The following is a 54,450-nucleotide window of genomic DNA, read 5'->3' as shown; positions in this document are numbered from 1 at the left end:
AGTCGCGGCTATCCTTGGCGTGCGGTTTCAGGTTGAGGTCGAACAAGGCACGGTCCAGCGCTTGCGTGTCTGCAGGTAGGTCTTGGCTGGCGCCAAGGTGGGCGAACAGTTCGGCGTCCAGGGCCACGCGGATGGCCCAATACTTGTGCAGCACGCCGATCGCCAGCAGCAGCGCGCACAGCAGGCTGCCCAGTGGCGGCAACGCGGCGCCCAGCAAGGGCGCCAGGCCAACGCCCAGGGCGAGCAGCGTGATGCCGTCCGACAGGCGCTCCAGCTGGCGGCCCCGGGCCAGTAGGCTGGCAGTCAGTTGCAGGTTCATCGCTGTGCGCCAAGTTGTTGCAGGGCCTGTCGATGGGCCGCGTGCAAGACCACGCCAGCGCGTGCGCTGCGTATCCGCTGTTCAGCTTGGTCGGCATTTGTGCAGCGCCCCGTGAGTACCAGCCAGGCCGCCACGGCGCTGGCGCTGCGCGAATATCCCAGGGCGCAACAGACCAGCAGAGGGCCTTGCTGGCGCAACTGCTCGATAGCGTTTGCAGCTTCGTGCAACAGGTTGCTGTCGGGCACGATCAGGTCCAGGGTGGGAAGCGAGCGGTAGTTCTGAGCGGTGAGAGCGGCCCCAGTGCGGCACGGCAGCTCGGCGCAAAGGTCGACGATGGCAGCGAACTGCGCGCCCTCACCACGGCCAGGAATCCGCCCCAGGAATACCCCGTCACACACCTCATCCGCCTGCGGATGGCGCCGTGTCCATACCCTGGAATTGATCCACGCCCCGATCAGATAGGGCAGCAGCAGCCAGGTCGCGGCGCTGGACAAGCGCCCATCGGCGCCCTTCTGAAAACCACCCGCGCCGAACAAGCCGTAGTTCAGTGCCACCCACAACAGCGCCACGGCTGGCCATGACAGCCACAACCCGGCACCGCCCACCGCGTAAGCCAGCCCCGCACACAGCAAGGCCCCAACGCCATAACACAGCGCCAGCCGCTGGCATTTGCCATCGTGCGCAAGGCGGGCCTGCTGCCATGGCAGGCGACCTTGCCACGGCCATAGCCATAAGCAGACAAACCCTGCCAATGCGCCGGTGGGCACGTCGATGAAGTGATGCTGCCAGGTGGTCAGCACCGACACGCCGATCAACGCCATCCAGCCATGCATCACCCAGCGCCAGGGCTGGCGGTGCACGTGCCGGGCGAACACCGTCCAGATGATCACCAGCAACGCGATGTGCAGCGAAGGCGCCTGGTTGTAAGGCTTGTCGAAGCCCATCAGCACATCGAACAGCCAGCCGAACAGCCCAGCCATTTCTGGCCGTTCGAAGGTGAACCGCAGCGGCCAGAGCAGGAAGCAACTGACGCTGATCACCTGTGCCGTGAGCAGCGCCAGGGCATGCCGGTCCATCTCCTGGCGCGTGCGTGGCAGCAGGAAGGACAACCCGTACAGCAGGTCGATCGACCAGTAGGGGATGATCGTCCAGGGCCACAGCGGCATGCCGTGCTCCCAGCCGAACACCAGGCTGCCGACATCACTGCGGCTGGCGGTGTGGGTGTTCACCAGCCCATAGCTGAGGAAGAAGAACGGCCCCAGCAGCAACAGCCAGAACACGCCCCGCCGAATCAGCCCGGGCTCACGCGTTGGGTTCATTCACGCACCCGTTGCGCCAGGCTGACGCTGAAGATGCCCCATTCGTCGATGCGCTGGGCCAGCTTGCGGAAGCCCGCCGCCTCGACCAGTTGGTCCATCTCTGCCTGGCTGCGCCGGCGCATCACCCACGCCTCGCCGCCACGATGGCTGGTCAGGGCACGCGCGATCATCTCCAGTTGAGGGTGCCAAGGTTGCCCTGTGTAGACCAGGTAACCGCCTGCTTCGACGGCATCGGCAAGGCCGGCCAGGGAATTGCTCACCAACGCGTTGCTGGGGAACAGTTCGTACAGGCCAGACACCACGGCCAGCGTAGGCCCTGGCTGCAGCGCCGCGAGGCTGGCGCGGTCGAAGGCATCGCCCTGGACGAAGCGAGCAACCTCGGCCAGGCCTTTTTCGGCGATCAATGCGCTGCCTTGTTGCACGTTCAGTTCGCTGTAGTCGCGCAGCAGGATGGAGTCCGGCCGTTGTTCGAGTTCCTCCAAGGCTTCGAGGATGTAACGGCCGTGGCCGGCGGCGATGTCGACGATATGCACCGGCCGCTGTTCGGCGCGCAGGCGGGCAATGGCCTCGCGCAGCAGTTCTTCGACGTGCAGTTTGCGTTGGCGAATGCCGCGCCAGCCGATGGCGTTGAGGTAGTTCTGGTCGACCATGCGGCCCAGCTTGCCTTTGCCCGTCGGTTGGTTGCGGTAGACGTAGTCGAGGGTGCTGCCAGAGTCGAAGCCGGTGTCAAACCCCAGCTTCACGCCCTCGGCCAGCCCTTTGCCCAGGCGCAGGCTTGCACGGGTGGCGCGCCAGTAGAGGTCGCGGGGCGAGTTGCGTGGCAAGGGCGCGGCCAGGCTTTCGGCTTCGGCGCAGCTGGCGCCGACCTTGTCGGCATCGAGCAGCGAAGGCGCGGTAACAGGGCTGTCGAAGCAGTGTGCGACGAAGCGCTCGATGCGCTTCAGCGCATGGGCGCGGTCGCGTTCACCGAGGGTGTCATGGAAAAAGCCCGGGAGGATGTGCATTTCTTTGCGTGCACTGCCCAGGCGCTCGAAAAAGCGCTCCTGCGGTTTGCGCTCGACCACAAGGTCCGCGCCAGAAACCAGCAATTGTGTCGGTACCTGAATAGCCTGGGCGTCAGCCACCACACGGTCGGCGGCTTCGTACAGGCCCAGCAGCATGGTCACCGAAATCGGCCGGCTAATCAGCGGGTCGGCCACGTACGACATGACCCGCTCGGGGTCATGGGTAAGCAGGCGCGGCTTGACGTAACTGTTGACGAAGAAGTTGCCGCGCACGGCCTTGAGCAACTTCAGGCCGGGCCGTGCGAAGGGCACATACAGCTTGACCTTGAACGCCGGCGAGGCCAGCACCAGGCAGCGTACCTTGGGCGCGTAGTCGTGGGCCCAGGTGGCGATCAGCACGGCGCCGACGCTTTGCGCCAGCACCACCATGTCGTGCTCGGCGATGCCGTGCACGGTCTGCAGATGCTCGATGAAGGTCTGCACGTCGCGCACGCTGGTGGCAAACCCTGGGCTGTCGCCGCGGGCGCCCGGCGACTGGCCGTGGCCGCGGGCATCCCAGGCGAAGAAATCGTAGCCCGGCATGTCCAGTTCGTCGGCCAGGTGGGCCATGCGCCCGCCGTGTTCGTGGCCACGGTGGAACATCACCACGGCGCGGCGCGGCTGGTGTTCATTGCGTGTCGCGGGCCAATGACGGTAGTGCAACTCGACACCATCATGGGTAGAGAAATGCAGCGATTGCGCTTGGCGCATGGCGAGAATCCTTGTCCGGCGGCGATGGGCTCAGCGGGCTTCAACCAGCCCTTGGCGAACCCGGTTGTAGAGGGTATAGAGCGAGAGCGCGAAGATGACCAGCAAGAGGCCGTTGAGCCAGGTGGCGTTGAGCAGGCCGAACGCAACGCCGGTGCCCAGTACGCCAAAGGCGAATGCCCGGTCGCTCTTGCCCATCGGCCCGTCGTAGCGGCGCGAGGCGCCTGCCAGCGGGCCCATGACGCCGGCGTATTCGCTAAACGTCGCACTCAGCACCACCAGCACCACCAGGCTGGGCCACACGCCAGCCAGCAGGGCGAATGGCAAGTACAGCGCGGCGTCGGCGATCACGTCGCACAGTTCGTTGAGGTAGGCACCGAGCCTGGATTGCTGGCCGAATTCCCGCGCTAGCATGCCGTCCACGGCGTTGAGCGCCATGCGCAGCAACATCCACAGCGGAATCAGGATGAACAGCCAGGTGATGTGGCTGAACCCGGCCAGCAGCAGGCCCAGCAGGACCGCGACCAAGGCGGCGACGACGGTGACCTGGTTGGCGGTGACGCCACGGTCGTAGAGGCGCTTGACGCCGGGCCGGAGCAAGGCCTGGAAGCGGGGTTTGAGCTGGTAGATCGAGGGCACTTGGAACTCCTTTTCGTGGTGCAGCGTGATTGTGGGCAAAGAGCCCCAGTGGCCGCAAGCGCCGGAGCAGATTTACGCCTATTCGTGTAGGAGCGGCCTTGCGTCGCGAACGGGGCGCGGAGCGGCCCCAGATTTCAGGGTCCTCGCAGATATTGCTGGGGCCGCTTCGCAGCCCTTTCGCGACGCAAGGCCGCTCCTACAAAAAACGTGCATTGGGCGAAGGTAGCCTCAGCCTGCCAAGCGCTTGACCAAGCCCGCCGCATAGCCGGGCAACGCTGCAAAGTCCCGCGCGCACACCATCAATTGGCGGTTGGCCCAGTCCTCGCGAAGCGCCACCCAGTTCAGCGGCAACAGCCCTTGCCAGCGTTGCACCGAAGCCAAGGGCACAACGCCGACCCCGGCGCCCCCCGCGACCATGCGCAGCACCCCATCGAAGCCATCGGCTCGTACCCGTACGCGCATCCGCAAGCCTTCACGCAGGGCCTGTTCCTCCAGGTACAAGGCCAATGCGCTGTCTGCTCCCAGCCCGACATGACCATGGGCCAGGCTGTCGATGAAGCTTGGCGCAGGGTGTAACGCCAGCGGATGCGCAAGGGGGGTCACCAACACCAGTGGGTCATCGCGAAAGGGCAGGGTCTGTAAATGCTCGCTGGGCGCCGCAGTCGAAATGATCCCCAGGTCGGCGATGCCTTGGGTAATCGACTGCACGATGCGCAAGCTTGGCAGCTCTTGGACATCGACACTGACCCCGGGGTTCTGTGCCAGATAACTGGCCAGCAATTCGGGCAGGTACTCGGTCAGCGCCGCAGTGTTGCACAACAGCCGCACCTGGCCCTGCAGCCCCTGGGCGTACTGGCTCAGGTCGAATTGCAGGCGCTCCACTTGCTGCGCGATCAGGCGGGCATGCTGCAACAGCGCCTGCCCGGCAGGCGTCGGTTGTACGCCGCGGCGATTGCGCGCTAGCAATTGCGTGCCCAGGGACGCTTCCATCGCGCGGATGCGCGCACTGGCAGCCGGCAGCGACAGATGGCTGCGCCGGGCGCCGGCAGTGATGTTGCCGCATTCCAGGGTGTGCCGGAAAAGCGCGAGGTCGATCAGGTCGAAATGCATGTGCCTCTGTCCTGGCAATAGTCAGGCTGAGTATATGGCAGATTTTCAGCCAGCCTGGCGCACGCCATCATGGCCCTATGAATACCTTGATCGCGTTCTATCAACACATTGGCCCGGCACTGACACTGCTGGTGGTCATCACCTTTCTGCTGGCCGGCACCGTCAAAGGCGTCATCGGCCTCGGCTTGCCGACCATCGCCATGGGCCTGCTGGGCCTGGCTATGCCGCCTGCGCAGGCTGCCGCTTTACTCATCGTGCCGTCGACACTCACCAACCTCTGGCAGCTGGCTGCCGGTGGTCATCTGCGGGTGCTGCTGCGTCGCCTGGGGCCGATGCTGGTGATGATCTTTGTCGGCACCCTGGTTGGCAGCGCATGGCTGGGCATCAACAGTGGCGCGTGGGCCGCGCATGCGCTGGGCGCCGCGTTGCTGGTGTATGCGGTGTATGGGCTGATGGGCCCAGGGTTGCGCGTGGCGCAAGCGCGGGAAGGGTGGCTGGGGCCGCTGTGCGGGTTGGTGACGGGCGTAGTCACGGCCGCTACCGGGGTATTCGTGATGCCGGCAGTGCCGTACCTGCAAAGCCTTGGCCTGAACCGCGACGAGATGATCCAGGCCTTGGGCCTGTCGTTTACGGTCTCGACCCTGGCGCTGGCCTTGGGCCTGGCTGGGCAAGATGCCTTGGGCGGCCAGGCGCTAGGTGCTTCATTGCTGATGCTGGCGCCAGCACTGGTGGGCATGCTGGCGGGGCAGTGGTTGCGTCAGCGCATCAGTGCCGCGCTGTTCAAACGCTGCTTCTTCATTGGCTTGGCCGTGCTCGGCGGCCATCTGCTGATCAACGGTTAGCAGACGAGGCGCTGAGCATGTCGATCAACTGGATATCGAACTCGCGCTCCAGGTAGTCCATGCGCTTTTCGAAGAACGCGACCATGTGCGGCAGGGCCGAGTGCACATCCAGTGCAGCTTTGTCCGCCCACACTTCGTAGAACACGAACAGGCTGGGGTCGGCCTTGTCGCGCAGCATGTGGTACTCGATGCACCCCGGTTCCAGGCGGCTGGGTTCGACATAGGCGCGGAACAGGGTTTCGAAGGCTTCGGCCATTTCCGGGCGGGTCTTGGCTTTGAGGATAAAAGCGTACTGCTCGCTCATGGATCGCTACTCGCTGGTGAATGATGAACCGATTCTAAGGCAATAATTAGCTGGCCATTCGTGATTTGAAGGCAATTGTATTTTGACTCATGGCCGCTGTTTCCCCTGCCGTTGAGTCTCTAATCTGCCGGTCATCCAATTTGACTCGATCCAGGCAGCACGCCCTCGGATCGACATCGCCAAATCGAGGCCAGCATGAAAAACATCCTTCTGCTCAACGGTGGTAAACAGTTCGCTCACTCCGATGGCCGCCTTAACGCGACCCTGCACGAAGCGGCCCTCGCGCACCTGGACCGTGCCGGTTTCGACGTGCGGCAGACCTTCATCGATGGCGGCTACGATGTGCGGGAAGAGGTCGAGAAGTTTCTCTGGGCCGACGTGGTGATCTACCAGATGCCCGGTTGGTGGATGGGCGCACCGTGGACGGTGAAGAAGTACATCGATGACGTCTTCACCGAAGGCCATGGCAGCCTGTACGCCAACGACGGCCGGACCCGTTCGGATGCCTCGCAGAAGTACGGCAGCGGTGGCCTGATCCAGGGCAAGCAGTACATGTTGTCGCTGACCTGGAACGCCCCGCAGCAGGCGTTTGACGACCCCAGCGATTTCTTCGAGGGCAAGGGTGTGGACGCCGTGTATTTCCCGTTCCACAAGGCTAACCAGTTCCTTGGCATGACCGGCTTGCCGACCTTCCTGGCGGTGGATGTGATGAAGCGCCCGGATGTGCCAGCGGCATTGGCAGCGTATGAAGCGCACCTGGATAAGGTATTTGGCAAAGCTGTGTAAGTTGCCTGTGAAAGGGGCTGCTGCGCAGCCCAATCGCCGGCAAGCCGGCTCCCACAGTGCGTTCGACGACAACCCGAACCCTGTGGGAGCTGGCTTGCCAGCGATTGGGCCGCGCAGCGGCCCCCCTTGCACAGACCCCACCGACCCGCTATGAATCACGGCACACTCCAGCCAAGGCCAAGCGCGTGAAAACCCGATCCGAAGAACTCCAGGTATTCGTCGCTGTGATCGACTGCGGTTCGATCTCTGCTGCTGCCGAGCAGGTGGGCCAGACCCCGTCAGCCGTCAGCCGCACCTTGTCGCGCCTGGAGGCCAAGCTCGGCACCACTCTGGTCAACCGCACCACCCGGCGCATGGACCTGACCGAAGAAGGCCGCTTCTTTCTTGAGCGCTCGCGGCTGATCCTGGAACAGATGGACGCGATGGAAGAGCGCCTGTCGATGAACCACCAGACCGCCACCGGGCGCCTTCGCATCAACGCCGCCGCGCCGTTCATGCTGCACGCCATCCTGCCCTGGATCGGCGAGTTCCGCCGCCAGTACCCCGGCATCGAGCTTGAGCTCAACACCGACGACCTGATCATCGACCTGCTCGAACAGAGCACCGATGTGGCGATCCGTATCGGCGAGCTGGCCGACTCCAGCCTGCACGCCCGCAACCTGGGGTGCAGCCCGGTGCAGGTGCTGGCCAGCCCCGCCTACCTGGAACGCCACGGCACCCCGCAGCGCGTCGAAGACCTGGCCAACCACTGCTTGCTCGGCTTCAGCCAGCCCGAGTCGCTCAACCACTGGCCCTTGCGTCATGCCCAGGGCGACCGCTGGGCGATCCGCCCCGCGCTGATCGCCTCCAGCGGCGAAACCCTGCGCCAGCTGGCGCTGGCCGGGGAGGGCATCGTCAGCCTGTCGCATTTCATGACCCACGAAGACATCCGCAGCGGCCGCCTGCAGGTGCTGCTGGGTGACGCCAACAACGGCTATCGCCAGCCGATCCATGCGGTGTACTACCGCAACACTCAGTTGGCGCTGCGCATCCAGTGCTTCCTCGATTTTATCCAGCGCAAGCTGGCGATGTACGCCTGCTGAGTTGCCTGAACGCGACACATCCTGCCCAAAGGCGGCGAAACTTCCTACGTTGGATTGCACAGTCGACACGCTTCGGCCTTACTGAGTGATCAACAAAAACAACACCAAGGAAGTGTCATGCGTATTGTCCTGTTCCCGACCATGGCCCTCGGAGCCGCGATCCTGACCTGTTCCTCGGCCTATGCAGCCGCCCTGGAAGGTGGCGCGGTGGCTGCGCCCGATCAATATGGTGCACAGGTTGCCGCCGATATCCTGAAAAAAGGCGGCAACGCCGTGGACGCCGCCGTGGCCACGGCATTCACCCTGGCGGTGACCTATCCAGAGGCCGGCAACATCGGCGGCGGTGGCTTCATGACCCTGTTCGTCGACGGCAAGCCCTACTTCCTCGACTACCGCGAAGTGGCGCCCAAGGCAGCCAGCCGCAACATGTACCTGGACGACAAAGGCGAGGTGATCGAGAACCTCAGCCTGGTCGGTGTGCGGGCAGCGGGTGTGCCCGGCACGGTGATGGGCCTGTGGGAGGCGCACCAGAAGTTCGGCAAGTTGCCGTGGAGCGAGCTGCTGACGCCGGCCATCGGCTATGCCAAAAACGGTTTCAAGATTGCCGAAAAACAGTACCAGTACCGCAACGATGCCCAAGGCCTGTTCAAGACGGCGACCAACTTCAACGACTACTTCGGCAACATGAAGGTCGGCGAACTGTTCAAACAGCCAGAAATGGCCCAGACCCTCGAGCGCATTGCCGACAAGGGCGTAAGCGAGTTCTACCAGGGCAAGACCGCCGACCTGCTGGTGGCGCAGATGCAGGCCGACAAAGGCCTGATCACCAAGCAAGACCTCAAGGACTACAAGGCGGTCTGGCGTGAGCCGATGGCCTTGAGCTGGCGCGGTAACGTGGTCTACACCGCGCCGCCGCCAAGCTCCGGCGGTGTTGCCCTGGCCCAGTTGCTGGGCATCAAGGAAGACCGCGCGGCAGACTTCAAGGGCGTGGCGCACAACTCGGCGCAGTACATTCACCTGCTTGCCGAGATCGAGAAGCGCGTGTTTGCCGACCGTGCCGACTACCTGGGCGACCCGGCCTTCACCAAGGTGCCGGTCGATCAGTTGATTGCCAAGGATTACCTGGCCAAGCGCGCCGCGCAGGTCAACCCCAAGGCCATTTCGGTCACCGATGACGTCAAGCCGGGGCTGGAGCCGCACCAGACCACGCACTTCTCCATCGTCGACAAACAGGGCAACGCGGTCAGCAACACCTACACCCTCAACCTCGACTACGGCAGTGGCGTGGTGGTCAAGGGCGCCGGCTTCCTGCTCAACGACGAGATGGACGACTTCAGCGCCAAGCCGGGTGCGGCCAATGCCTTTGGTGTGGTCGGCGGGGATGCCAACGCCATCGAGCCGGGCAAGCGCATGCTGTCATCCATGAGCCCGAGCCTGATGACCCGCGATGGCAAGGTTGAGCTGGTGATCGGTACGCCAGGTGGCTCGCGCATCTTCACCTCGATCTTCCAGGTGATGAACAACCTGTACGACTACGACATGCCGCTGGAAAAGGCGGTAGCGGCGCAGCGTGTGCACCATCAGTTGCTGCCTAAAGACACTATCTACTTCGACAGCTATGCACCGCTGACCGGCGCGGTGGCGGATGACTTGAAGAAAATGGGGTATGTGCTGGAGGACCAGGGCTGGGAGATGGGCGATATCCAGGCGATCCGGGTGAACGGGGACAAGCTGGAAACGGCGTCCGATCCGCGTGGGCGTGGGGTGGGGATTATCGTCAAATAACGATCGCACCTGTGTAGGAGCAGCCTTGTGCTGCGAAGAGGCCAGTGGCAGCCCAGTAAATCTGCGGTGCTGCCACTGGCCTCTTCGCAGCACAAGGCTGCTCCTACCTGGGTTTGGCGCACGGAGTGTGCGCCCGCCGTGGTTGAATCAAACGCGGAACTGGCTCACCAGCATCTGCAACTGCCCGCCCAACCGCGCCAGCTCAACGCTGGACGCCGCCGTCTCGTTATTGGCCGCTGCCGTCTGCTCGGACACATCCCGCACATTCAGAATGCTCCGGCTGATTTCTTCGGCCACCGCGCTCTGCTCTTCCGCCGCCGCCGCAATCTGCTGGTTCATCGACTGAATGCTCGACACCGTGCCGGTGATGCTTTCCAGCGAGGCACCGGCCTTGCGCGCCAGTTCGACACTGCTGTCGGTCAGGGTCCGGCTACCCTGCATGGCCGTTGCCACTTGCTGGGTGCCGTGCTGCAGGCTGGCAATCAGCTCTTCGATCTCTTCGGTGGACTTCTGCGTGCGCTGGGCCAACCCACGCACCTCGTCAGCGACCACGGCAAAGCCACGGCCCGCCTCGCCGGCACGGGCCGCTTCGATCGCGGCGTTGAGTGCCAGCAGGTTGGTCTGGTCGGCTACCGACTTGATCACGTCCATCACGCTGCCGATCTTCTGGCTTTCCTGTTGCAGCAGGTTCATGGCCTCGGTGGAGCGGTGCATTTCTTCGGCCAGGCGTTCGATTTGGCTGATCGCCTCACCGACCACCTGATCACCCGCGCGGGCTTCGTCGTCGGCACCGGTGGCGGCATGCGAGGCCTGCTCGGCGTTGCGCGCGACTTCCTGAACCGTGGCCGCCATTTCGTGCATTGCAGTGGCGACTTGGTCGGTCTCGACTTTCTGGCTGTTGGCCCCCGCGCTGGTTTGCTCGGTGACCGCCGACAGCTCTTCGGCAGCGCTGGCGATCTGGGTGACACCGTCGCGGATGCCGCTGATCAGCTCGCGCAGGGTGGTGCCCATGCGGGCGATGCCCTGTTGCAATACGCCCAGTTCATCACGGCGGGTGACGCGCAGGTCGTGCGTCAGGTCGCCGCCCGCGATGCGCTCTACCGCTTGCAAGGTTTCCTGCAGCGGGCGGGTGATCTGCCGGGTGATGAGTACCGCGGCCAGTACGCCGACCAGCAACGCCAGCAAGGTCGCGATGGCCTGCAGGCTACGGGCCTGCGCACTCTCGATGTCGCGGCGCTCCAGCTGGATTTTGTACAGCGCGTCGCTGGTCTTGACGATGTCGGCGCCTTGGACAGTCATTTCAGCGCGCGCGCTGGTAATGCTGGCCAACGCATCACGGAACTGGCGCACGGCGTCACGGTAGGCCAGCACTGACTGTTCGAACTGCTGCAGACGCGCGTCGGCGGCCGGCAGCCGGCGCTTGAGGTTGTCGGCCTCGGCCAGCGCCGCTTCGAGCTGGCGCAGGGCGGCCTGTTCATTGGTCGCGCTGTTATCGGCCATGTAGCCGCGCACGTCGACGCGCACCTGCAGCAGTTGCTGGCGGGCCTTGCTGATCAGCTGATACTGGGCCAGGCGCACGCTGTCGGTTTCGGGGCGTGCCATGACTTCCTGGCTAAGGGCGTCCATGGCCTGGTCGGCCTTGGCGCCCGACGCATTCATGGCATCACGCGCGGCCCGTGTGGCGTTGTAGCCCGTGCGCATGGTGGCCAGCGAGACCTTGTACTGGCTGATGGTCTGCCCCAGTTCGTGCAGCAGCTTGACGTTGTCCGGGCTCTTGAACGTGCTGACCAGGCGTTGTTGCTGGTTACTGAACGCATCGAGCTTGTTCAGCGTGTTGGCCGCCGCCGCATCATCGCCGTTGGCAATCATGTACTGCAGGCGGGCGATGCGCAGGTCAGTCAGATCTTTGTTGAGCTGGCTGATATCGCTCATCCAGTTGCTGCGGTCGATCAGGCTGCCCAGGCTGGTCCAGCCGGTCAGGGCCAGCAGGCCGGTGAGGATCAGCACCAGGCCGAAGCCCAGGCCGAGTTTGAGGTTGACGCTGATGTTGGCAAACCAGCTGTTCATGCACGCACTCCAGAAGTTGTTTTCGCTCTCTTGATCGTCGATCGCAAGGCGTTGTTGTTCTGGATGCCCGCTGATTCGTGCAGGGGTTATCGGCAATGATCAGGGAAGCTGAAACGCTTTTTCAGCAGATTTGTAACTTGTCGTTAGGGTGAGGCTGGGGCTGCCAGGCAGCCCCAGGCGTGTCAGAGGTTACGGGCACTGAAGGTATCGCAGCTGTTCACTTCGCCCTCGGCAAACCCCGCCTTGAACCAGCGCACACGCTGCGCCGAGGTGCCGTGGGTGAAGGAGTCGGGCACCACGCGGCCCTGGCCTTTTTGCTGCAGGCGGTCATCACCGATGGCATTGGCCGCGTTCAGCGCTTCTTCGACGTCACCCGGCTCCAGCCAGTTCAGGCGTTTTTGCGCTTGGTAGGCCCACACCCCTGCCAGGCAGTCGGCCTGCAGCTCCTGGCGCACCAGCAAGCCGTTGTCGCCTTCCATGCGCTGGCCATTGCGGCGGGCGGCATCGACCTTGGCCGACACGCCGAGCAGGGTCTGCACGTGGTGGCCGATCTCGTGGGCGATGACGTAGGCCTGGGCAAAGTCACCCGCAGCCGCGAAACGGGTTTCCATCTCGCGGAAGAACGACATGTCCAGGTACACCCGCTGGTCGGCCGGGCAATAGAACGGGCCGACGGCCGCCGAAGCGAAGCCGCAGGCCGAGTTGACCTGGCCGCTGAACAGCACCAGTTTGGGGTCGCGGTACTGCTTGCCCGCCTGGGAGAACAGTGCTTTCCAGGTGTCTTCCGTGTCACCCAGCACCGAGGCGACGAAGTCGGCCTGCTGGTCATTGGCTGGCGGCGCCTTGCCGCCTGCACCACTGGGCGCCTGTTGCTGCTGCTGGGTCATCTGCCCGGTGAGCTGGCCGAGTATCTGCAGCGGGTCTTGCCCGGTCAGCCAGCCAATGCCCACGATCAGCAGGATCGCCCCCAGCCCGAGGCCCTTGCCGCCGCCGAAGCGCATGCCGCCACCACCGCCACCTTCACCTCGGGCATCGACCACGTTGTCGCTGCGTCGGCCTTTTCGCCATTCCATGAATGCTCTCCGGAGCGTGAAACAAGAAGACAAAGATTAGTTCACCAACGGGGAGGGTGTCAGACAAAGGTGTTAAACCATAACCATATGGTTATGTATCTGAGGGCTGATTTCAGTATTCATCCCGCGCGGCTTATCTGAAACTGTAAGTCCGCCTGCCCTGCAAGGCGTCCAGATAATTCCAAGAGAGGAAAACGGCATGCCCGCCCAGGACACCAGCCGCTTCGTGATCCGTGATCGCAACTGGCACCCCAAAGCCCTGACCCCCGACTACAAGACCTCCATTGCCCGCTCGCCGCGCCAGGCATTGGTCAGCATTCCGCAGTCGATCAGCGAAACCACCGGCCCGGACTTCACCCACTTGGGTTTCGGCGCCCACGACCATGACCTGCTGCTGAACTTCAACAACGGTGGCCTGCCGATTGGTGAGCGCATCATCGTTGCCGGTCGCGTGGTCGACCAGTACGGCAAGCCCGTGCCCAATACCCTGGTGGAAATGTGGCAGGCCAACGCTGGTGGCCGCTACCGCCACAAGAACGACCGCTACCTGGCACCGCTGGACCCTAACTTCGGTGGCGTCGGCCGTTGCCTGACCGACCGCGACGGCTACTACAGCTTCCGCACCATCAAGCCGGGCCCATACCCATGGCGCAACGGCCCGAACGACTGGCGCCCGGCGCACATCCACTTCGGCATCAGCGGCCCATCGATTGCGACCAAGCTGATCACCCAGCTGTACTTCGAGGGTGACCCGCTGATCCCGATGTGCCCGATCGTCAAGTCGATCGCCAACCCAGAAGCCGTGCAGCAGTTGATCGCCAAGCTCGACATGAGCAACGCCAACCCGATGGACTGCCTGGCGTACCGCTTTGATATCGTGCTGCGCGGCCAGCGCAAGACCCACTTCGAAAACTGCTGAGGACCCCGCCATGCCAATCGAACTGCTGCCGGAAACCCCTTCGCAGACTGCCGGCCCCTACGTGCATATCGGCCTGGCCCTGGAAGCGGCCGGCAACCCGACCCGCGACCAGGAAATCTGGAACCGCCTGGCCAAGCCAGAGGCGCCGGGTGAACACATCCTGTTGATCGGCCAGGTCTATGACGGTAACGGGCACCTGGTGCGCGATTCGTTCCTGGAGCTGTGGCAGGCCGATGCCGCCGGCCAGTACCAGGATGCATACAACCTGGAAAACGCCTTCAACAGCTTCGGCCGCACCGCCACCACTTTCGATGCCGGTGAGTGGACCGTGCAAACGGTGAAGCCGGGTGTGGTGAAGAACGCGGCCGGCGTGCCGATGGCGCCGCACATCAACATCAGCCTGTTTGCCCGTGGCATCAACATCCACCTGCACACGCGCCTGTATTTTGATGATGAAGCCGAAGCCAACGCCAAGTGCCCGGTGCTCAACCTGATCGAGCAGCCGCAGCGCCGTGAGACGTTGATTGCCAAGCGTTGCGAAGTGGATGGGAAGACGGCGTACCGTTTCGATATCCGTATTCAGGGGGAAGGGGAGACGGTGTTCTTCGACTTCTGAGTTCTGATAGAAACGGGGGCCGCTTTGCGGCCCTTCGCGGCACAAGGCCGCTCCTACAAGGACCGCGTGATCCCTGTAGGAGCGGCCTTGTGCCGCGAAGGGCTGCAAAGCAGCCCCAATTTCTACCCATCAACGCCGAACCAGCAAAACTCCACTTTCCATGTGATGGGTATACGGGAACTGGTCAAACAACGCACAACGCTCGATGCGGTGTGTGTCCTGCAACTGCTCGATGTTCGCCGCCAGCGTTTCCGGATTGCACGAGATGTACAGAATCCGCTCGAAGCGCCGGGTCAGCTCGCAGGTATCCGGGTCCATCCCCGCACGCGGCGGGTCGACGAACACGGTACCGAACGCATAACTTTTCAGGTCGATCCCTTCCAGCCGACGGAACGGGCGCACGTCATTCAGCGCCTGGGTCAGCTCTTCAGCCGACAGCCGCACCAAGCGCACGTTATCCACACCGTTCTCATCAAGGTTGCTCAGCGCAGCATTGACCGAGGTCTTGCTGATCTCGGTGGCCAGCACTTGGCGCGCACGGGTGGCCAGTGGCAGGGTGAAGTTGCCGTTGCCGCAATACAGCTCCAGCAGGTCATCCTCGCGCTCGCCCATGGCGTCGAACGCCCAGCTCAGCATCTTCTGGTTCACCGCGCCGTTAGGCTGGGTGAACGCGCCTTCCGGCTGGCGATAGCTGAACACACGGCCCGCCACGTCCAGTTTCTCTACCGCGTAATCACGGCCAATCACCAGGCGCTTGCCCTTGGAGCGGCCGATCAGGCTTACCCCCAGTTCTTCGGCCAACTGCCGCGCCGCCACTTCCCAGGCCTCGTCCAGCGGGCGGTGGTAGCACATCGTGACCATCGCATCGCCGGCCAGTGTGGTGAGGAACTCCACCTGGAACAGGCGATTGCTCAGTGCCTCGCTGGCCTGCCAGGCCGCCTTCAGGCGCGGCATCAAGTCATTGATGCGCTTGCTGGCGATGGGGAAGTCGTCGATCAGGATCGCCTTGTGCTTCTCGCCCGGGGCGAACATCGCGTAGTGGCGCTGGCCGTCCTCGCGCCACAGGCGGAACTCGGCGCGCAGGCGATAGTGCTCGCGCGGCGAGTCGAAAACAGCCGGTTCCGGCGCGCCGAACGGCGCCAGCAGCGCGCGCAGCCGGGCAACCTTGGCGTCCAGCTGGGTGGCGTAGGAGGAGGGGTCGAAAGCAGCACTCATGCGTTGAACCAGCCCAGCTTGATGACGAACAGGATGGAAAGGATCACCAGGGCCGGGTTCAGGTCGCGGTGGCGACCCGAGATCAGCTTGACGGCGGTCCAGGAAATGAAGCCGAAGGCGATGCCGTTAGCGATCGAGTAGGTCAGCGGCATGGCCAGGGCGGTCACCACCACAGGTGCGGCTTCGGTGACGTCGTCCCAGTTTATTTCCGCCAGGCCCGAGGCCATCAGCACGGCGACGAACAGCAGCGCTGGCGCCGTGGCGAAGGCCGGTACGCTACCGGCCAGCGGTGCGAAGAACAGCGCCAGCAGGAACAGCACGGCCACCACGATGGCGGTCAGGCCGGTGCGCCCGCCCGCGCTCACGCCGGCAGCCGATTCGATGTAGCTGGTGGTGGTCGAGGTGCCCAGCAGCGAGCCGGCCATGGCGGCGGTGCTGTCGGCGATCAGGGCGCGGCCCATCTTCGGCATGTGGCCGTCCTTGCCCATCAGGCCGGCGCGTTTGGCCACGCCGATCAGGGTGCCGGAGTTGTCGAACAGGTCGACGAACAGGAAGGCGAAGATGACGCTGACCAGGCCCACATCCAAGGCACCGGCGATGTCCAGCTGGAGGAAGGTCGGTGCCAGCGATGGCGGCATGGACACGACGCCGGCGAACGGCGTCACGCCCATCGCGATCGCGGCGATGGTCACGGCCAGAATGCCGATCAGCACCGCGCCGCGAACCTTCAGCGATTCGAGGCCGACGATCAGGAAGAAGCCCAGGGTGGCGAGGATCGGCGCCGGCTGCTTGAGGTCGCCCAGGCCTACCAGGGTGGCCGGGTTATCGACGACGATGCCTGCGTTATGCAGGGCGATCAGCGCCAGGAACAAGCCGATACCGGCGGCAATGGCCGAGCGCAGCGGCAGTGGGATGCTGTTCACGATCCATTCGCGAATGCGGAAGATCGACAGCAGGAAGAACATCACCGCCGACAGGAACACCGCGCCCAGCGCGACCTGCCAGGTGTGGCCCATGTGCAGGACCACGGTGTAGGTGAAGAAGGCGTTCAGGCCCATGCCCGGCGCCAGGGCGATCGGGTAGTTGGCGATCAGGCCCATGGTCGTCGAGCCGATGGCCGCGGCCAGGCAGGTGGCGACGAAGATCGCACCTTTGTCCATGCCGGTCTCGCCGAGGATGCTCGGGTTGACGAACAGGATGTAGGCCATGGCCAGGAAGGTGGTGACGCCCGCAAGAATCTCGGTGCGCACATTGGTGTTGTGTGCTTTTAGTTGAAACAGCCTTTCCAGCATGCCCGCTCCCCAAGGCGCCCCCGGCGCCGTGATTTGTATCGACCCCATCAGCAAAGCACAGACCGTACCGGTTGCCGTGGTTTTATCTGGGGCGGAAAAAAGCCGCGCATCATACCAGCATGCATGGCGGGGGCCTATGGCCATTGGGGAATGGGATTTTTGCAAACCCACGCCACCCTCAACGCCTGTGCTGAAAACCGTGTAGGAGCAGCCTTGTGCTGCGAAGAGGCCGGTCTGACAGACGATTTTTTATGGCAGTAAGGGCCTCTTCGCAGCACAAGGCTGCTCCTACAAGGCTCCGCGCAGGGCCTGGGCCGGTGATCAGCCGCTGTGCAACCGATCGCGTTTGGCCAACGTTGGGAACAGTTTTATCCACACCCCGGTCACCACCAGCGTGCCCACGCCACCGAGCACCACCGCCGGCACTGTGCCAAACCAGTGCGCCGTGACCCCCGATTCGAACTCGCCGAGCTGGTTCGAGGCACCGATGAACAAGCCGTTGACGGCACTCACCCGCCCGCGCATTTCATCTGGCGTCTCCAGCTGCACGAACGAACTGCGAATGACCATGCTGATCATGTCCGCCGCACCCAGCACCACCAGCACCGCCAGCGAGAACCAGAACGACGTCGACAGGCCAAACGCGATGGTCGCCACGCCAAATACGCCCACCGCTGTGAACATGGTGCGCCCGACCTTGCGCTCGAACGGGAAGCGCGCCAGCCACAGCGACATCAGCAACGCGCCCACCGCCGGTGCCGAGCGCAGCAGGCCCAGGCCCCAGGGGCCGGTGAGCAGGATGTCCTTGGCGAACACCGGCAACAGCGCGGTCGCGCCGCCCAGCAGCACGGCGAACAGGTCGAGCGAAATGGCCCCGAGAATGTCTGGCCGGCTGCGGATAAAGCGAATACCGGCCAATAGCGACTCCAGGCTGGCACGGCCGCGTTGGGCCACTTGCTGGCGCGCGTCCAGGCTCAAGGTCAGCACGCAAGCGATGGCGTACAGCCCTACGGTCGGCCCATACACCCAGATGCTGCCAAAGGCGTACAGCAAGCCGCCCACCGCCGGGGCGACGATGGTGGCGGCCTGGGTCGCCGAGGCCGAGGCTGCCACTGCCCGGGGGAACAACCCCGGCGGCACGACGTTGGGCAGCAGGGCTTGGGTGGCCGGCATCTCGAACGAACGCGTCGCGCCCAGCAGGAAGGCCAGGGCGAAAATCAGCTCGCGGCTGACGTTGTCGGTGGCGCTGCCCACCGCCAGCGCCAGGGCAATCAACCCCTGCAGGCTCTGGCACAGGGCGGCGACCTTGCGCCGGTCATAGCGGTCGGCAACATGCCCGGTGTGCAGCATGAACAGCACGCGCGGGGAAAATTCGACCAGGCCGACCAGGCCCAGGTCGAGCACATTGCCGGTGAGCTGGTAGAGGTGCCAACCGATGGCCACGGTGAGCATCTGGAAGCCGCTGGCGGTGAACACACGGGCCAGCCAGAAGGCGATGAAGGGGCGATGATGACGCAACAACTGCGGTGCGGAATCGGACATCGGAAACCTGTGGCCTCGGCGCAGTAGAGGGGGCGGCAGATTATCATCTGTTTGTAACAAGCAGTTACTGTTTGCCGTAATCGGCACTTTTTCACGGTTTATGAAAGAGGGTGGGGCAACGGGTCACGCGGCAATCAACCACACGGCCCGCCTGGCCATTCAGGACTATGCTTCCAGTCAGTCGTTGACCTGGATCAATCGTTGTAAATGCAACGATCAGCCGACGATGTGGCCTTTGGGCCGGAATCCCTGCGATTGCACAGAACAATTCCAACTCGCCGCACTCGATACCGTGGGGGCAGTAGGCGCCAGGGCCACAAGCCCGAACGCCGGATTATCTGAAGAGGAAGCACTATGTTCGGTTTAGAGGCCCTAGATCTCGCCCGAATCCAGTTTGCATTTACCGTGTCCTTTCACATCCTGTTCCCGGCCATCACCATTGGCTTGGCGAGCTATCTGGCGGTCCTCGAAGGCCTTTGGCTGCGGACCCACAACCAGGTCTACCGTGACCTCTACCACTTCTGGTCGAAAATCTTCGCCGTCAACTTCGGCATGGGCGTGGTTTCTGGCCTGGTCATGGCCTATCAGTTCGGCACCAACTGGAGCCGCTTCTCCGATTTCGCCGGCGCCGTCACTGGCCCCTTGCTCACTTATGAGGTGCTGACGGCGTTCTTCCTCGAGGCAGGCTTCCTGGGCGTCATGCTGTTTGGCTGGAACCGTGTCGGCCGCGGCCTGCACTTCTTCGCCACAGTCATGGTGGCGCTCGGCACGCTGGTCTCGACCTTCTGGATCCTGGCCTCCAACAGCTGGATGCAGACCCCGCAAGGCCACGAGATCATTGATGGCCGCGTGGTGCCGGTGGACTGGCTGGCGGTGATCTTCAACCCCTCGTTCCCCTACCGGTTGATGCACATGGCCACGGCCGCGTTCGTCGCCACTGCCTTCTTCGTTGGCGCCTCGGCGGCCTGGCACCTGCTGCGCGGGCGTGACAACCCGGCCGTGCGCAAGATGCTGTCGATGGCCATGTGGATGGCGCTGATCGTTGCGCCGATCCAAGCGGTGATCGGTGACTTCCACGGGCTCAACACGCTCAAGCACCAGCCGGTCAAAATTGCCGCCATCGAGGGCCATTGGGAGAACGTGCCGGGCGAACCGACCCCGTTGATCCTGTTCGGCATCCCTGACATGAAAGCCGAGACCACGCGCTTCAAGGTCGAGATCCCAGCCCTCGGCAGCCTGATCCTGACCCACAGCCTGGACAAGCAAGTGCCCGCGATGAAGGAATTCCCGGCAGCGGACCGGCCCAACTCGACCATCGTGTTCTGGTCGTTCCGGGTCATGGTCGGGCTTGGCTTCCTGATGATCTTCGTGGGCCTGTGGAGCCTGTGGCTGCGCAAGCGCGGCACGCTCTACAGCTCCAGGCCGTTCCTGTACCTGACCCTGTGGATGGGGCCTTCCGGCCTGATCGCCATCCTGGCCGGCTGGTTCACTACCGAAATCGGCCGCCAGCCGTGGGTGGTGTATGGCCTGATGCGCACCTCCGAAGGGGTCTCCAACCACAGCTACGTTCAGCTCGGCTTTACCCTGGTGGCGTTCGTGGTGGTGTACTTCGCCCTGTTCGGCACCGGCCTCGGCTACATGATGCGCCTGGTGCGCAAAGGGCCGAAGACGGGCGAGGGGGATGAACCCAACTCAGGTGGCCCAGGCCAGAAACGCACGCCGGCGCGGCCGCTGTCCGCCGCCGATGATGGCCATGAGGCCAACACCGTCAGCCTGAGCAAGGGGAACTGAGCCATGGGTATCGACCTTCCGCTGATCTGGGCCGTGATCATCATCTTCGGCGTCATGATGTACGTTGTGATGGATGGTTTCGACCTGGGCATCGGCATGCTCTTCCCCTTCGTCAAGGGCGAGCGTGACCGTGATGTGATGATGAACACCGTCGCCCCCGTGTGGGACGGCAACGAGACCTGGCTGGTGCTGGGCGGCGCCGGGCTGTTCGGGGCCTTCCCGATGGCCTATTCGGTGGTGCTCGAAGCCTTGTACCTGCCGCTGATCCTCATGCTGATCGGCTTGATCTTCCGCGGCGTGGCCTTCGAGTTCCGTTTCAAGGCCAAGGATGACAAGCGGCACATCTGGGACAAGGCGTTCATTTGGGGTTCGTTGATCGCGACCTTCTTCCAGGGCGTTGCGCTGGGCGCGTTCATCGAGGGCTTCAAGGTGGTTGACCGCCACTATGCCGGTGGCACCCTCGACTGGCTGACCCCGTTCAGCGTGTTCAGCGGGTTGGGCCTGATCGTCGCCTACACCCTGCTGGGCTGCACCTGGCTGATCATGAAGACCGAAGGGCCGCTGCAATTGCAGATGCATGACCTGGCCAAGCCGCTGGCGCTGGTGCTGCTGGTGGTGATCGGTATCGTCAGCCTGTGGACGCCGATCGCCTACCCGCAAATCGCCGACCGCTGGTTCAGCATGCCTAACCTGATCTGGTTCATGCCGGTGCCGATCCTGGTGCTGGTGACCTTCTACGGGTTGCTCAAGGCGGTCGCGCGCAATGCCAACTACACGCCGTTCCTGCTGACTTTGGTGCTGATCTTCCTTGGCTACAGCGGCCTGGGCATCAGTGTGTGGCCAAACATCATCCCGCCGTCGATCTCGATCTGGGATGCCGCAGCGCCGCCGCAGAGCCAAGGGTTCATGCTTGTGGGTACGTTGTTCATCCTGCCGTTCATCCTGGGGTACACCTTCTGGAGCTACTACGTGTTCCGCGGCAAGGTGACCCATGAAGACGGCTATCACTAGGAGGCGCGCATGATGACCGGCAAGCATGGCTTGGAAGAGAAGAAGCCACTGTGGCAGCGCCTGGGTTGGCTGGTGCTGATCTGGGCAATGAGTGTGGCGGCCCTGGGTGTGGCGGCCTATGTGATGCGCCTGTTCATGGGGGCAGCAGGCCTCACCACCCATTGATCAAAAGGGTTTAGCCCTTCCTTGTAGGAGCAGCCTTGTGCTGCGAAGAGGCCAGTGGCAGCACATAGATTTTCGCTGCTGTCACCTGCCTCTTCGCAGCACAAGGGTGCTCCTACCTGGGTTGCGCATGCCTGGATTTAGGCAGTCGCAGATTGTTACTTGCGGGCTTTGAGAATCACGAACTTCGGCGTCGCTGCCACTTGTTCAACCCCGCGGAACAGCCGCGCCAGCTTGCTGTGGTAACCCAGGTGGCGGTTACCGACGATGTACAGCGCACCCCCCACCACCAATGCCTCGCGGGCCTGCTGGAACATGCGCCAGGCCAGGAAGTCGCCGACCACTTGCTGCTGGTGGAACGGCGGGTTGCACAGCACCACGTCCAGCGATTGTTTTTCCACCCCCGCCAAGCCATCGGCCGCCAGCATCAGTGCCGGGCGCTCGCCCAGCGCTGCCTGCCAGTTTTCGCGTGCCGATTGCACCGCCATGTACGATTCGTCGACCAGCGTGTAATGGGCCTCAGGGTTGTCCAGGGCGCTGGCAATCGCCAACACGCCGTTGCCGCAGCCCAGGTCCGCGACACGGGCAGCGCCCAGGTTGCGCGGCAGGTGCGGGAGAAACGCACGGGTGCCGATATCCAGGCCATCGCGGCAGAACACATTGGCGTGGTTGACCAGTTCCAGCGCCGGCGATTCGAGCTGATAGCGGCTAGGGTAGGGCGAGCGCGCAGTCGGGCGCTCGGCAACGGTGGCCGTCAGCAGGCGGGCCTTTTTTTGCGCCAGCGAGGCCTGTACCGGGCCGATGTACTTTTCCATCAGGTCACCCGCCGCGCGTGGCAAGTGCTTGATCATCGCCCCGGCGATCACCTGCGCGCCGGGCGCCAGGTGGCCCTGCAGGCGGATGAGTTGTTCTTCGAGCAAGGCCAGGGTCTTGGGCACGCGCACCAGTACCCGGTCGAACGGGCCCTGCCACGGCTCACTGGCCGGCACGAACGGAACGCTGTCGAACGGCTTGCCGTTGCGGGCGAGGTTTTTTTCCAGGGCCAGGTGCGCCAGGTGCGAGTCACCGCTGCTGACCACCGCAAGCTGCCCGGCGAGGCTGGCGGCCAGGGCGCCGAAGCTGTCATTGAGCACCAGTACCCGGCAGTTCGCGTCAGGCGCCTGCTCATGCAGTTGCGCGAGCAGGTACTCGTCGGCGGCATCGAAGGCCTGCAGCGGGTCGTTGGCCTGGTCCGGCTGGCGGATCAGGTCGAGTTCGGCGTAGGGGGTGGTCAACAAAGGCATGGCGTCTGGCTCGGGTACGAATCTGCCCGTTGCGGATCGCCACGGGCTTTGCCGCGCAATTCTACAGGGCTTTGCCGATGGTCGCAGAAATGGCTGTCAGATCCACCCACGCAGGGCGGCAATAGCGATGGCGCCGGCCTTGTTGGCGGCATTGGTCTTGGTGATCACGCTGCGGATGTGGAAGTTCACCGTGCTTTGCGACAGTGACAGGATGCAGGCGACGTCAGCGGCGGTCTTGCCGGCGGCCGACCATTTCAGCACTTCCAGTTCCCGTTCGCTCATTTTTGGCTGGGGTGGGCAGAGGGCGTTCAGGTGGTGCTCGCACAGTACGGCGTGCAGGGTGTGGCACAGCCACTGCACGCTGCCGCCTTTTTCATAGAGTTCGTCAATCGCTATCCTGCCCGCCGGCCTGGCGACGCTCACCTGGCTCTCGTTGTGTTGCAGGTCGTGCAGCGACTGCGTCCAGCCATGACGCAGGCCATGTTCGCAGGCTACTTCGCGAAAGTGCGGGGCTTCACGGTACAGCTCGTCAGTCCAGAGCACGGGCGTGGTCTGGCAATGGCTTACGCGTGCGGCAGGGTCTTGCTTGTAGAACTCATCGCGCTGATAGCACTCGATCCACTCGGCGGGGTAGTTGCTGTAGAGGTACACCCGGGGCGACTGGGTGGCGATTTGGATGCGGATGTTCAGCCCGAGGTGTTGCATGCCCAGGTCCTGCACCAGGTGCACAGCGATGTCGAACAGCTTCCGTGGGGATCGCTCGCTGACAAAATGATGAAGATGCTCAGGCTTCCAGTGATGCATCCGTAACACTCCGAAGGGGCAACAGGATCCAATCCGATTGCATACCCGAAATATTGTAGGAAAAGACCTAGTGTAGCGTTGGGATTTTTTGTTATAGCGATCAGGATTATCTGCGTCATCGGCGGCATCGGCGTGGTGAGGCCTTACAAACCGGTGGTTTTTATCCAGGCCGCTTTGCGCGACACTGTGCGCACGTCAACCTTGGAGCCCGATATGACCGCCAGCGCCGAAAAGTTCACCCGCCAGACACTGCTCGATGTTCAGCCATTGACGCCGAACCTCTTCAGCCTGCGGGTCACGCGCGATTCGGGTTTTCGCTTCCGTGCGGGCCAGTTCGCTCGCCTTGGCGTGACCAAGGCCGATGGCAGTGTAGTCTGGCGCGCCTATTCCATGGTCAGCGCACCCCATGACGAGTACCTCGACTTCTTCTCGATCGTGGTGCCCGGCGGGGAGTTCACCAGCGAACTGAGCCGGCTGGGCGAAGGTGACAGCTTACTGATCGACCGGCAGGCCTTTGGTTTTCTGACCCTCGATCGCTTCATCGGCGGCCGCGACCTGTGGTTGCTGGCCACCGGCACCGGCATCGCACCGTTCATGTCCATCCTGCAGGACTTCGAGGCCTGGGAGCGGTTTGATAGCATCAAGCTGGTGTATTCGGTACGCGAGGCGAAGGAGCTGGCCTACGTGGACGACATCGCCGGGTTGGAGCAACGTGATTACCTGGCCGAGTTTGCCGGCAAGTTGCAGTTCATTCCGGTGGTCACGCGCGAGCAGCACCCCGGTGCGTTGAATGCGCGTATTACCACGTTGATCGAGAATGGCGAACTGGAGAAGGCGGCGGGGCTGGAACTGTCGCCCGAGCATTCGCGCATCATGCTCTGCGGTAACCCGGAGATGATCGATGAAACCCGAAAGGTGCTCAAGGCGCGTGACCTGCAGTTGAGCCTGAGCAAGCGGCCGGGGCAGGTGGCGGTGGAAAACTACTGGTAACGTACGGGGCCGCAATGCGGCCCCAGTACGTTTCAGGGCAAGCGATTCTGGTTCTGCGTCTTGAGCAGGTCACGAATCTCGGTCAGCAGCGTTTCTTCAGCGCTGGGCACGGGCGGTGCGCTCGGTGCCACGGCTTCTTCGCGCTTCAGGCGGTTGATCGCCTTCACACCCATGAAGATGGCAAACGCAACGATCACGAAGTCGATCACGGTCTGGATGAACTTGCCGTAGGCCAGCACCACCGCCGGAATGTCACCTTCTGCAGCTTTCAAGGTAATCGCCAGGTCACTGAAGTCCACGCCACCAATCAACAGCCCCAGTGGCGGCATGACCACGTCACCCACGAAGGACGAGACGATCTTGCCGAAGGCCGCGCCGATGATGATACCGACCGCCATGTCGACGACATTGCCTTTGACCGCGAAGGCCTTGAACTCACTGATCATACCCATGTTCGATTCCTTTGTAACAAATGGTGAGGTAAACGCAGTGTAAGCCACTTAAACGCTTCATGCGTTATGTACAGCCCTAATGACTGTGGTTAGAACGAATAGTTTTGTCGCATCTCGAAGCGTTCGAGACACGTCTCGCTCGGCTATCATGGCGGTTTTTCCAGGAGATTCCGCCCATGGCCAAGGCCAAGCGCTTGTATGGCTGCACCGAGTGCGGCGCGACCTTTCCCAAATGGGCCGGCCAGTGCGGTGAATGCGGGGCCTGGAACACCCTGGTCGAAACCATGATCGAAAGCGGCGGCGCGGCCGCGCCCAGCAGCGGCCGTGCCGGCTGGACCGGGCAGCAGGCGCAGATCAAGACACTGGCCGAAGTCAGTGTGGAAGAAATCCCGCGGTTTACCACCAGCAGCACCGAACTGGACCGCGTACTGGGCGGCGGCTTGGTCGACGGCTCGGTGGTGCTGATCGGGGGTGACCCAGGCATCGGCAAGTCGACCATCCTGCTGCAGACGTTGTGCAACATCGCGGTGCAGATGCCCGCGCTGTACGTCACCGGCGAAGAGTCGCAACAGCAGGTGGCCATGCGCTCGCGCCGCCTGGGCCTGCCCCAGGACCAGCTCAAGGTGATGACCGAAACCTGCATCGAGACCATCATCGCCACGGCCCGGGTGGAAAAACCCCGGGTCATGGTCATCGACTCGATCCAGACCATTTTCACCGAACAACTGCAATCGGCGCCCGGCGGCGTGGCCCAGGTGCGCGAGAGCACGGCATTGCTGGTGCGCTACGCCAAGCAGAGCGGCACGGCGATTTTCCTGGTTGGCCACGTCACCAAGGAAGGCTCGCTGGCCGGGCCTCGCGTGCTCGAGCACATGGTCGATACGGTGCTGTATTTCGAAGGTGAGTCCGATGGCCGCCTGCGGCTTCTGCGGGCGGTGAAGAACCGTTTTGGCGCGGTCAACGAACTGGGCGTGTTCGGCATGACCGACCGCGGCCTCAAGGAGGTCTCGAACCCGTCGGCGATCTTCCTCAACCGCACCCAGGAAGAAGTGCCGGGCAGTGTGGTGATGGCTACCTGGGAGGGCACGCGGCCGATGTTGGTCGAGGTGCAGGCGCTGGTCGATGACAGCCACCTGGCCAACCCGCGCCGGGTGACCCTGGGCCTGGATCAGAACCGGTTGGCCATGTTGCTGGCGGTGCTGCACCGCCATGGCGGCATTCCCACCCACGACCAGGACGTGTTCCTTAACGTGGTGGGCGGGGTGAAGGTACTCGAAACCGCGTCTGACCTGGCGTTGCTGGCTGCGGTGATGTCCAGCTTGCGCAACCGGCCGTTGGCCCATGGGCTGCTGGTGTTTGGCGAAATTGGCCTGTCGGGTGAGGTGCGGCCGGTGCCCAGCGGCCAGGAGCGGTTGAAAGAGGCGGCCAAGCACGGCTTCAAGCGGGCCATCGTGCCCAAGGGCAATGCGCCGAAGGAGCCGCCTGCGGGGTTGCAGGTGATTGCCGTGACCCGGCTGGAGCAGGCCTTGGACGCCCTGTTCGAGTAATCCTGCACCGGCCTCTTCGCGGGGCAAGCCCGCTCCCACAAGGTGGACTGCAAACCTGTAATTCCCTGGACTGCCCCCAAGAAGTTGGACACCAATACAACCCTTGGGGGATCTATGGGCAAGTACACCCTGTGGGAGCGGGCTTGCCCCGCGAAGAGGCCGGCACAGGCAAACAAAAAAGGGGAGCCGACGATGCGCATCGGCTCCCCCCCGCGTAACCGCTCAATCAGCGGTCAATGCTCGGCAACCGCACTGCGCCTGGGCGCCTCGTTGCCATGCTCGTCCAGCTCCATCATCGGCACTTCATTACCCTCCGCATCGAACAGCTTGCCATCCTTGAAGTAGTCGCCATCGCGCAGTGCGGAGATGTCCGAATACTGGATGGTTCGCTCGTAGGCCGCAGCGAACACCGACTGCTGGTCCGAATTACCGGCTGTGAAGTGGTTGAAGATCAGGTTCAGCAGGATGGCCATGATCGCCGCCGAGCTGATGCCGGAGTGGAAGATGGTCTCGAACCAGTTCGGGAAGTGGTGGTAGAAGGTCGGTGCGGCAATCGGGATCATGCCGAAGCCCAGCGACGCGGCGACGATGATCAGGTTGACGTTGTTCTTGTAGCTGACCTTGGACAGGGTCCGGATGCCGCTGGCCGCCACGGTGCCGAACAGCACGATGCCCGCGCCACCCAGTACCGGGGTGGGTACCGCGGCAATCACCCGGCCCATGATCGGCAGCAGGCCGAGCACCACCAGGATCACGCCACCAGTGGCCACCACATAACGGCTCTTGACCCCGGTCACGGCCACCAGGCCGACGTTCTGGGCGAAGGCACTTTGGGTGAACGAGCCGAAGATCGGCGCCAGGATGCTCGACGCCATGTCGGCACGCAGGCCATTGCCCAGGCGCTTGGAGTCGACCTTGGTTTCAATGATGTCGCCCACCGCAAGGATGTCGGCCGAGGTTTCCACCAGGGTCACCATGATCACGATGCACATCGACAGGATCGCGGCGATGTGGAATTCCGGCATGCCGAAATGGAACGGCGTGGGGAAGGCGAACATCGGGCCTTGGGTGACCTTGCTGAAATCGGTCATGCCCAGCGCCCAGGCGATCAGGGTACCCACCACCATGGCCAGCAGAATCGACAGACGAGAGATGGTCGCGCTGCCCAGCTTGCTCAGTAGCAGGACGATGGCGAAGGTCAGCGCCGCCAGGCCGATGTTGGCCATGCTGCCGAACTCCGGCGAGGCGCTGTTGCCGCCCATCACCCAGCGTGCGGCCACTGGCATCAGGGTCAGGCCGATGGTGGTGATGACGATGCCGGTCACCAGCGGCGGGAAGAACTTGGTAATGCGCGAAAACACGGGGGTAATCAGGAAGCCGATGAACGAGGCCGCCATGACCGCGCCCAGCACACCTGGCAGGCCACCGCCGCCCTCGCTGCTGAGGATCGCGCCCATGGTTGCCACGCCAGCGAACGACACGCCCTGCACCAGCGGCAGCTGACAGCCGAAGAACGGCAGGCCCAGCGTCTGCAGCAAGGTGGCCAGGCCACCGGCAAACAACGAGGCGGCGATCAGCATGCCGATCTCGGCACCGTTCAGGCCTGCGGCCTGCCCCAGAATCAGGGGTACCGCGACAATCCCTCCATACATGGTCAACACATGCTGCAGACCATAGGCCAAGTTGGCCCCAAGGCCGAGGTTTTCATCCTCGGGGCGCTTGGCGGGAGACGTGCTAGGGGACGTAGTCATGGAGCAGGCTCTCTGCGTTTATTGTTGTGCCGCTACTGTAGACACTTCCTACAAATGATTGCCACAACAATTGTATACAATATTTTGATCGGAGCGCGAACAAGCAGGCTCGCAAGGTGTGCTAGAGCCCAATGCAGAACGCGTACCAAGTCGACAGAGGCTGTACTAGAGGGGTGTGTACAAAGCACTGCTACCCAGGCTTAAAGCTGTCTGGGTAGACAGGAAACACGGGGTGGGGAGGATGTTAGCTAGCTAAAAGATCCCATTATTCGATGAGTTCACGCAGCTCACGCATCATTTCGGTGCTGTCGGCCACGTTCAATTCCACAAGACGGTGCAAATGGGTCATCGAATCGATGTCGATGTAGAGGCAAACGAAGCCCAGGCGGGAGGGTTCTTCGTGGCGCAGTTCCACTTGCATCTCTACCCGCGTGGAAGGGTCGAGGTGGATAATTGCCTCGAAATCCTGGGTCAAGTCCGCTTCCCAGTTCGCCGGCCGCTCCACCAGCAGGCCTTTGAGTGAAAGGTCCAGCAACTTCGTCGGCCAGCGCTGCAGGCCTTGGCGCAATTCGGTCGTTGCATCGAACTCGATGCGTTGAAAACGGCGGCGTTCGTCGTGATCGCTCATGGGGGACTCTCCGGGTGACAACCTGACTATAGTGAGTATGGTAGGTACATCAGGTACCGCAATCTGGCCGCAGAGGCTCTAGACCAAAGCAAGTGTGGCAATGCGCGATGACTCGCCCTAGACTCGATAGGCGGTCTTTCCAATCCACCAGCTGGAAGCAAACCATGAACAACAATAATAGCCTGCTACGCCATATTCCGTGGCTGGCGCTGGCAGTCATAGGGGCCTGCGCGCTGGGTGTGGTTGCCCTGCGTCGCGGTGAGGCGATCAACGCCTTGTGGATCGTGGTCGCGGCAGTGGCCATCTACTTGGTCGCCTATCGCTACTACAGCCTGTTCATCGCCACCAAGGTGATGCAACTCGACCCTCGCCGCGCTACGCCGGCGGTGCTCAACAACGATGGCCTGGACTACGTCCCGACCAACAAACACATCCTGTTCGGCCACCACTTCGCCGCCATCGCTGGCGCCGGCCCGCTGGTCGGCCCGGTACTCGCCGCGCAGATGGGCTACCTGCCCGGCACACTCTGGCTGATCGCCGGTGTGGTGCTGGCCGGTGCGGTGCAGGACTTCATGGTCCTGTTCATGTCCACCCGCCGCAATGGCCGCTCGCTGGGCGACATGGTGCGCGAGGAAATGGGCCGCATCCCCGGCACCATCGCCTTGTTCGGCTGCTTCCTGATCATGATCATCATCCTCGCGGTGCTGGCGCTGATCGTGGTCAAGGCCCTGGCCGAGAGCCCATGGGGCATGTTCACGGTGATGGCGACCATCCCGATCGCGATGTTCATGGGCATCTACATGCGCTACATCCGCCCGGGCCGCATTGGCGAGATCTCGGTGGTCGGCGTGGTGCTGCTGCTGGCATCGATCTGGCTCGGCGGCGTGATCGCTGCAGACCCGGTCTGGGGCCCGGCGTTCACCTTCACCGGCGTGCAGATCACCTGGATGCTGGTGGGTTATGGCTTCGTCGCTGCCGTACTGCCGGTTTGGCTGGTACTGGCACCGCGTGACTACCTGTCGACCTTCCTCAAGATCGGCACCATCGTGGGCCTGGCCATCGGTATCCTGATCATCGCGCCTGAGCTGAAAATGCCGGCCCTGACCCAGTTCACCGACGGTACTGGCCCGGTCTGGAAGGGCACCCTGTTCCCGTTCCTGTTCATCACCATTGCGTGTGGTGCGGTATCGGGCTTCCATGCGCTGATCTCTTCGGGCACCACGCCCAAGCTGCTGGACAACGAAACCAACGCCCGTTACATCGGCTACGGCGGCATGCTGATGGAATCGTTCGTCGCCATCATGGCCATGGTTGCCGCTTCGGTGATCGAGCCGGGCGTGTACTTCGCCATGAACAGCCCGGCCGCCGTGGTCGGTGCCGACGTGGCGTCGGTGGCGCAGACGGTCAGCAGTTGGGGCTTCCTGATCACCCCTGAGCAGCTCGAAGCGGTCGCCCGCGACATCGGCGAGCACACCATCCTGGCCCGTGCCGGTGGTGCGCCAACCTTGGCGGTGGGTATCGCACAGATCCTTCACCAGGTGCTGCCGGGTGAAAACACCATGGCCTTCTGGTACCACTTCGCGATCCTGTTCGAAGCGTTGTTCATCCTGACCGCCGTGGACGCCGGTACCCGTGCCGGCCGCTTCATGCTGCAAGACCTGCTGGGCAGCTTCGTACCGGCCCTGAAACGCACCGAATCGTGGGGCGCCAACCTGCTCGCCACCGCCGGTTGCGTGGCACTCTGGGGCTACTTGCTGTACCAAGGCGTGATCGACCCGCTGGGTGGCATCAACACCTTGTGGCCGCTGTTCGGTATCTCCAACCAGATGCTGGCCGGTATCGCCTTGATGCTGGGTACCGTGGTGCTGATCAAGATGAAGCGCCAGCGCTACATCTGGGTGACCCTGCTGCCGGCTGTGTGGCTGCTGATTTGCACCACCGCTGCGGGCCTGATCAAGCTGTTCGACCCGAACCCGGCCGTGGGCTTCCTGGCCCTGGCCAAGAAGTACAGCACCGCCCTGGACGCTGGCCAGGTACTGGCCCCGGCCAAGGACATCGGCCAGATGCAGCACGTGATCTTCAACGCCTACACCAACGCGGGCCTGACGATTCTGTTCCTGCTGGTGGTCTTCAGCATCCTGTTCTTCGCCATCAAGGTCGGCTACGCCGCCCTCGGCCGCAAGGAACGCACCGACAAGGAAACCCCGTTCCAGGCGCTGCCTGACGCGTAAACGAGAGGACTGCAGCTATGTTCAACGACCTGGGTCGACTGGGTAAGTACTTGGGGCAGGCAGCCCGCCTGATGGTCGGCATGCCCGACTACGACAACTATGTCGAACACATGCAGAACAAGCACCCGGACAAACCGGTGATGAGCTACGAGGCGTTCTTCCGCGAACGCCAGGAAGCGCGCTACGGTGGCAAGTCCGGGCCCAAGTGCTGTTGAGCCTGCAACACCTGTGAACCTGTGGGAGCCCGGGCAACCGGGCTCCCACAGTCATTTTCAGCTTCAGGAGTACATCGCGTGCAAACGCCTATCCCCGTCACTGTACTGACCGGCTTTCTGGGTGCCGGCAAGACCACCTTGCTCAAGCACATGCTCAAGGCCGAGCACGGCCTGAAGATCGCCGTGATCGAAAACGAGTTCAGCGAGGCCGGCATCGACAGCCAACTGCTGGGTGACGAGCCGGTGCAAGTCATGACCCTGGCCAACGGCTGCGTGTGTTGCAGCATTCATGGCGACCTGACCCGTGCCTTGTACCTGCTGCTGGAACGCCTGGACGCTGGCGAGATCGCCTTCGACCGCCTGGTGATCGAGTGCACCGGCCTTGCCGACCCGGCACCGGTGGCGCAGACCTTTTTCATCGACGAGGACCTGCGTGACCGCTACATCCTCGACGGCATCATCACCTTGGTCGATGCCGCCCATGCCGAGCTGCACCTGACCCAGGCCATCGCCCAGGCCCAGGTCGGTTTTGCCGACCGGCTGTTGCTGAGCAAGACTGACCTGGTCGAGCCGGCGGCGGTGGAGGCCCTGCGTGAGCGGCTGTCGCGCATCAACGGCCGTGCCGCTGTGCGTGTGGTCGAGCACGGGCGCATCGATTTGGCCGAGCTGCTCGATGTGCGCGGTTTCAACCTCAATACCGACTTGGGCGCCAGCCTTAAACCCACCCTGCGCCCGGTGCTCAAACCGGCCACCCCGGACCGCATCTCCACCCTGGTGCTGCGTACCGACACGCCGCTGGACATCGACCGGCTCAGCGACTTCATGAACGAACTGCTGGAAACCCATGGTAAGCAGTTGCTGCGTTACAAGGGCGTGCTGAACATTGCCGGCGAAGACCGTCGCCTGGTGTTTCAGGGCGTGCTGAAACTGTACGGCTTCGACTGGGATGCCGAGTGGGCAGCAGGCGAGGCACGCGAAAGCGTGATGGTGTTTATTGCCGACGAACTGCCCGAGGCTACGATTCGGGCTGGGTTCGAGGCTTTGAGCAAGCCTTGAGCCGCTGAGGTGCCTGAGCCGCGAACCAGGCCGGCCATGAACTGCGGTGGCGGGTTTGCACCTCGATGCACGGGATCAGGCGCTCAGTCAGCACGGCAGTCTGCCGCACGGCTTTGGCGGTGCGGTATTTGACACTGTGGATGCACTCGCGGTCGCCGAATTCGCAGCGGTTCAGCGAGGTACCGCCGCAGGGGCCGTTGGCCAGGCCTTTGGGGCAGGTTTCCGGGCAGATGTAGAGGGTGTCTTCGAGGCGGCAGCGGCCGCAGGTGTCGCAGCCCAGCAACGGGCGTTTCACCGCACGTTCCACCCCGTGCAGCACGCGGGCGCCTGGGGCCGAGGCCCACAGCGGTTGGCGAACGGCCCAGCCGAATGCCTTGCTCAGCCAGTTGTTGCGGCTGAACAGCAGGGCATGGAAGGCGTGCAGCAGGTGGTAGCGCGCTTTTTCTGTGCTCGACGCGCTGACCTTCGACTCGCCCTGGCGCCAGCTGGCTGCTGGGGGGGGGAAGACCACGGCGGGCAGGCCGTGCACCTGCCAGCTGGCAGCCCAGGCGGGCGCCCACTGTTCCAGCGAATGGAGCTGCGCTTGCCAATGTTCGAGGCGTTCTTCCAGGGCCAGCAACTGCTTGAGTTCGTGAATGCCCGACAGGTGCACACCGGCGTAACCCATCAACTTCACACCGATGACCTGCAGGGCCAGGCGGTCGACGCTGCGCGCCTGTGCGTACGCCTTGGACACGGCGGCCTCGGCTTCGAGCATGTCGCGCATGGACGGGCTGACCGTCACCCCGGCCACGTGATCGAGCATGGCGGCGCGCCCGTGGGTAAGGCTCATCAGGCACGCCAGCAAAGGTTTCGGGTTGGGCTGACGGTTCATCCACGCCTGGGCTTCCTGATGCTTGCTGGCATCGAAGCCCAGTTGCAGGGTCAGGAAATCGGCCCCTGCGGCGAGTTTTTTCTCGGCTTTGAAGTACTGCGCCCCCCCTTCTTCCTCGCAGTACTTGAACGGGTTGAGCGCGGCACCCAGCAGCCAGTGCGGGCAGGCTTGGCGCGCGATCTGCAGGGCGGCCACCGATTCCAGGTAGCGCACCGGGCGCTGCCCAGGTTGGTGGCCGGGCAGGCGGTCGCCGGTGAGCAGCAGTAACTGGTCCAGCCCATCGGCGTCCATGCGTTGCAGTTGCGCGAGCAAGTGGTGGCGTTCGCGGTCCTTGCCCGAGAAGTGCGGCAAGGCCGGCACCGGCGAGCTGAAGCTGGCCAGGGCGTCGAGGGGCGACATGTCCAGCGGGCTGCCAACGCGATCACCGATGGCCACCGTCATCGGCCAGCCACACAGGTGCCCGCGGGCCATGATCGCTTGCATGGCGGCGAAGCGTTCCGCCGACGGCTTGGGGACGAACTCCATGACGCAGACGAAGGTTTTTTCGTGCAGCGCCGTTTTCAGAAGGCTCATGGATCGGGCACCGAATTGGGGCAGGGTGGCATTGTGCGGCAAATGGCCAAGAGGGTCATGTCCACATGCGTAGGGCGCTGCTCTGAACAAGACATCCCCGTGCTCTGCACCGGTGTTTTCACGCGCTTCTGTGTAGGAGCAGCCTTGCGCTGCGAAGAGGCCCGTATGCCGGGTAGAGATGTATCAGCCGTAAGGGCCTCTTCGCAGCACAAGGCTGCTCCTACAAGGCCCGATGTTCAATGCGAAGTTCGTGATCCTCCAGGCGCGCACGTAAAACTCAGTGACTGCCAAATCCAGTCATGCGCACTTCTGTGTAGGAGCAGCCTTGCGCTGCGAAGAGGCCCGTATGCCGGGTACAGATGTATTAGCCGTAAGGGCCTCTTCGCAGCACAAGGCTGCTCCTACAGGCCTCACATAAACATGAGGAAATCTTGATTTCATCTTAAATTAAATGAGTTTGTCTCAAGGCTCGGTTGCCCCGAAAATTCCCGCATTCACTTTTGCGTTCAGAGGGGCAAGACATGGCACTGGCACACAACCTGGGTTTGGCGCGCATCGGCCACGATCGCGAACTGAAAAACGCCCAGGAAGCCTTCTGCAACGGTGAGCTCGACGAAGCCGGGCTGCGCGCGGTAGGCCGTGATCTGCGTGCCACCCACTGGCAGGAACAGAAAGACGCAGGTATCGACCTGCTGCCCGTGGGCGACTTCGCCTGGTGCGACCAGGTGCTCACCCACTCGCTGACCTTCGGCGTTGTGCCCGAGCGTTTGCGCAGCCACGACGGTGCCAAGCCAACCCTGCAAACCCTGTTCGCCATGGCACGTGGCCAGGAAATGACCCAGTGGTTCGACACCCACGCTCACTACCTGGCACCTGAGTTCAGCGCCGATCAGCAGTTCGCCCTGAGTTGGGAGCAGCTGTTCGAAGAGGTTGCAGAAGCCAAGGCCTTGGGCCACGCGGTCAAGCCCGTGGTGATCGGCCCGCTGACCTACCTGTGGCTGGGCGCGACCCAAGGCGCCGACTTCGACAAGCTGGACCTGGTGGATCGCCTGCTACCGCTGTACGACGAAATCTTCAATCGCCTGGCCGCGCAGGGCGTCGAGTGGGTGCAGATCGACGAGCCGATCCTGGTGCTCGACCTGCCGCAGGACTGGAAAAACGCCTACGAGCGCGTCTACAACATCCTGCAGCGCGCACCGCTGAAGAAACTGATCACCACCTACTTCGGTGGCCTGGAAGAAAACCTCGGCCTGGCGGCCAACCTGCCAGTCGATGGCCTGCACATCGACCTGGTGCGTGCCCCAGACCAATACCCCACCATCCTCGACCGCCTGCCCGCCTACAAGGTCCTGTCGCTGGGCTTGGTCAACGGCTATGACGACACGGCCGGCGACCTGGAAAAAGCCGTTACCGTCCTGCAGCACGCCGCCGAACGCCTGGGTGACCGCTTGTGGGTCGCGCCGTGCTGCTCGCTGCTGCACAGCTCGGTGGGCTTGGCCGTGCAGAAGTGCCAGCAAGTGGCCGTCCTGGCCAACGCCGTCAAAGCGCCAGAGGCTTTTGACGTGGCGGCTGCCTAACGCCTCCTTGCCGTGTGATGAGGTGCTTATAATGCCGGCTCGAAACGTACTCGACAGGGAGTGATGCGATGAGAGTTCTGGTAGTCGGCGCCAGCAAGGGGCTGGGCAAGGCCTTCATGGAAGGGCTGGGCAAGCCGGGCGATACGCTGATGGGTGTGTCCCGCTCGCGCCCCGAAGGGGTGGTGGTCGGCAAGGGGGTCGAGGTGCAGTGGATTGCGGCCGACCTCGGTCAGCCGGCTGCCGCCGTCGAGGCCGTTGCCCAGGCGCTGGCCGAGGGAGGCGTGGATACCCTCATCTACAACCTCGGGCTGTGGGAGGCCGAGGCGTTTTCAGAACACTACAGCTTCCTGGACGATCACGACCCAGAGCTGCAACGTATGGTCGACTGCAACATCACGGCCACTGTCCTGCTGATCAAGCGCTTGCTGCCGATGCTGCTGGAAAGCGAGAAACCACGGATCATCCTTACCGGTTCCACTTCAGGCCTGCCGCAGAGCGGGCGCCCTGAAGTGACGTTTGCTGCGTCCAAGTTCGCCCTGCGCGGGATTGCCGAGGCTTTGCGTGAGGGGTATCGCGAACAGCGCCTGGGTGTGACGTGCCTGAACTTGGGTTACCTGAACACCGAGGATGGCCTGAATGTGCCAGTTGCCGACGCTGCGGCGCGGGGGGAGGGCGGGTTGATTCCGCTGCACGATGTGGTGCTGATGGTGCGGACGATGTTAGAGCTGTCGGCGGCAAGTTATGTGCGCGAGTTGACCTTGCCGGCCATTGCCGATGAGCGGTTCTGAGTAAGCAGGCCCGGCCTCTTCGCGGGGCAAGCCCGCTCCCACAGGAAAAGCACAAACCTTGAGAGCTGTGGTTAACCTTTGGGAGCCACAGGAAAAGCACAAATCTTGAGAGCTGTGGTTAACCTGTGGGAGCGGGCTTGCCCCGCGAAGGGGCCGGGCCTGCCGGCATCAATGACTGATCAGCGCTCGATCGCCAACGCCACACCCTGGCCACCGCCAATGCACAACGTGGCCAGCCCTTTCTTCGCATCACGCTTGATCATCTCGTGCAGCAAGGTCACCAGCACTCGGCACCCCGATGCCCCAATCGGGTGGCCAAGCGCAATCGCTCCACCATTCACGTTCACCCGCGCGGCATCCCATTCCAGTGCTTTGCCCACCGCCAGCGCCTGCGCGGCAAAGGCCTCGTTGGCTTCGATCAGGTCCAGGTCCGCCAGCTGCCAGCCGGCTTTGTCCAGGCAGCGCTGGGTGGCCGAAACCGGGCCAATGCCCATGATCGCCGGGTCTACGCCAGCACTGGCATAGGCCGCGATCTTGGCCAGCACCGGCAGGCCCAGGGCCTTGGCCTTGGTGGCGCTCATCAGCAGCACGGCGGCGGCGCCGTCATTGAGGCTGGAAGCATTGCCAGCCGTGACGCTGCCGTCCTTTTTGAAGGCTGCGCGCAACTTGCCCAGCGATTCGGCGGTGGTGTCCGGGCGGGGCTGTTCGTCGCGTTCGAAGACCTTGGGCTCACCCTTTTTCTGCGGCATCACGATGGGGGTGATCTCGTCCTTGAAACGGCCCGCCTCAATCGCGGCCACGGCCTTGCGCTGGGACTCGGCGGCGAAGGCATCTTGCTGCTCACGGCTGAGGCCGTACTTATCCACAAGGTTCTCGGCGGTAATGCCCATGTGGTAGTCGTTGAAGGCATCCCACAGGCCGTCGGTAATCATGCTGTCGATCAGCTGGCCGTGGCCCATGCGCTGGCCCGTGCGCGCCGAAGGCATGACGTAGGGGGCCAGGCTCATGTTTTCCTGGCCGCCGGCAATCACCACCTCGGCGTCGCCGCAGCGGATGGCCTGGGCCGCCAGGTGCAGGGCCTTGAGGCCCGAGCCGCAAACCTTGTTGAGCGTCAGCGCGGGCACGCTGAAGGGCAGGCCGGCCTTGATCGCGGCCTGGCGGGCCGGGTTCTGGCCAGCGCCGGCGGTGAGCACCTGGCCGAGGATGACCTCGTCGACCTGGGCTGGGTCCAGTTGTGTCTGTTCCAGCAGGCGCTTGATCACGGCGGCGCCGAGGTCGACGGCGGGCACTGTTGCCAAGGCGCCCTGGAAGCTGCCGATGGCGGTACGGGTGGCGGCGACGATGACCACGTCGTTCATGTTGTTGTTCTCCGTGCAAGGGTGAGCGCCGCGAGGGCAGGATGCCGTCAGCATCGGTGGGTTTGGTTGATTTGTTAAGTTTGTTTTTCTTTTGGATTGATCTGGAAAACAAATGAATGACGCGGACACGCTTGCGCTTGTGCAAGCCGCTGGCCCCGGGTCTAAGCTGGATGTCGTGCTGTTTCACTCCACGTAACGGAGCTCATGTCCATGCGCATCCTGATCGCTCTCACCCTCCTGATCGGCAGCAGCACAGCATTCGCCGCCACCCAATGCACCACAGCAGATAAAAGCACGTGGCAAGACCCGGAAAAATTCCAGGCCCAGCTCAAGGAACAGGGCTACAAGATCAATAAGTTCAAGGTCACCAAAGGCAACTGCTACGAAATCTACGGTTTCGACAAGGATGGCCGTAAGGTCGAGATCTACCATGACCCGGTCAGCGGCAAGGCAGTCAAGACCGAGTACGAAGATTGAAGGCTGATGCCACGGTGCAGCTGTGGGACCCCCTCCTGCGGCTGTGCCACCTGTCGTTGGCCACGGTGTTTTTCGCGGATTATTTTTTCAATGAAGAGGGCGACGACTGGCACCAGTGGCTGGGCTACTACGGGCTGGCGTGCGTGTTATTTCGCCTGGTCTGGGGCTTTGTCGGGCCGCAAAGCGCGCGCTGGGCCGACTTTTGGCCGACCCCGGCGCGCCTGGCCGCCCACACCCGGGCGCTGGTACGTGGGCAGCCTTACCATCGCCTGGGGCATTCGCCGATTGGCGCCCTGGTGATGCTGTTGATGCTGACCGGGATCGCGGGCCTGGGCCTGACCGGTTGGGCGTCGCAGGAGGTCGACGCCCTGTGGGGCGCCGACTGGCCGATGAGCCTGCACAGCTTCCTGGCCGACGCGGTGCTGGCATTAGTCTGCGTGCACGTGCTGGCGGCGATCGTCGAAAGCCTGCGCCTGCGCGAGAACCTGCCCTTTTCGATGCTGACCGGCAGGCGTCGATTGCCGGACGATCAGTGAGTGCTTGGCGCTGCGCGAGCACCTACACCGCCGGGCACTGGTGGGTCACGCAATGGATGCCGCCACCCCCTGCCGCGATGGCATCGATGTCCAACTGCACAATGTCCCGGTCCGGGTAGAGCGACGCCAGCAGCGCCCGCGCTTTCTCGTCGGCCTGGGCATCACCGAACTGCGGCGCAATGACCGCGCCGTTGATGACGAAGTAGTTGATATAGCCTGCCGCAAAGTCCGGGTTGCCCTTGCTGAACCTGTTGCGCCGGCCGCGCATCGGCGGTGAGACCACGTGGACTTGCAGTCGGCGGCCCTCGGCATCAGTGGCCTGTTTGAGAATCTCCAGGTGCTTGCGGGTCACGGCATGGTCGTAAGACTCAGGGTCGTTGTCGAGGTTGGCGATCACCACGCCTGGCCGTACGAAGCGCGCATAAAAATCCACATGGCCGTCGGTGATGTCCTCACCGGCGATACCCGGCAACCAGATGATCGTGCTCAACCCCAGGCGCGCCTTGAGCTCGGCTTCCACCTCGGCTTTGCTCCAGCCGGGGTTGCGGTTGGCATTTACCCAGCTGCTTTCGGTCATGATCCCGGTGCCATGGCCATCGACCTCGATGGCGCCACCTTCACCCACCAGTTCACTGCGCTGGTAGTGGGCCTTGGCTAGCGTGGCGACGCGTTTGGCCAGCAGGGCATCGTTGCGGTGGCGCTGCTTGTTGCCCCAGCCGTTGAAGTTGAAATCGACCGCGGCCAAAGCACCGTCATCGTCGACAACGAAGTTGGCGCCGATGTCGCGCATCCAGATGTCATCCAGCTCGCAGGTCACGAATTGGGTGTGGGGGCTGGCGCAGTGTTGCTTGGCCAGCGCCAGTTCGCTGGGGCGGCAAAACACCGTCAGCGGCTGGTAGCGTGTAATGGCCTGGGCGATGCGGCCCAGAGCGGCCTGGACGTCGGTAGTGAAATCTTCCCAGATCGCCGGCTGGGCGCCGAAGGCGATAAAGGCGCGTTGCTGCGGCTCGCCCTCATCAGGCATGAACCAGCGCTCCGGCGCCTCGGCGCGGGCCAGGCCCAGCGGCAGGCCGAGGCTGGCCCCCAGCCCTGCGGCCAGCGACAGTTGCAGGAAGGTTCTACGGTTTGGCATGGCACCACGTGGCATGGTTCAGTCCTGTGCAGTCTTGAAGCGTGTCCACACCCGCATGCGCGCACGCATGTCGGCTTGGGGAATGTCCCGGCCGGGTATCAGCCGGGCATAGGTGGCTTCGTCGAGGTAGATGTCGGGGTTGTCGCGCATGCGTGGCTCGACGGATTGGCGCGCCTTGGCACTGGCCGTGGGGTAGCCGGTGAAGTTGCTGATGGCCGCCATGTTCGCCGGGCGCATGACGAAGTTGATGAAACGATAGGCGTATTCCGGGTGTTTGGCATCGGCGGGGATGGCCATGGTGTCCATCCACACCGTGGTGCCTTGGCGCGGCACGCGGTATTGGAAGTCGATCGCCTTGCCCGCAGCCTCGGCCGTGCGCTGGGCCTGGATCACATCGCCGCTGTAGCCCAGTGACAGGCACAGGTTTTCGTTGACCAGCTCGGTCACCGGTTGCGACTGGAACTTGCGCACATAGGGGCGGATGGCCTTGAGCAGCTCGCTGGCGGCGGCCAGGTCTTCGCGTTTGGCGCTGCGCGGCTCCCGGCCCAGGTAGTTGAGGACCACGGCAAGCACTTCGTCTGGCGAGTCGATGATCGAGATGCCGCAGTCGGCGAACTTGGCCGCCAGCTCCGGTTTCAGCAACAGGTCGAGGTCGTCCAGCGGCGCGTTCGGCAGGCGTTGGCGGACCTTGTCGGCATTCACCGTCAGGCCGATGGTGCCCCAGGTGTAGGGCACTGTCGCCTGGCTGGCCTTGGGGTAGCGGGCATGCAGCGTGCGCAGGCCGGGCTCGATGTCATCCAGGGCCTCGAGGCGGCTGGGGTCGAGCGGCTGCAGGCTGCCGGCGCGCATCAGCCGCTCGGCCACGGTGTCGCCGGGGAACACCAGATCATAACCGCTGCGCCCTGACATCAGCTTGGCTTCGAGCACCTCGCTGCCGTCCATGACGTCGTAGATCACCTGGATGCCCGTTTCGGCGGTGAATTGCTTGAGGGTGTCCTCGGCAAAATAATCGGCCCAGTTGTACAGGCGCAGGGTCGGTTGTTCAGCCTGGGCGTGGCTGGCGCAGAGCGCCAGGGCAAGTGCAGCCAGCGGTAGCAGCTTCATGTTCAGGCCCTCGTAACAGGGGGGTGGTGGCCGTCCAGGGTCAGCAACGGCGCGTACATGTCCGGGCGGCGGTCGCGGTAGATGCCCCAGGTCAGGCGGTCTTCGCGCATGCGCCCAAGGTCCAGGTCGTGCAGCCAGATACCGCTGCTGTCGCGGTCGGCTTCGGCGAGCAATGCGCCCTTGTGGTCGCAGATAAACGATGAGCCATAAAACTGCATCGCCAGGGTGTCATCGCTGCCGGCCACTTCGCGGCCCACGCGGTTGGCCGCGACCACCGGCAGCAGGTTGGCGGCGGCATGCCCGCGCATGGCGATTTGCCAATGATCGCGCGAGTCCAGCTCGGCGGCGCCGGGCTCGGAGCCGATGGCGGTGGGGAACAGCAGCACTTCGGCGCCCAGCAGGGCCAGGCAGCGGGCCGTTTCGGGGAACCACTGGTCCCAGCAGATACCGATGCCCAGCCGGCCGAACGCGGTATCCCAGACCTTGAAACCGGTATCGCCAGGGCTGAAGTACTCTTTCTCCTGATAGCCGATGGCATTGGGGATATGCGTCTTGCGGTAGACCCCGAGCAGGCGACCGTCGGCATCGGCCACGGTCAGCGCGTTGAAAAAGGCATTGCCGGCCCGTTCGTACCAACTCAATGGCAACACCACGCCCAGCTCTCTGGCCAGCGCGGCGAAGCGCTGCAGGATGGGGCTGTCGGGGTAGGGCTGGGCCAATGCCAGGTGCCGGTGGTCCTGCTCGATGCAGAAGTACGGGGTGGCGAACAGCTCTTGCAGCAGAATCACCTGGGCGCCTTTGGCAGCGGCCTGGCGCACCAGCTGTTCGGCGCGGTCGAGGTTGGCGGGCAGGTCCCAGGTGCATGGCATCTGGGTTGTGGCGATGCGCAGCAGGCTCATGGTCGCACCTCGGGTTGCTGCTGGGTGATGCAGTGGATGCCGCCGCCGCCGTGGGCGATGTGGTCGATGCGTACCGGTACGATCTCGCGGCCGGGGAAGGCAACGGCCAGTTGCGCGGCAGCCTCCTGGTCGGCAGGGATGCCGTAGGCCGGCATGATGATTGCGCCGTTGGCAATGTAGAAATTGGTGTAGGACGCGCAGAACACTTCAGCGTCCTGGTCGACCGCAGCGCTGGCTTCGTAAAGGTCGAGCAGCTCGAAAGGCCGGCCTTGCGCGTCGGTGGCAAGCGCCAGGGCGCGGCGGTTTTCCCGCGCCACTTCGGCATACACCGAGCTTTGCTCATGGGTGGCATCGACCAGCAGCACGCCGGGGCGAGCGAAGGCGCACACGCCATCGACATGGCCGTCGGTCATGTCACCGGTGACGTACTGCGGGTCGCCAGGCAGCCAGATGGTTTTGCGAATGCCCAGGTAGCGGGCAAAGCAGGCTTCGAATTCGGCCTTGCTGATGCCGGGGTTGCGGTTGGGGTTGAGCAGCACCGATTCGGTGGTGATCAGGGTGCCTTCGCCGTCCACATGAATAGCACCGCCCTCATTGCACAGCGCAGTGCTGAAGCCATCGAGCCCCAGGTGATCGAGCATGCGCCGGCCCAGGCTGCGGTCGCGGCCGTGTTGCGACTTGCCGCCCCAGGCGTTGAAGCGCCAGCTCAGGCCGGCCAGGCCGTGCTGCGGATGGCAGATGAAGCTTGGGCCGCTGTCACGGCACCAGCTGTCGTCGACGGTCAGCTCGATCAGCTCGATGTTGGCGCCGCACAGGGCACGGGCGCTTTCAACGGCAGACGGGTCGACCACCATTTTTACCGGTTCGAAGCGGGCGATGGCGGCGGCCACACGGGCGTAATCCTGCTGCACATCGGCCAGGCGTACGTGCCAGCCGCTTTCCCACAGCGCTTGGTTGTGCGGCCAGATCATCCAGGTGGCTGCGTGGCGGGCCCATTCGGCGGGCATGCGCCAGCCGCTGTCGAGGGACAGGTCCATAGAGAACTCCGATCTATTAAGGATTTTTATCAACGAAGCCCGCCGTCGCGGGTGTTGGTTGCCATGCTATGGCTAGGAACGTTCAGCGACAAACGATAGATTTAGCGCACATCTGATTAGCAAGGCTTATCGATCATGCTCAAACACTGGCCACCCCTCAATGCCCTCAGGGGCTTCGAGGCCGCTGCGCGGCTTGGCAGCTTCCACAAGGCTGCCGAGGCCCTCAACCTCACTCAGTCGGCGATCAGCCAGCAAATCCGTAGCCTGGAAACCTACCTGGAACAACCCTTGTTCCATCGCAGCGGGCGCAGCGTGAGCCTGACCGATGCCGGCCACGATCTGCTCAGTACCACCCAGTCGCTGCTGCAGCACCTGGCCGTGGGCATCCGTCGCCTCGAGCAGTACCGCAAGCCCAATCAGTTGGTGGTCAACACCAGCCCGGCCTTTGCCCGGCACTGGCTGCTGCCGCGGCTGGCCGACTTCCATCAGCGCTGCCCGGAGGTCGACCTGTGGCTGTTCACCAGTTTCGAGGTGCCGGACATGGCGACCGAGACCATCGACCTTGCCATCCGCGACGACCTGAGCGCCCAGGCCGAATGCAGTTTCAGCGTGTTGCACCAGGACACGTTGTACCCGGCCTGCCACCCTTCTCTGGTGTCTTCGACGGCACGCACTACCTTGCACGGTGAGCGGGAAATGGACTGGAGCCATTGGCAACTGGAGGGCGGTGAAGACGTGGGGCAGCAGGGCAAGGGGCTTAACTTCTCCGACCCGGGGTTGCTGTTGGATGCCGCCTGTGAAGGGCTGGGTATCGCGCTGGTCAGCCAGCTGCTGGCCCGGCGGGCGGTGGCGCAGGGGCGCTTGCAAGCGCTATCGCCACAGCAGGTGCGGGGGCCAGCGTGGGCCTGCCTGGTGCACCGCGACAGCCAGGATGATCCATTGGCGCAGCGGTTTTTGCAGTGGTTGCAAGGCCAGCTGACGCAGCAAGCGCCGTTTTGAATCCCCTCAAACACCCCGTAAGATGTGTCCGATAACCTGCGGGGGTAGTCTCACCCTCTGATCAATCGGAATCGCCCGTGGCGGCGCTTCCCTGGCATAAACCTGACGAGGTACAGACATTGGCCATCATTCATCCTAAGGTCCGCGGTTTCATCTGCACCACGACCCATCCGAAGGGCTGCGAGCTCAACGTCCGTGACCAGATCGAAGCCACCCGCAAGCTGGGCGTGCGCGAGGATGGCCCGAAGAAGGTCCTGGTGATCGGTGCTTCCAGCGGCTACGGCCTGGCCGCGCGCATTACCGCAGCGTTCGGCTTCAAGGCCGACACCCTGGGCGTGTTCTTCGAAAAACCAGGTACCGAGACCAAGGCCGGTACCGCTGGCTGGTACAACTCTGCCGCGTTCGACAAGTTCGCCAAGGCCGAGGGCCTGTACAGCAAGTCGATCAACGGTGACGCCTTCTCCGATGAGGCCCGTGCCAAGGTCATCGAGCTGATCAAGAACGAAATGGGCGGCAAGGTCGACCTGGTCATCTATTCCTTGGCGTCCCCGGTGCGCAAGCTGCCGCAGACCGGTGAAGTCATCCGTTCGGCGCTCAAGCCAATTGGCCAGCCGTACAAGTCGACCGCCATCGACACCAACAAGGACACCATCATCGAGGCCAGCATCGAGCCGGCTACCGAGCAGGAAATCGCTGACACCGTCACCGTCATGGGTGGCCAGGACTGGCAGCTGTGGATCGATGCCCTGGCCGGTGCCGACGTGCTGGCCGAAGGCGCCCGCACCGTGGCCTTCAGCTACATCGGCAGCGACATCACCTGGCCGATCTACTGGCACGGCGCGCTGGGCCAGGCCAAGCAGGACCTGGACGACACCGCACTGCGCCTGGACCAGAAACTGGCCGGCGAAGTCAAAGGCGGCGCCAACGTGGCCGTGCTGAAGTCGGTGGTCACCCAGGCCAGCTCGGCCATTCCGGTGATGCCGCTGTACCTGTCGATGGTCTTCAAGATCATGCAGGAGAAGGGCGTGCACGAAGGTACCCAGGACCAACTGGACCGCATGTACCGTGATCGCCTGTACCGCGCCGATGGCGCTGCGGCTGAGGTCGACGAGAAAGGCCGCCTGCGCCTGGACGACTGGGAACTGCGTGACGACGTACAGACCGCCTGCAAGGCCCTGTGGCCGCAAGTCACCACCGAGAACCTGTTCGAGCTGACCGACTACGCCGGTTACAAGAAGCAGTTCCTCAACCTGTTCGGCTTCGAGCGCGCTGACGTCAACTACGACGAAGACGTGGCTACCGACGTACAGTTCGACTGCATTGAGCTGTAAGCAAGGCTGAAAAAAGTCGGGGGCTGTACCGGCCTCTTCGCGGGGCAAGCCCGCTCCCACAGGATATCCACTGAGCCAAAGAGCCGTGGAGACCTGTGGGAGCGGGCTTGCCCCGCGAAGAGGCCGGCACAGCCCCCGATTTTTTTGCTAGCGTTGGCGCACAACAACAGGATGTGCGCCATGAGCAGCCTCACCCAACCCGCCACCGCCTTTCGCCACACCGCAGCCGACGGCTACAGCCTCGGCGGCTTCTGCTGGCGCCACGCCCAGGCCAATCCCCAGCGCTCGCTGGTGATCATCAACGCCGCCACTTCGGTGCGTTGCCGCTACTACGCGCGTTTTGCCGACTACCTGTTCGCCCAGGGCTGCGATGTGCTCACCTACGATTACCGCGGCATCGGCGAATCTCGGCCGCCAACACTGCGTGGTTTTCAGGCGTCCTGGAGCGACTGGGGGCAGTTGGACTTCGAAGCCATGCTGACACACGCCGAACAGGCATTCCCCGGCCAGCCCATCGATGTGGTGGGGCACAGCTTTGGCGGTTGTGCAGTGGGGTTGGCGCCGTCTGCTGGCCGGGTCAGGCGGGTAGTGATGGTGGGCGCGCAGTTCGCCTACTGGCGCGATTATGCGGCGGATCAGCGCTGGCGGCTGTTCGGCAAATGGCATGTGGTGATGCCCTTGCTGACCCACGCCTTCGGCTACTTCCCCGGCAAGCGCCTGGGCTGGATGGAGGACACCCCGGCGGGCGTGGTGCACGACTGGACTACCCGTACGCCACGCTACGAGCACCGGCCAAGCGGGCGCAGCTTGGAGAGGGTGCCGTTTGCGCACGTCCGGGCGGCGACGCTGGCGATCAGCCTCACCGATGACCCATTCGGCACCGTGGCGGCGACAGAGCGGTTGCTAGGGTATTTGCAGGGGGCAGAGCGTCAGCACCTGCGCATTGCGCCTGTGGATATCTCGGTCGAGGAAATAGGCCATTTCGCGTTTTTCCATGACCGCTTCCGCGAGCGCTTGTGGCCGATTGCGCTGGCGTGGCTGCAGCGCGGTGAGTTGCTGCCGAACAGGCCGGGGCAGATCATCAGCTGATTGGCCCTCACAGGGCCTGCGCAATACCTGATGCCTGTGCTGCCCCTGTAGGAGCTGGCTTGCCTGCGAAAGGGCCGCACAGCGGCCCCAGCAATCTCAAGCCTTGCGCGAAAGCGGCTGCGCGGTAAATTTCACACCCGCCAAACCATGCTCGATCAGCGCCCGGATATTGCCATGGTCACTGCCCTCTGGCGTGGCCACGACATCGCGATAATGCTCACCAAAGGCCAGCAGGGCCTCTTCATCGCTCAAGCCTTCCAGCAGGGCCAGGCCCAGGGTCTTGCACGAGCCTTCGTTCTGCCCAGCGGCGTTTTCCACACCGCCGTTGTTGAAGGCCTGCGGCTGGTAGCTGTAGTGGGCGGCGATAAAGGCCAAGGTGTCGGCAAAGACGTGTTCGCCGCTGGCCAGGCTGGCGCGCAGGGTGTTCAGATCAGTCACGAGGTTTTCCTTTTTCGAACGCCGCTTGTTGTTCGGCGCTGGCTTCTTTCTGGTGTTGGGCTTTCCACTCGGCGTAGGGCATGCCGTACACCGCTTCGCGGGCGTCATCCAGGCTCAGGTCGACCTGACGCTCGTCGGCCGCGGCCTTGTACCACTTGGACAGGCAGTTACGGCAGAAACCGGACAGGTTCATCAGGTCGATGTTCTGCACGTCGGTGCGTTTCTGCAGGTGTTCGACCAGGCGCCGGAACGCGGCGGCTTCGAGTTCGAGCTGTTGTTGCGGGGTCATGGGCTTCTCTCAGGTCATGCGATTCTTCAGGTGGCGGCCACCGTTGATGACCACCTGGCTACCGGTACTGTACTGGCTTTCGAGCAGGTATTTGACCGTCTCGATCAGCGGGCCGGCGCCGGGTTCGAATTCCAGCAGGGCCTTTTTCAAGGTCTGCTGGCGGTAGGCTTCATCGCCCCCTTCCTTGAGGATCAGCAGCCCAGGCAGGATACCGTTGACGTGCACCTTGGGCGCATATTTTTCGGCGAACGACAGCACCATGTTCTGCAGCGCGGCTTTGGTGGCGGCGTAGCCGATGTGGCTCTTGCTGCCCCGCGAAGAGGTTTCGTCGCAGATGTGGATGATGTCGGCCTTGCCCACGCTGCCGGCCTTGCCGAGCATCTCGCCCAGGGCCAGGTTGAGGTGGTAGGGCGCTTCGATGTGCAGGCGGAACATGGTGTCGAGGTTGGCCAGGCCATCGTCGAGCCACAGCGATGCGTTGTGAATGATCGCGCGCAAGCCGTCATAGTTGCTTTGCAGGTAGTCGATAAGCGCCTGGCGGTCGGCGGCCAGGCACAGGTCAGCCTGGAACTGCACGATGTTGGGGTGTGCGGACTGCGGCTGGAGGCTGCGGCTGGCACTGATCACGGTATGGCCGGCTTGGGCCAGGTCGAGGGCAAGGGCCAGCCCGACGCGCTGGCTGGCTCCGGTAACGAGAATTGGGCTGTTCATGTTCGGGGCGGTCAACTTGTCTGTCCTTTCGTTGCCGCCCAGCATACCCGAACTGTTTCCCTCTTGTAGACCAGCCCTCAGCGGCTGCGCAGCGCTGCAGGGGTGGGCGCGGCAGGGTTCAGCCAGCCGGCCAGCAAGCGGGTGGAGAGGGGGATGAACAGGTAGACCATCACTGGCGTCAGGGCCAGGGTACTGAGCATCACGCGGGGTACCAGGTCGAGGCCTGCCAGCCAATGGCCGAACAGCAGGTTGAACAGCAACGACACAGGGAAGAAGGCCAGCCAAATGGCGACGGCCTGCTTCCAGCGCGGCGGTTTTTGCACCGTATGGGTGCCAAACCAGTCATCGATACCACTGACACGCGCCTCTTTGGGGCGCTCGAACAGCCCGTTGCCGCGTTGCAGCCAGGCCTTGCGCGAAGCGGAATGCTCCCAGGCGTGCAGGGTAGGTTCGTCGCTGAAGCGGAAGATGATCTGGAATTCATCGCTGTCACGGGGTGGTGCCAGGATGCCGGAGCCGAGGTAGCCGGGGAAGTCGGTGGCCAGTTGCTCGCCTTCATGGAGCCAGGTCAGCAGGTCCTGGTAGCGGCCATGGGCGGCGCGGCGCGACACCATCAAGGTGACGGGTGGGGTAGACATCGTGTATCTCCTGGCGACGGGGCTGGCGGGTAGCTGACCCCTTGGCTGCGTCGCCCGGGGTGGTGGGCGACGCCAGCGTGCATGCAAGAATCGGGCGCGAATTATCGCGATATTGCAGTGTTCGGCAAGTGTTGGCTGGCAAACGGTTGTTAACCGGCGGCCTATGCTGTCGTAGTAACATGCAGGTTCAACTTCGGCACACAGGGTACAAAGTGCAGATGAACAAACAGGGACGTAGCTCGGCAGTCGATGCGGGCCTGGAACACCAGGAGCTGTTCCCGATACGGGAAGTCTCCCGACTGACAGGCGTGAACCCGGTCACCTTACGCGCCTGGGAGCGTCGCTACGGCCTCATTCAGCCAACCCGCACCGACAGTGGCCATCGTCTGTACTCCCAGGCTGATATCGACGATATCCGCAGCATTCTGGGCTGGCTGGAGCGCGGCGTGGCGGTGAGCAAGGTGGGCAGCATCCTGGTGCGGTGCCAGGCGCAGGTGCAGCAGAGCAGCGACCTGATGGACGTGCGCCTGGCCTGGCAGCAGCAGATTCTGGAGGCGGTGCAGCGCTTCGACAGCGCGAGCCTTCACCGTTTGTTCGATCAGGTGTTCGCTGGCCATACCCTGGATCAAGTGTTCGGCGACATCTTCATGCCGGTGTGGCACGACCTGGCAGCAGGCCAGGGTGGTTACGGTCCGCGGGCGTTTGGGCAGGCCAGCGCATGGCTGTTTCTGGATCATTTCTTGCGCGGGCGAGTGTTCGTGCGTCTTCAACTGGCGCGCATGGCCCGCAGCCGCACGGTGTTGCTGGCGCCCTTGCCGGGGCCGTGTCACGAACTGGAGCTGCTGGTAACCGCCTTGTTGCTGGGCAGTGACGAGGTGGGGGTGAGTTTGTTGGCGCCTGGGCAACCCCTGCAGGAGCTGACGCTGGTCTGCGAGCGACTCAAGCCTGATGCCTTGGTGTTGTTCTCCAACCAGGCGCCGACCGTGGAATTGAGCAAACGCCTCGAGCGCTTGGTGGTTGGCCTTGAATGCCCGTTATTGCTTGCCGGTGAAGTGGCCGAGCTGGCCCAGGACAGCCTGGCAGGCAGCCCGGTGGCCTGCCTGGGGGCAGAGAGCAGCGTGATGCGTCAGCGGTTGCGGCAGTTTCTGGCCGGTCAGCTCGACACCTGACTGTGCAGCTCTGGGTGCGCTTGACGATGGGCTTGCAGGATATAGCCGCGCAGGCGCTCGATTTCTTCGACCGGGCTGCGGCTTAAATCGTAGGCCGCAAGGTCAGGGCCAATGCGTCGGCGCAGCACCCCGTGCAGCTCGATGGGGGCAATGCCGGCCGGTGCGAAATGCAACTCGAAACGTGCAGGTGCTTGCGCCAGGTCGCGGATCTCGACCAGCGCGCCCTTGAACGAAATTTCGCGAACCCACAGGCCGCTCGGCTGATCGTGTGTATCCAGTAACGCGCTTGGTTGGTCCATGGACAAGCGCCATGGACGTAGCATCGGGCCGTCTTCGTAGATTTCCGGTGAGCCCAGTTGCAGGTGCAGGGCATGGAACTCGTCTTCCACCAGTTGCAGCGGAAAGCTGATCTGCTGGTTGTTGAACTGCGCCTGCAAGGTGACCTGCTCGTTGGCCACCAAACGGGTGAGCAAGGTCTGGATCCGACGGTCGCCATTGACCAGCAGGCTGGACATCGAGTCAGCCAGGTTCAGCTGTGGCGAATGCTGCATGTTCTGTATGAAATCCAGCTCGTCCTGGGTCAGGAGCGCATCTGCTTGCATGATCGAACTCGGAGGTGGCGATTTCTTCAACGGGATTGACCGTGCGTAGCGCGTTTGGTTCAGGAGCGTAGGTCGTTTTTCGGACGTGCGCACATTTCGGCCAGTTCGCGTTCCAGTTCGACCTGGCGGCTGACGTCCTTCTGGATACCGATGAAGTAGGTGCGTTGGTCGGCGTCACTCTTAACCGGTGTGATCGACAACTCGTTCCAGAACGCGCTGCCGTCTTTGCGGTAGTTGCGCAGCACCTCTCGGCATGGCCGGCCTTCGGCCAAGGCTTTGCGAATGCGCGCACGGCCGAGCTGGTCGCGGTCGCTGCCCTGCAGGAAGCGGCAATCTTGATAAAGAATGTCGTCACGGGTGTAGCCGGTCAGGCGTTCGAAGGCAGCGTTCACGTAGATCAGGATGGTGTCTTCGCCTTCCTGTTCAGCGACCACGATCCCGTCGTTGGACGCATCGACCATGGATTGCAGCAGTTGCGCGTTGATCATGTTCGGGCCATTGGGCGAAGAGGCAGGGGGGCTGGTACTTAGGTAGAGGCGGCCTTTTGCCAGCGTTGAATGCTAGTATCCTACGTTTTCACTCAGTTTCGGAATCCTCTTCCCGATGAAAGTCGCCATTATTTCCGGGTCGGTGTACGGCACCGCCGAAGAAGTCGCCCGTCATGCCGAATCGTTGCTCAAGGCCGCAGGTTTTGAGGCCTGGCATGCTGTACGTGCCACCCTGCAGGACCTTGAAGGTTTTGCCCCGCAGGCTTTTCTGGCGGTGACTTCGACCACCGGCATGGGCGAGCTGCCGGACAACCTCATGCCGCTGTACAGCACCCTTCGCGACACCTTGCCCGCCGCCTGGCGTGGCCTGCCGGGTGCGGTGATTGCGTTGGGCGACGCCAGTTATGGCGATACCTATTGCGGTGGCGGCGAGCAGATGCGTGAGTTGTTCGCTGAGTTGGGGGTACGTGAAGTGCAGCCGATGCTGCGCCTGGATGCCAGCGAAACGGTGACCCCGGAAGCCGATGCCGAACCGTGGTTGGCAGAATTTGCCCAGGCGCTGAAGGCCTGACGCCTGTAGGAGCGGCGCAAGGCCGCTCCTACCGCTTCAGCGCTGCACCTCACGCTCACGCAACAACGCCAGCCACGCCTGCGCCGCCCGTGACAGGTACGCCCCCCGCCGCCAGATGAATGCGATATCCCAACGCAGGTCCTCCGGCGACTGCAGTGGCAAGCGCACCACCCCAGGGCGCTCCAGCGCCTTTGCTACAACACGGGGCAGCAACACCACACCTTGGCCGGCTGCCACCAACGCCACCAGGAAGTCCGCCTGGCCACTGCGCCCACCTTCTTTCGGGGTAAAACCCTGCTGTTGGCAGGCCTTGAGCAGCCGGTCATTAAGTACGAAGCTGCGCTGATACAGCAGAAAAGGCGTATCGGCCAGTTGCCGCAAATGCACGCCAGCCTCCCCAGCCAGCGCATGCCCGGCCGGCAGCAGGGCATCGAGTGGCTCGTTGCAAAATGGCTGGAACGCGAAGGCTTCGTCACTGGGCGTTAGGCTGCCACCGAGCTCCAGCTCGCCGCTGCGCACCGCCTGCTCGACGCTGCGGCTGCCGCCTTCGAGCAATTGAATCGAGATGTTGGGGTAGCGTCGCCGGTATTCAGCGAACAGGCCGGCGAACAAGGCGTCACTGCCCAGTATCGGCAAGCCCAGCCGCAATTCGCCGCGTGCCATCTGGCCGAGGTCATCCAGTTCGCTGAGCAATGCCTGGCGCTGGCGCAACAACGCTTCGCCGCGCTCTAGCACGATGCGCCCGGCGGCGGTCAGGTGCAGCTGCGAGGCCTGCCGCTCAAGCAGTGGCTGGCCTACATCTTGCTCCAGCTGAGCCACTTGCTTGCTCACCGCCGACTGGCTGATGTGCAGGGTTTGCGCCGCTTGGGTAAAACCCCCGCGGTGCACCACTTCGATGAAGCTGCGCAGTTGTTTGAATTCCATGGTCGCAATTCCGTTTTGGAATGCTGATCAGTCTAACAATTCGCTTCTGGCCTAGGCAGGCAAATCTTAAAATGAGGGCCTGTCGAGGAAGTACCCCCATGAAACCCGCGTTAGTGAAAAAAGCCCTGCGCCTGCTCGTCGAGTTGGCGATCCTGTTTGCCCTGTTCCTGCTCGGTGGCCAGCTGGCTGTGTGGCTCGGCTGGCCCATCCCCGGTGGCGTGATGGGGCTGGCGCTGCTTCTGCTGCTGTTCGCCAGCGGTGTGGTCAAGCCGGCCACGTTGCAGCTGGGCGCCGGCTGGCTGATGGCGGAAATGCTGCTGTTCTTCATTCCTGCGCTGATGAGCCTGCTCGATTACGGCACCCTGGTGCGCGAGGAAGGCTGGCGCATCCTGCTGGTGATTGCCGTGAGCACGCTGATGGTCATGGTGGTGACTGCGCTCACCGTCGAACTGGTGTGCCGCTGGAGGCTGCGCCATGAGCCTTGAACCCATGCCGCTGTTCTGGTTGGCGCTGACCCTGCTGGCCTATCTGGGCAGCCGCTGGCTGTACCGGCGCAGCGGGCGCTACCTGCTGTCGCCGCTGATCCTGGTCCCTGCGCTGCTGCTGACGGTGGCCGTGCCGTTGCACACCGCTTATGCCGAGTACGCGCGCAACACCCATTGGCTGATGGGCGTGCTGGGCCCGGTGACCGTGGCATTCGCGGTGCCCATCTGGCAGCAGCGGGCTATGTTGGCGCGCCACTGGCCGGCATTGCTGATGGGTATGCTGGCCGGCAGCACCGCTTCGATCGCCAGCTCCTGGGGGCTGGCTCACCTGTTGGCGCTGGACAATGCGATCAGCCTGTCGCTGGTGCCGCGCTCGATCACCACGCCGTTCGCCATGCCGCTGGCCCACGACCTCGGCGGCGTGCCGGAACTGACCGCGGTATTCGTGATGTTCACCGGGGTACTGGGCGCGATGTTCGGCGGGGTGCTGCTGCGTTGGTTGCCCTTGCGCACACCTTTGGCGCGGGGTGCGTTGTTCGGGGTCGGGGCGCATGGTGCTGGGGTTAGCAGGGCCCAGGAAGTGGGCCGCGAAGAAGGCTCCGTGGCCGGCTTGGTCATGGTCCTGACCGGGCTGCTGAACCTGTTCGCCGCACCGCTGCTGGCCATGCTCCTCTGACCGTTCGTGCCACTGACTCGCAAGGTCATCAAGCTGGCTGGCAACGCAAGTTTCAGCCCATGGGCGGCTGGCTAGACTCTGCCTCGACATAGAGAGCACATGTAAGTGCCGAGGTGACATGCAATGAGCGCAGCCTTGCCCTATTCCGTCAACACAACTCCACCGGGACCGATCTGATGCCTTTGGCCGAGATTCCATTGTGCGTCTGGCGTACCCGGGGACAGAGTTTTACCTTCCGGGGCCAGAGCATCCGCTACTGGACCGCAGGGCAAGGAGAGCCCCTGCTTCTGTTACATGGCTTCCCCACTGCCAGTTGGGACTGGCACTACCTGTGGGCGCCGCTGGCCCAGCGTTTTCGGCTGATCGCCTGCGACATGCTGGGCTTTGGCGACTCCGCCAAACCGGTCAATCACGCTTACAGCCTGATGGAACAGGCCGACCTGCAGCAAGCGTTGCTCGCCCACCTCAAGGTCAACCAGCCTGTGCACCTGATGGCCCATGACTATGGCGGCAGCGTGGCCCAGGAGCTGTTGGCGCGGCATCACGAACAGCGCGCGAACATCGCCAGCTGCGTGTTTCTCAACAGTGGGCTGTTCCCCGAGAGCTGCCGCATGCTGCTGATCCAGAAGCTGCTGCTCAGCCGCCTGGGCTGGTTGGTAGGGCGCTCGTTCGGGCGTGACGACCTGGTGCGCAACGTGACCCAGGTTTATGGCCCCTGCACCCACCCCAGTGAAAGCGCACTGGACGATTGCTGGAGCCTGATCGCCGCCAACCGCGGCACGCGCATTTTGCACAAGCTGGCCGGCTACTGGCCGGAGCGCACCCTGCACCGCGAGCGGTGGGTGGGGGCGTTGCAACGTGACGGGGTGCCCTTGCGCTTCATCAACGGTGTGGTCGACCCGGTTTCCGGTGCGCGCATGGTCGAGCGTTACCGGCAACTGGTGCCGGAGCCCGATACTGTGCAACTGCAGGGCATTGGCCATTACCCGCATACTGAAGCACCGGTGCAGGTGTTGCGGCATTACCTGGCCTTTCGTGAGCAGCCGCTGAGTTTTTTGCAGTGCCTGGCATGAGTTTTCAGCGCCTGTGAGATCGAGCGCCGC

Annotated in this window: 54 protein-coding genes and 2 pseudogenes (1 of these 56 only partly in view); 26 read left to right on the top strand and 30 right to left on the bottom strand. The window is 63.4% G+C overall.

Annotation, left to right across the window (positions count from 1 at the left end; translation table 11 throughout):
* The 5 genes from GIB19_RS24680 to GIB19_RS24660 form a co-directional block, all read right to left on the bottom strand.
* Positions 1-319 carry the 5' portion of a hypothetical protein gene (locus GIB19_RS24680; protein ID WP_274888369.1) on the bottom strand. Its footprint begins 113 nt before the window's first position, so only the first 319 of its 432 coding nucleotides appear in the window; it begins with the start codon at positions 317-319; the stop codon falls past the left edge of the window.
* Positions 316-1,638 (bottom strand): phosphatase PAP2/dual specificity phosphatase family protein, encoded by a 1,323-nt coding sequence (locus tag GIB19_RS24675; protein ID WP_274888368.1) that lies wholly within the window; start codon positions 1,636-1,638, stop codon positions 316-318. The genes GIB19_RS24680 and GIB19_RS24675 overlap by 4 nt, the downstream gene beginning before the upstream one ends.
* Complete coding sequence (locus GIB19_RS24670) at positions 1,635-3,392, bottom strand: bifunctional alpha/beta hydrolase/class I SAM-dependent methyltransferase (protein WP_085273923.1); 1,758 nt, start codon at positions 3,390-3,392, stop codon at positions 1,635-1,637. The genes GIB19_RS24675 and GIB19_RS24670 overlap by 4 nt, the downstream gene beginning before the upstream one ends.
* Positions 3,393-3,422: 30 nt before the next feature.
* Positions 3,423-4,028 carry a CDP-alcohol phosphatidyltransferase family protein gene (locus GIB19_RS24665; protein WP_274888367.1) on the bottom strand — a complete coding sequence of 202 codons (606 nt, stop codon included), beginning with the start codon at positions 4,026-4,028 and terminating at the stop codon, positions 3,423-3,425.
* A gap of 228 nt (positions 4,029-4,256) precedes the next feature.
* Entirely contained in the window at positions 4,257-5,138 is an 882-nt protein-coding gene (locus GIB19_RS24660; RefSeq protein ID WP_274888365.1) for a LysR substrate-binding domain-containing protein, read from the bottom strand.
* A 77-nt stretch (positions 5,139-5,215) separates the two neighbouring features.
* Here GIB19_RS24660 and GIB19_RS24655 point away from each other — a divergent pair, with 77 nt between their 5' ends.
* A complete protein-coding gene (locus tag GIB19_RS24655; protein WP_099430446.1) occupies positions 5,216-5,980 on the top strand; it encodes a sulfite exporter TauE/SafE family protein in 765 nt (254 codons plus the stop codon).
* On the opposite strand, the gene GIB19_RS24650 is transcribed toward GIB19_RS24655, so the two are convergent.
* Positions 5,970-6,284: a putative quinol monooxygenase gene (locus GIB19_RS24650; RefSeq protein ID WP_274888361.1), complete on the bottom strand. Its 315-nt coding sequence runs from the start codon at positions 6,282-6,284 to the stop codon at positions 5,970-5,972. The two genes, GIB19_RS24655 and GIB19_RS24650, sit on opposite strands and share 11 nt — an antisense overlap.
* 195 nt (positions 6,285-6,479) lie before the next feature.
* Between GIB19_RS24650 and GIB19_RS24645 the strand changes: the two genes are divergently transcribed.
* The 3 genes from GIB19_RS24645 (at position 6,480) to ggt (ending at position 9,937) form a co-directional block, all read left to right on the top strand.
* Positions 6,480-7,070: an NAD(P)H-dependent oxidoreductase gene (locus tag GIB19_RS24645; RefSeq protein WP_099455311.1), complete on the top strand. Its 591-nt coding sequence runs from the start codon at positions 6,480-6,482 to the stop codon at positions 7,068-7,070.
* A 185-nt stretch (positions 7,071-7,255) separates the two neighbouring features.
* Entirely contained in the window at positions 7,256-8,152 is an 897-nt protein-coding gene (locus tag GIB19_RS24640) for a LysR family transcriptional regulator (RefSeq protein WP_027595444.1), read from the top strand.
* A 117-nt stretch (positions 8,153-8,269) separates the two neighbouring features.
* Positions 8,270-9,937, top strand: coding sequence for a gamma-glutamyltransferase (gene ggt / locus GIB19_RS24635; RefSeq protein WP_274888360.1), 1,668 nt, complete (start codon positions 8,270-8,272; stop codon positions 9,935-9,937).
* A gap of 147 nt (positions 9,938-10,084) precedes the next feature.
* On the opposite strand, the gene GIB19_RS28555 is transcribed toward ggt, so the two are convergent.
* The 3 genes and pseudogenes from GIB19_RS28555 to ypfJ all read right to left on the bottom strand — a co-directional run bounded on the left by GIB19_RS28555 (position 10,085) and on the right by ypfJ (position 13,077).
* Positions 10,085-11,113, bottom strand: coding sequence for a methyl-accepting chemotaxis protein (locus GIB19_RS28555; protein WP_446731409.1), 1,029 nt, complete (start codon positions 11,111-11,113; stop codon positions 10,085-10,087).
* A gap of 93 nt (positions 11,114-11,206) precedes the next feature.
* A pseudogene (locus GIB19_RS28550) lies at positions 11,207-11,869 on the bottom strand (methyl-accepting chemotaxis protein); the annotation flags it as partial.
* Positions 11,870-12,186: 317 nt separating this feature from the next.
* A complete protein-coding gene (ypfJ, locus tag GIB19_RS24625) occupies positions 12,187-13,077 on the bottom strand; it encodes a KPN_02809 family neutral zinc metallopeptidase (RefSeq protein WP_099430441.1) in 891 nt (296 codons plus the stop codon).
* A 199-nt stretch (positions 13,078-13,276) separates the two neighbouring features.
* Here ypfJ and pcaH point away from each other — a divergent pair, with 199 nt between their 5' ends.
* Positions 13,277-13,996: a protocatechuate 3,4-dioxygenase subunit beta gene (gene pcaH / locus GIB19_RS24620; RefSeq protein ID WP_027595440.1), complete on the top strand. Its 720-nt coding sequence runs from the start codon at positions 13,277-13,279 to the stop codon at positions 13,994-13,996.
* 10 nt (positions 13,997-14,006) lie between these two features.
* Positions 14,007-14,612 (top strand): protocatechuate 3,4-dioxygenase subunit alpha, encoded by a 606-nt coding sequence (gene pcaG, locus GIB19_RS24615; RefSeq protein WP_099430440.1) that lies wholly within the window; start codon positions 14,007-14,009, stop codon positions 14,610-14,612.
* A gap of 129 nt (positions 14,613-14,741) precedes the next feature.
* On the opposite strand, the gene trmA is transcribed toward pcaG, so the two are convergent.
* The 3 genes from trmA to GIB19_RS24600 all read right to left on the bottom strand — a co-directional run bounded on the left by trmA (position 14,742) and on the right by GIB19_RS24600 (position 18,661).
* The gene (trmA, locus tag GIB19_RS24610; protein ID WP_274888358.1) at positions 14,742-15,827 is read right to left on the bottom strand and encodes a tRNA (uridine(54)-C5)-methyltransferase TrmA; all 1,086 of its coding nucleotides are present in this window, start codon (positions 15,825-15,827) and stop codon (positions 14,742-14,744) included.
* The gene (locus tag GIB19_RS24605; RefSeq protein WP_085273929.1) at positions 15,824-17,119 is read right to left on the bottom strand and encodes an NCS2 family permease; all 1,296 of its coding nucleotides are present in this window, start codon (positions 17,117-17,119) and stop codon (positions 15,824-15,826) included. Before GIB19_RS24605 ends, trmA begins: the two co-directional genes overlap by 4 nt.
* A gap of 321 nt (positions 17,120-17,440) precedes the next feature.
* Complete coding sequence (locus tag GIB19_RS24600; RefSeq protein WP_274888357.1) at positions 17,441-18,661, bottom strand: MFS transporter; 1,221 nt, start codon at positions 18,659-18,661, stop codon at positions 17,441-17,443.
* A 354-nt stretch (positions 18,662-19,015) separates the two neighbouring features.
* Between GIB19_RS24600 and GIB19_RS24595 the strand changes: the two genes are divergently transcribed.
* The 3 genes from GIB19_RS24595 to GIB19_RS24585 are packed head-to-tail and all read left to right on the top strand — an operon-like array spanning position 19,016 to position 21,628.
* Positions 19,016-20,452: a cytochrome ubiquinol oxidase subunit I gene (locus tag GIB19_RS24595; protein ID WP_274888356.1), complete on the top strand. Its 1,437-nt coding sequence runs from the start codon at positions 19,016-19,018 to the stop codon at positions 20,450-20,452.
* Between the two features lie 3 nt (positions 20,453-20,455).
* Positions 20,456-21,463 (top strand): cytochrome d ubiquinol oxidase subunit II, encoded by a 1,008-nt coding sequence (cydB, locus tag GIB19_RS24590; RefSeq protein ID WP_027595434.1) that lies wholly within the window; start codon positions 20,456-20,458, stop codon positions 21,461-21,463.
* Positions 21,464-21,472: 9 nt separating this feature from the next.
* Positions 21,473-21,628: a DUF2474 domain-containing protein gene (locus GIB19_RS24585; protein WP_081717522.1), complete on the top strand. Its 156-nt coding sequence runs from the start codon at positions 21,473-21,475 to the stop codon at positions 21,626-21,628.
* Positions 21,629-21,783: 155 nt separating this feature from the next.
* Here the strand turns inward: GIB19_RS24585 and GIB19_RS24580 are convergent, their stop codons facing one another.
* Positions 21,784-22,908 (bottom strand): methyltransferase, encoded by a 1,125-nt coding sequence (locus tag GIB19_RS24580; RefSeq protein WP_027595433.1) that lies wholly within the window; start codon positions 22,906-22,908, stop codon positions 21,784-21,786.
* 96 nt (positions 22,909-23,004) lie between these two features.
* A complete protein-coding gene (locus GIB19_RS24575) occupies positions 23,005-23,712 on the bottom strand; it encodes an autoinducer binding domain-containing protein (protein WP_027595432.1) in 708 nt (235 codons plus the stop codon).
* A 213-nt stretch (positions 23,713-23,925) separates the two neighbouring features.
* Between GIB19_RS24575 and GIB19_RS24570 the strand changes: the two genes are divergently transcribed.
* Complete coding sequence (locus GIB19_RS24570; protein ID WP_027595229.1) at positions 23,926-24,702, top strand: ferredoxin--NADP reductase; 777 nt, start codon at positions 23,926-23,928, stop codon at positions 24,700-24,702.
* 32 nt (positions 24,703-24,734) lie between these two features.
* On the opposite strand, the gene mscL is transcribed toward GIB19_RS24570, so the two are convergent.
* Positions 24,735-25,154: a large-conductance mechanosensitive channel protein MscL gene (gene mscL / locus GIB19_RS24565; protein WP_027595230.1), complete on the bottom strand. Its 420-nt coding sequence runs from the start codon at positions 25,152-25,154 to the stop codon at positions 24,735-24,737.
* A 176-nt stretch (positions 25,155-25,330) separates the two neighbouring features.
* Here mscL and radA point away from each other — a divergent pair, with 176 nt between their 5' ends.
* A complete protein-coding gene (gene radA / locus GIB19_RS24560) occupies positions 25,331-26,701 on the top strand; it encodes a DNA repair protein RadA (RefSeq protein WP_027595231.1) in 1,371 nt (456 codons plus the stop codon).
* Between the two features lie 233 nt (positions 26,702-26,934).
* On the opposite strand, the gene GIB19_RS24555 is transcribed toward radA, so the two are convergent.
* Together GIB19_RS24555 and GIB19_RS24550 are read right to left on the bottom strand one after the other, a co-directional pair.
* Positions 26,935-28,452, bottom strand: a complete 1,518-nt coding sequence (locus GIB19_RS24555; RefSeq protein ID WP_099430435.1) for a nucleobase:cation symporter-2 family protein — start codon at positions 28,450-28,452, stop codon at positions 26,935-26,937.
* 265 nt (positions 28,453-28,717) lie between these two features.
* A complete protein-coding gene (locus GIB19_RS24550; RefSeq protein ID WP_099430434.1) occupies positions 28,718-29,080 on the bottom strand; it encodes a PilZ domain-containing protein in 363 nt (120 codons plus the stop codon).
* 164 nt (positions 29,081-29,244) lie between these two features.
* Here GIB19_RS24550 and GIB19_RS24545 point away from each other — a divergent pair, with 164 nt between their 5' ends.
* The 3 genes from GIB19_RS24545 to yjiA all read left to right on the top strand — a co-directional run bounded on the left by GIB19_RS24545 (position 29,245) and on the right by yjiA (position 32,582).
* Positions 29,245-31,311: a carbon starvation CstA family protein gene (locus tag GIB19_RS24545; protein WP_012274172.1), complete on the top strand. Its 2,067-nt coding sequence runs from the start codon at positions 29,245-29,247 to the stop codon at positions 31,309-31,311.
* A 17-nt stretch (positions 31,312-31,328) separates the two neighbouring features.
* Positions 31,329-31,526 carry a YbdD/YjiX family protein gene (locus GIB19_RS24540; protein ID WP_027595234.1) on the top strand — a complete coding sequence of 66 codons (198 nt, stop codon included), beginning with the start codon at positions 31,329-31,331 and terminating at the stop codon, positions 31,524-31,526.
* Positions 31,527-31,604: 78 nt separating this feature from the next.
* A complete protein-coding gene (yjiA, locus tag GIB19_RS24535; RefSeq protein WP_027595235.1) occupies positions 31,605-32,582 on the top strand; it encodes a GTPase in 978 nt (325 codons plus the stop codon).
* On the opposite strand, the gene GIB19_RS24530 is transcribed toward yjiA, so the two are convergent.
* On the bottom strand, positions 32,542-34,029 hold the full coding sequence (locus tag GIB19_RS24530) for a methylenetetrahydrofolate reductase C-terminal domain-containing protein (RefSeq protein ID WP_274888351.1): 1,488 nt from the start codon (positions 34,027-34,029) through the stop codon (positions 32,542-32,544). The two genes, yjiA and GIB19_RS24530, sit on opposite strands and share 41 nt — an antisense overlap.
* Positions 34,030-34,550: 521 nt before the next feature.
* Between GIB19_RS24530 and GIB19_RS24525 the strand changes: the two are divergent.
* Together GIB19_RS24525 and GIB19_RS24520 are read left to right on the top strand one after the other, a co-directional pair.
* Positions 34,551-35,603, top strand: a pseudogene (locus tag GIB19_RS24525) (5-methyltetrahydropteroyltriglutamate--homocysteine S-methyltransferase); the annotation flags it as partial.
* A gap of 71 nt (positions 35,604-35,674) precedes the next feature.
* Positions 35,675-36,394 carry an SDR family NAD(P)-dependent oxidoreductase gene (locus tag GIB19_RS24520; RefSeq protein ID WP_274888349.1) on the top strand — a complete coding sequence of 240 codons (720 nt, stop codon included), beginning with the start codon at positions 35,675-35,677 and terminating at the stop codon, positions 36,392-36,394.
* 179 nt (positions 36,395-36,573) lie between these two features.
* Here GIB19_RS24520 and GIB19_RS24515 read toward each other — a convergent pair whose 3' ends face one another.
* The gene (locus GIB19_RS24515) at positions 36,574-37,752 is read right to left on the bottom strand and encodes an acetyl-CoA C-acetyltransferase (protein WP_186677912.1); all 1,179 of its coding nucleotides are present in this window, start codon (positions 37,750-37,752) and stop codon (positions 36,574-36,576) included.
* A gap of 210 nt (positions 37,753-37,962) precedes the next feature.
* On the opposite strand from GIB19_RS24515, the gene GIB19_RS24510 reads away from it, so the two are divergent.
* Together GIB19_RS24510 and GIB19_RS24505 are read left to right on the top strand one after the other, a co-directional pair.
* Positions 37,963-38,229, top strand: a complete 267-nt coding sequence (locus GIB19_RS24510; RefSeq protein ID WP_099430430.1) for a PepSY domain-containing protein — start codon at positions 37,963-37,965, stop codon at positions 38,227-38,229.
* On the top strand, positions 38,226-38,765 hold the full coding sequence (locus tag GIB19_RS24505) for a cytochrome b/b6 domain-containing protein (RefSeq protein WP_238209672.1): 540 nt from the start codon (positions 38,226-38,228) through the stop codon (positions 38,763-38,765). The genes GIB19_RS24510 and GIB19_RS24505 overlap by 4 nt, the downstream gene beginning before the upstream one ends.
* Before the next feature lie 22 nt (positions 38,766-38,787).
* Here GIB19_RS24505 and GIB19_RS24500 read toward each other — a convergent pair whose 3' ends face one another.
* Genes GIB19_RS24500 through GIB19_RS24485 form a run of 4 tightly spaced genes read right to left on the bottom strand, consistent with a single transcriptional unit; the run spans position 38,788 to position 42,937 of the window.
* The gene (locus GIB19_RS24500) at positions 38,788-39,897 is read right to left on the bottom strand and encodes an agmatine deiminase family protein (RefSeq protein ID WP_238209764.1); all 1,110 of its coding nucleotides are present in this window, start codon (positions 39,895-39,897) and stop codon (positions 38,788-38,790) included.
* A gap of 18 nt (positions 39,898-39,915) precedes the next feature.
* A complete protein-coding gene (locus tag GIB19_RS24495; protein WP_274888347.1) occupies positions 39,916-41,001 on the bottom strand; it encodes an extracellular solute-binding protein in 1,086 nt (361 codons plus the stop codon).
* A 2-nt stretch (positions 41,002-41,003) separates the two neighbouring features.
* Complete coding sequence (gene aguB / locus GIB19_RS24490; protein ID WP_085273938.1) at positions 41,004-41,900, bottom strand: N-carbamoylputrescine amidase; 897 nt, start codon at positions 41,898-41,900, stop codon at positions 41,004-41,006.
* Positions 41,897-42,937, bottom strand: a complete 1,041-nt coding sequence (locus tag GIB19_RS24485; protein ID WP_099430427.1) for an agmatine deiminase family protein — start codon at positions 42,935-42,937, stop codon at positions 41,897-41,899. Before GIB19_RS24485 ends, aguB begins: the two co-directional genes overlap by 4 nt.
* Positions 42,938-43,072: 135 nt before the next feature.
* Between GIB19_RS24485 and GIB19_RS24480 the strand changes: the two genes are divergently transcribed.
* The 3 genes from GIB19_RS24480 to GIB19_RS24470 all read left to right on the top strand — a co-directional run bounded on the left by GIB19_RS24480 (position 43,073) and on the right by GIB19_RS24470 (position 46,356).
* The gene (locus tag GIB19_RS24480) at positions 43,073-43,936 is read left to right on the top strand and encodes a LysR family transcriptional regulator (RefSeq protein WP_274888346.1); all 864 of its coding nucleotides are present in this window, start codon (positions 43,073-43,075) and stop codon (positions 43,934-43,936) included.
* Between the two features lie 119 nt (positions 43,937-44,055).
* Positions 44,056-45,267, top strand: coding sequence for an enoyl-ACP reductase FabV (fabV, locus tag GIB19_RS24475; protein WP_099430425.1), 1,212 nt, complete (start codon positions 44,056-44,058; stop codon positions 45,265-45,267).
* Between the two features lie 180 nt (positions 45,268-45,447).
* Positions 45,448-46,356 carry an alpha/beta hydrolase family protein gene (locus GIB19_RS24470; protein ID WP_274888345.1) on the top strand — a complete coding sequence of 303 codons (909 nt, stop codon included), beginning with the start codon at positions 45,448-45,450 and terminating at the stop codon, positions 46,354-46,356.
* A 96-nt stretch (positions 46,357-46,452) separates the two neighbouring features.
* Here GIB19_RS24470 and GIB19_RS24465 read toward each other — a convergent pair whose 3' ends face one another.
* From GIB19_RS24465 to GIB19_RS24450, 4 genes are read right to left on the bottom strand one after another with little or no spacing between them, the layout of a single operon-like run.
* Positions 46,453-46,794 carry a HopJ type III effector protein gene (locus tag GIB19_RS24465; protein WP_027595248.1) on the bottom strand — a complete coding sequence of 114 codons (342 nt, stop codon included), beginning with the start codon at positions 46,792-46,794 and terminating at the stop codon, positions 46,453-46,455.
* Positions 46,787-47,083 (bottom strand): DUF1244 domain-containing protein, encoded by a 297-nt coding sequence (locus GIB19_RS24460; RefSeq protein WP_027595249.1) that lies wholly within the window; start codon positions 47,081-47,083, stop codon positions 46,787-46,789. Before GIB19_RS24460 ends, GIB19_RS24465 begins: the two co-directional genes overlap by 8 nt.
* A 9-nt stretch (positions 47,084-47,092) precedes the next feature.
* Positions 47,093-47,839 carry a dihydromonapterin reductase gene (gene folM / locus GIB19_RS24455; protein ID WP_274888343.1) on the bottom strand — a complete coding sequence of 249 codons (747 nt, stop codon included), beginning with the start codon at positions 47,837-47,839 and terminating at the stop codon, positions 47,093-47,095.
* 32 nt (positions 47,840-47,871) lie between these two features.
* On the bottom strand, positions 47,872-48,432 hold the full coding sequence (locus GIB19_RS24450) for an antibiotic biosynthesis monooxygenase (RefSeq protein ID WP_027595251.1): 561 nt from the start codon (positions 48,430-48,432) through the stop codon (positions 47,872-47,874).
* Positions 48,433-48,650: 218 nt separating this feature from the next.
* Here GIB19_RS24450 and GIB19_RS24445 point away from each other — a divergent pair, with 218 nt between their 5' ends.
* Entirely contained in the window at positions 48,651-49,601 is a 951-nt protein-coding gene (locus GIB19_RS24445) for a MerR family transcriptional regulator (protein WP_238209654.1), read from the top strand.
* Here the strand turns inward: GIB19_RS24445 and GIB19_RS24440 are convergent.
* Together GIB19_RS24440 and GIB19_RS24435 are read right to left on the bottom strand one after the other, a co-directional pair.
* Complete coding sequence (locus GIB19_RS24440; RefSeq protein ID WP_027595253.1) at positions 49,586-50,203, bottom strand: hypothetical protein; 618 nt, start codon at positions 50,201-50,203, stop codon at positions 49,586-49,588. The genes GIB19_RS24445 and GIB19_RS24440 overlap by 16 nt on opposite strands.
* 59 nt (positions 50,204-50,262) lie before the next feature.
* Positions 50,263-50,691 carry a PAS domain S-box protein gene (locus tag GIB19_RS24435; RefSeq protein WP_027595254.1) on the bottom strand — a complete coding sequence of 143 codons (429 nt, stop codon included), beginning with the start codon at positions 50,689-50,691 and terminating at the stop codon, positions 50,263-50,265.
* Between the two features lie 115 nt (positions 50,692-50,806).
* Between GIB19_RS24435 and GIB19_RS24430 the strand changes: the two genes are divergently transcribed.
* Positions 50,807-51,262, top strand: coding sequence for a flavodoxin (locus GIB19_RS24430; RefSeq protein WP_099430420.1), 456 nt, complete (start codon positions 50,807-50,809; stop codon positions 51,260-51,262).
* 36 nt (positions 51,263-51,298) lie between these two features.
* On the opposite strand, the gene GIB19_RS24425 is transcribed toward GIB19_RS24430, so the two are convergent.
* Entirely contained in the window at positions 51,299-52,186 is an 888-nt protein-coding gene (locus tag GIB19_RS24425; RefSeq protein ID WP_238209652.1) for a LysR family transcriptional regulator, read from the bottom strand.
* Positions 52,187-52,284: 98 nt separating this feature from the next.
* Between GIB19_RS24425 and GIB19_RS24420 the strand changes: the two genes are divergently transcribed.
* The 3 genes from GIB19_RS24420 to GIB19_RS24410 all read left to right on the top strand — a co-directional run bounded on the left by GIB19_RS24420 (position 52,285) and on the right by GIB19_RS24410 (position 54,420).
* The gene (locus GIB19_RS24420) at positions 52,285-52,671 is read left to right on the top strand and encodes a CidA/LrgA family protein (RefSeq protein ID WP_186702479.1); all 387 of its coding nucleotides are present in this window, start codon (positions 52,285-52,287) and stop codon (positions 52,669-52,671) included.
* Positions 52,661-53,347, top strand: a complete 687-nt coding sequence (locus tag GIB19_RS24415; RefSeq protein WP_238209650.1) for an LrgB family protein — start codon at positions 52,661-52,663, stop codon at positions 53,345-53,347. Before GIB19_RS24420 ends, GIB19_RS24415 begins: the two co-directional genes overlap by 11 nt.
* Positions 53,348-53,523: 176 nt before the next feature.
* Entirely contained in the window at positions 53,524-54,420 is an 897-nt protein-coding gene (locus tag GIB19_RS24410; RefSeq protein ID WP_085273947.1) for an alpha/beta fold hydrolase, read from the top strand.
* Positions 54,421-54,450: the final 30 nt, after the last annotated feature.

The organism is Pseudomonas sp. ITEM 17296, from assembly GCF_028895205.1.
In the GTDB taxonomy this organism is placed as follows: domain Bacteria; phylum Pseudomonadota; class Gammaproteobacteria; order Pseudomonadales; family Pseudomonadaceae; genus Aquipseudomonas; species Aquipseudomonas kermanshahensis.
This window is presented reverse-complemented; position numbering and strand designations above follow the sequence as displayed.

What these genes read in the sequence shown, in the direction of transcription:
- GIB19_RS24650 (WP_274888361.1), bottom strand. Translation starts at nt 6,284, where the DNA reads ATGAGCGAGCAGTACGCTTTTATCCTCAAAGCCAAGACCCGCCCGGAA.
- GIB19_RS24430 (WP_099430420.1), top strand. Translation starts at nt 50,807, where the DNA reads ATGAAAGTCGCCATTATTTCCGGGTCGGTGTACGGCACCGCCGAAGAA.
- ypfJ (WP_099430441.1), bottom strand. Translation starts at nt 13,077, where the DNA reads ATGGAATGGCGAAAAGGCCGACGCAGCGACAACGTGGTCGATGCCCGA.
- GIB19_RS24600 (WP_274888357.1), bottom strand. Translation starts at nt 18,661, where the DNA reads ATGTCCGATTCCGCACCGCAGTTGTTGCGTCATCATCGCCCCTTCATC.
- pcaH (WP_027595440.1), top strand. Translation starts at nt 13,277, where the DNA reads ATGCCCGCCCAGGACACCAGCCGCTTCGTGATCCGTGATCGCAACTGG.
- GIB19_RS24655 (WP_099430446.1), top strand. Translation starts at nt 5,216, where the DNA reads ATGAATACCTTGATCGCGTTCTATCAACACATTGGCCCGGCACTGACA.
- GIB19_RS24425 (WP_238209652.1), bottom strand. Translation starts at nt 52,186, where the DNA reads ATGGAATTCAAACAACTGCGCAGCTTCATCGAAGTGGTGCACCGCGGG.
- GIB19_RS24575 (WP_027595432.1), bottom strand. Translation starts at nt 23,712, where the DNA reads ATGCATCACTGGAAGCCTGAGCATCTTCATCATTTTGTCAGCGAGCGA.
- GIB19_RS24460 (WP_027595249.1), bottom strand. Translation starts at nt 47,083, where the DNA reads ATGACCCCGCAACAACAGCTCGAACTCGAAGCCGCCGCGTTCCGGCGC.
- GIB19_RS24660 (WP_274888365.1), bottom strand. Translation starts at nt 5,138, where the DNA reads ATGCATTTCGACCTGATCGACCTCGCGCTTTTCCGGCACACCCTGGAA.
- GIB19_RS24510 (WP_099430430.1), top strand. Translation starts at nt 37,963, where the DNA reads ATGCGCATCCTGATCGCTCTCACCCTCCTGATCGGCAGCAGCACAGCA.
- GIB19_RS24480 (WP_274888346.1), top strand. Translation starts at nt 43,073, where the DNA reads ATGCTCAAACACTGGCCACCCCTCAATGCCCTCAGGGGCTTCGAGGCC.
- GIB19_RS24415 (WP_238209650.1), top strand. Translation starts at nt 52,661, where the DNA reads ATGAGCCTTGAACCCATGCCGCTGTTCTGGTTGGCGCTGACCCTGCTG.
- GIB19_RS24530 (WP_274888351.1), bottom strand. Translation starts at nt 34,029, where the DNA reads ATGAGCCTTCTGAAAACGGCGCTGCACGAAAAAACCTTCGTCTGCGTC.
- GIB19_RS24435 (WP_027595254.1), bottom strand. Translation starts at nt 50,691, where the DNA reads ATGATCAACGCGCAACTGCTGCAATCCATGGTCGATGCGTCCAACGAC.
- GIB19_RS24675 (WP_274888368.1), bottom strand. Translation starts at nt 1,638, where the DNA reads ATGAACCCAACGCGTGAGCCCGGGCTGATTCGGCGGGGCGTGTTCTGG.
- GIB19_RS24570 (WP_027595229.1), top strand. Translation starts at nt 23,926, where the DNA reads ATGACCGCCAGCGCCGAAAAGTTCACCCGCCAGACACTGCTCGATGTT.
- pcaG (WP_099430440.1), top strand. Translation starts at nt 14,007, where the DNA reads ATGCCAATCGAACTGCTGCCGGAAACCCCTTCGCAGACTGCCGGCCCC.
- GIB19_RS24550 (WP_099430434.1), bottom strand. Translation starts at nt 29,080, where the DNA reads ATGAGCGATCACGACGAACGCCGCCGTTTTCAACGCATCGAGTTCGAT.
- GIB19_RS24450 (WP_027595251.1), bottom strand. Translation starts at nt 48,432, where the DNA reads ATGTCTACCCCACCCGTCACCTTGATGGTGTCGCGCCGCGCCGCCCAT.
- GIB19_RS24555 (WP_099430435.1), bottom strand. Translation starts at nt 28,452, where the DNA reads ATGACTACGTCCCCTAGCACGTCTCCCGCCAAGCGCCCCGAGGATGAA.
- GIB19_RS24440 (WP_027595253.1), bottom strand. Translation starts at nt 50,203, where the DNA reads ATGCAAGCAGATGCGCTCCTGACCCAGGACGAGCTGGATTTCATACAG.
- ggt (WP_274888360.1), top strand. Translation starts at nt 8,270, where the DNA reads ATGCGTATTGTCCTGTTCCCGACCATGGCCCTCGGAGCCGCGATCCTG.
- folM (WP_274888343.1), bottom strand. Translation starts at nt 47,839, where the DNA reads ATGCTGGGCGGCAACGAAAGGACAGACAAGTTGACCGCCCCGAACATG.
- GIB19_RS24445 (WP_238209654.1), top strand. Translation starts at nt 48,651, where the DNA reads ATGAACAAACAGGGACGTAGCTCGGCAGTCGATGCGGGCCTGGAACAC.
- radA (WP_027595231.1), top strand. Translation starts at nt 25,331, where the DNA reads ATGGCCAAGGCCAAGCGCTTGTATGGCTGCACCGAGTGCGGCGCGACC.
- GIB19_RS24420 (WP_186702479.1), top strand. Translation starts at nt 52,285, where the DNA reads ATGAAACCCGCGTTAGTGAAAAAAGCCCTGCGCCTGCTCGTCGAGTTG.
- GIB19_RS24545 (WP_012274172.1), top strand. Translation starts at nt 29,245, where the DNA reads ATGAACAACAATAATAGCCTGCTACGCCATATTCCGTGGCTGGCGCTG.
- GIB19_RS24515 (WP_186677912.1), bottom strand. Translation starts at nt 37,752, where the DNA reads ATGAACGACGTGGTCATCGTCGCCGCCACCCGTACCGCCATCGGCAGC.
- GIB19_RS24580 (WP_027595433.1), bottom strand. Translation starts at nt 22,908, where the DNA reads ATGCCTTTGTTGACCACCCCCTACGCCGAACTCGACCTGATCCGCCAG.
- GIB19_RS24520 (WP_274888349.1), top strand. Translation starts at nt 35,675, where the DNA reads ATGAGAGTTCTGGTAGTCGGCGCCAGCAAGGGGCTGGGCAAGGCCTTC.
- GIB19_RS24645 (WP_099455311.1), top strand. Translation starts at nt 6,480, where the DNA reads ATGAAAAACATCCTTCTGCTCAACGGTGGTAAACAGTTCGCTCACTCC.
- trmA (WP_274888358.1), bottom strand. Translation starts at nt 15,827, where the DNA reads ATGAGTGCTGCTTTCGACCCCTCCTCCTACGCCACCCAGCTGGACGCC.
- GIB19_RS24500 (WP_238209764.1), bottom strand. Translation starts at nt 39,897, where the DNA reads ATGCCAAACCGTAGAACCTTCCTGCAACTGTCGCTGGCCGCAGGGCTG.
- GIB19_RS24410 (WP_085273947.1), top strand. Translation starts at nt 53,524, where the DNA reads ATGCCTTTGGCCGAGATTCCATTGTGCGTCTGGCGTACCCGGGGACAG.
- GIB19_RS24585 (WP_081717522.1), top strand. Translation starts at nt 21,473, where the DNA reads ATGATGACCGGCAAGCATGGCTTGGAAGAGAAGAAGCCACTGTGGCAG.
- GIB19_RS24605 (WP_085273929.1), bottom strand. Translation starts at nt 17,119, where the DNA reads ATGCTGGAAAGGCTGTTTCAACTAAAAGCACACAACACCAATGTGCGC.
- GIB19_RS24485 (WP_099430427.1), bottom strand. Translation starts at nt 42,937, where the DNA reads ATGGACCTGTCCCTCGACAGCGGCTGGCGCATGCCCGCCGAATGGGCC.
- GIB19_RS24670 (WP_085273923.1), bottom strand. Translation starts at nt 3,392, where the DNA reads ATGCGCCAAGCGCAATCGCTGCATTTCTCTACCCATGATGGTGTCGAG.
- GIB19_RS24495 (WP_274888347.1), bottom strand. Translation starts at nt 41,001, where the DNA reads ATGAAGCTGCTACCGCTGGCTGCACTTGCCCTGGCGCTCTGCGCCAGC.
- GIB19_RS24540 (WP_027595234.1), top strand. Translation starts at nt 31,329, where the DNA reads ATGTTCAACGACCTGGGTCGACTGGGTAAGTACTTGGGGCAGGCAGCC.
- GIB19_RS24595 (WP_274888356.1), top strand. Translation starts at nt 19,016, where the DNA reads ATGTTCGGTTTAGAGGCCCTAGATCTCGCCCGAATCCAGTTTGCATTT.
- GIB19_RS24470 (WP_274888345.1), top strand. Translation starts at nt 45,448, where the DNA reads ATGAGCAGCCTCACCCAACCCGCCACCGCCTTTCGCCACACCGCAGCC.
- mscL (WP_027595230.1), bottom strand. Translation starts at nt 25,154, where the DNA reads ATGGGTATGATCAGTGAGTTCAAGGCCTTCGCGGTCAAAGGCAATGTC.
- cydB (WP_027595434.1), top strand. Translation starts at nt 20,456, where the DNA reads ATGGGTATCGACCTTCCGCTGATCTGGGCCGTGATCATCATCTTCGGC.
- aguB (WP_085273938.1), bottom strand. Translation starts at nt 41,900, where the DNA reads ATGAGCCTGCTGCGCATCGCCACAACCCAGATGCCATGCACCTGGGAC.